The organism is Myxacorys chilensis, from assembly GCF_059505265.1.
In genome coordinates, this window is the sequence record NZ_JCACKG010000239.1 from 1 (window position 1) to 55113 (window position 55113).

The 55113-nt window shown below is 51.1% G+C and carries 36 protein-coding genes; 13 read left to right on the forward strand and 23 right to left on the reverse strand.

Annotated elements, in window-relative coordinates:
- Positions 1–248: 248 nt before the first annotated feature.
- Positions 249–497: a helix-turn-helix domain-containing protein gene (locus AC5JLB_RS24695; protein WP_495876480.1), complete on the reverse strand. Its 249-nt coding sequence runs from the start codon at positions 495–497 to the stop codon at positions 249–251.
- A 72-nt stretch (positions 498–569) separates the two neighbouring features.
- Between AC5JLB_RS24695 and AC5JLB_RS24700 the strand changes: the two genes are divergently transcribed.
- Together AC5JLB_RS24700 and AC5JLB_RS24705 are read left to right on the forward strand one after the other, a co-directional pair.
- Positions 570–1232, forward strand: coding sequence for a hypothetical protein (locus AC5JLB_RS24700; protein WP_495876481.1), 663 nt, complete (start codon positions 570–572; stop codon positions 1230–1232).
- Positions 1229–1918, forward strand: a complete 690-nt coding sequence (locus tag AC5JLB_RS24705) for a hypothetical protein (RefSeq protein WP_495876482.1) — start codon at positions 1229–1231, stop codon at positions 1916–1918. The genes AC5JLB_RS24700 and AC5JLB_RS24705 overlap by 4 nt, the downstream gene beginning before the upstream one ends.
- Here the strand turns inward: AC5JLB_RS24705 and AC5JLB_RS24710 are convergent.
- Positions 1884–2483, reverse strand: coding sequence for a hypothetical protein (locus AC5JLB_RS24710; protein ID WP_495876483.1), 600 nt, complete (start codon positions 2481–2483; stop codon positions 1884–1886). The genes AC5JLB_RS24705 and AC5JLB_RS24710 overlap by 35 nt on opposite strands.
- Before the next feature lie 332 nt (positions 2484–2815).
- On the opposite strand from AC5JLB_RS24710, the gene AC5JLB_RS24715 reads away from it, so the two are divergent.
- The 3 genes from AC5JLB_RS24715 (at position 2816) to AC5JLB_RS24725 (ending at position 4804) form a co-directional block, all read left to right on the forward strand.
- Positions 2816–3697, forward strand: coding sequence for an ISL3 family transposase (locus AC5JLB_RS24715; protein ID WP_495876484.1), 882 nt, complete (start codon positions 2816–2818; stop codon positions 3695–3697).
- Between the two features lie 32 nt (positions 3698–3729).
- Entirely contained in the window at positions 3730–4389 is a 660-nt protein-coding gene (locus AC5JLB_RS24720; protein ID WP_495876485.1) for a transposase, read from the forward strand.
- Between the two features lie 88 nt (positions 4390–4477).
- Entirely contained in the window at positions 4478–4804 is a 327-nt protein-coding gene (locus AC5JLB_RS24725) for a DDE-type integrase/transposase/recombinase (protein WP_495876486.1), read from the forward strand.
- A gap of 141 nt (positions 4805–4945) precedes the next feature.
- Here the strand turns inward: AC5JLB_RS24725 and AC5JLB_RS24730 are convergent, their stop codons facing one another.
- The 4 genes from AC5JLB_RS24730 to AC5JLB_RS24745 are packed head-to-tail and all read right to left on the reverse strand — an operon-like array spanning position 4946 to position 9907.
- On the reverse strand, positions 4946–6796 hold the full coding sequence (locus AC5JLB_RS24730; RefSeq protein WP_495876487.1) for a non-ribosomal peptide synthetase: 1851 nt from the start codon (positions 6794–6796) through the stop codon (positions 4946–4948).
- A gap of 7 nt (positions 6797–6803) precedes the next feature.
- Positions 6804–8657 (reverse strand): asparagine synthase (glutamine-hydrolyzing), encoded by a 1854-nt coding sequence (gene asnB / locus AC5JLB_RS24735; protein WP_495876488.1) that lies wholly within the window; start codon positions 8655–8657, stop codon positions 6804–6806.
- A 26-nt stretch (positions 8658–8683) separates the two neighbouring features.
- Positions 8684–9031 (reverse strand): VOC family protein, encoded by a 348-nt coding sequence (locus tag AC5JLB_RS24740; protein ID WP_495876489.1) that lies wholly within the window; start codon positions 9029–9031, stop codon positions 8684–8686.
- A 24-nt stretch (positions 9032–9055) separates the two neighbouring features.
- The gene (locus AC5JLB_RS24745) at positions 9056–9907 is read right to left on the reverse strand and encodes a pentapeptide repeat-containing protein (RefSeq protein ID WP_495876490.1); all 852 of its coding nucleotides are present in this window, start codon (positions 9905–9907) and stop codon (positions 9056–9058) included.
- 738 nt (positions 9908–10645) lie between these two features.
- On the opposite strand from AC5JLB_RS24745, the gene AC5JLB_RS24750 reads away from it, so the two are divergent.
- The 3 genes from AC5JLB_RS24750 to AC5JLB_RS24760 all read left to right on the forward strand — a co-directional run bounded on the left by AC5JLB_RS24750 (position 10646) and on the right by AC5JLB_RS24760 (position 27266).
- Entirely contained in the window at positions 10646–12208 is a 1563-nt protein-coding gene (locus AC5JLB_RS24750) for an HAL/PAL/TAL family ammonia-lyase (protein WP_495876491.1), read from the forward strand.
- A 3-nt stretch (positions 12209–12211) separates the two neighbouring features.
- Positions 12212–14461, forward strand: coding sequence for a condensation domain-containing protein (locus AC5JLB_RS24755; protein WP_495876492.1), 2250 nt, complete (start codon positions 12212–12214; stop codon positions 14459–14461).
- A gap of 1054 nt (positions 14462–15515) precedes the next feature.
- A complete protein-coding gene (locus AC5JLB_RS24760; RefSeq protein ID WP_495876493.1) occupies positions 15516–27266 on the forward strand; it encodes an amino acid adenylation domain-containing protein in 11751 nt (3916 codons plus the stop codon).
- Here AC5JLB_RS24760 and AC5JLB_RS24765 read toward each other — a convergent pair.
- Complete coding sequence (locus AC5JLB_RS24765; RefSeq protein ID WP_495876494.1) at positions 27263–32101, reverse strand: AMP-binding protein; 4839 nt, start codon at positions 32099–32101, stop codon at positions 27263–27265. The genes AC5JLB_RS24760 and AC5JLB_RS24765 overlap by 4 nt on opposite strands.
- Before the next feature lie 628 nt (positions 32102–32729).
- Here AC5JLB_RS24765 and sbnA point away from each other — a divergent pair.
- Both sbnA and sbnB read left to right on the forward strand, forming a co-directional pair.
- A complete protein-coding gene (gene sbnA / locus AC5JLB_RS24770) occupies positions 32730–33710 on the forward strand; it encodes a 2,3-diaminopropionate biosynthesis protein SbnA (RefSeq protein ID WP_495876495.1) in 981 nt (326 codons plus the stop codon).
- A 13-nt stretch (positions 33711–33723) separates the two neighbouring features.
- Positions 33724–34767, forward strand: coding sequence for a 2,3-diaminopropionate biosynthesis protein SbnB (sbnB, locus tag AC5JLB_RS24775; RefSeq protein ID WP_495876496.1), 1044 nt, complete (start codon positions 33724–33726; stop codon positions 34765–34767).
- A 309-nt stretch (positions 34768–35076) separates the two neighbouring features.
- Here the strand turns inward: sbnB and AC5JLB_RS24780 are convergent, their stop codons facing one another.
- The 12 genes from AC5JLB_RS24780 to AC5JLB_RS24835 all read right to left on the reverse strand — a co-directional run bounded on the left by AC5JLB_RS24780 (position 35077) and on the right by AC5JLB_RS24835 (position 49259).
- Positions 35077–36360: a PhoPQ-activated protein PqaA family protein gene (locus AC5JLB_RS24780; protein WP_495876497.1), complete on the reverse strand. Its 1284-nt coding sequence runs from the start codon at positions 36358–36360 to the stop codon at positions 35077–35079.
- Positions 36361–36393: 33 nt separating this feature from the next.
- A protein-coding gene (locus AC5JLB_RS24785; RefSeq protein ID WP_495876498.1) for an IS1 family transposase occupies positions 36394–37076 on the reverse strand; the annotation gives its coding sequence in 2 pieces (ribosomal slippage) (positions 36394–36747 and positions 36750–37076; 681 coding nt in all).
- Between the two features lie 245 nt (positions 37077–37321).
- Positions 37322–37714, reverse strand: a complete 393-nt coding sequence (locus AC5JLB_RS24790; RefSeq protein ID WP_495876499.1) for a hypothetical protein — start codon at positions 37712–37714, stop codon at positions 37322–37324.
- Complete coding sequence (locus tag AC5JLB_RS24795; RefSeq protein ID WP_495876500.1) at positions 37714–38970, reverse strand: radical SAM protein; 1257 nt, start codon at positions 38968–38970, stop codon at positions 37714–37716. The genes AC5JLB_RS24790 and AC5JLB_RS24795 overlap by 1 nt, the downstream gene beginning before the upstream one ends.
- 182 nt (positions 38971–39152) lie before the next feature.
- Positions 39153–39557 (reverse strand): hypothetical protein, encoded by a 405-nt coding sequence (locus AC5JLB_RS24800; protein WP_495876501.1) that lies wholly within the window; start codon positions 39555–39557, stop codon positions 39153–39155.
- Between the two features lie 194 nt (positions 39558–39751).
- Positions 39752–39898: a hypothetical protein gene (locus AC5JLB_RS24805; protein ID WP_495876502.1), complete on the reverse strand. Its 147-nt coding sequence runs from the start codon at positions 39896–39898 to the stop codon at positions 39752–39754.
- Positions 39899–39938: 40 nt separating this feature from the next.
- Positions 39939–40034, reverse strand: coding sequence for a hypothetical protein (locus AC5JLB_RS24810; protein ID WP_495876503.1), 96 nt, complete (start codon positions 40032–40034; stop codon positions 39939–39941).
- A gap of 357 nt (positions 40035–40391) precedes the next feature.
- Positions 40392–41462: a threo-3-hydroxy-L-aspartate ammonia-lyase gene (locus AC5JLB_RS24815; protein WP_495876504.1), complete on the reverse strand. Its 1071-nt coding sequence runs from the start codon at positions 41460–41462 to the stop codon at positions 40392–40394.
- 540 nt (positions 41463–42002) lie between these two features.
- Positions 42003–43460 (reverse strand): condensation domain-containing protein, encoded by a 1458-nt coding sequence (locus AC5JLB_RS24820; protein WP_495876505.1) that lies wholly within the window; start codon positions 43458–43460, stop codon positions 42003–42005.
- The gene (locus tag AC5JLB_RS24825) at positions 43457–47932 is read right to left on the reverse strand and encodes an amino acid adenylation domain-containing protein (RefSeq protein ID WP_495876506.1); all 4476 of its coding nucleotides are present in this window, start codon (positions 47930–47932) and stop codon (positions 43457–43459) included. The genes AC5JLB_RS24820 and AC5JLB_RS24825 overlap by 4 nt, the downstream gene beginning before the upstream one ends.
- Positions 47929–48558, reverse strand: coding sequence for a hypothetical protein (locus tag AC5JLB_RS24830; protein ID WP_495876507.1), 630 nt, complete (start codon positions 48556–48558; stop codon positions 47929–47931). The genes AC5JLB_RS24825 and AC5JLB_RS24830 overlap by 4 nt, the downstream gene beginning before the upstream one ends.
- Positions 48555–49259, reverse strand: a complete 705-nt coding sequence (locus AC5JLB_RS24835) for a 4'-phosphopantetheinyl transferase family protein (protein ID WP_495876508.1) — start codon at positions 49257–49259, stop codon at positions 48555–48557. Before AC5JLB_RS24835 ends, AC5JLB_RS24830 begins: the two co-directional genes overlap by 4 nt.
- A gap of 147 nt (positions 49260–49406) precedes the next feature.
- Here AC5JLB_RS24835 and AC5JLB_RS24840 point away from each other — a divergent pair, with 147 nt between their 5' ends.
- Positions 49407–51647 carry an adenine nucleotide alpha hydrolase family protein gene (locus tag AC5JLB_RS24840; protein ID WP_495876509.1) on the forward strand — a complete coding sequence of 747 codons (2241 nt, stop codon included), beginning with the start codon at positions 49407–49409 and terminating at the stop codon, positions 51645–51647.
- A gap of 469 nt (positions 51648–52116) precedes the next feature.
- Here AC5JLB_RS24840 and AC5JLB_RS24845 read toward each other — a convergent pair whose 3' ends face one another.
- The 4 genes from AC5JLB_RS24845 to AC5JLB_RS24860 form a co-directional block, all read right to left on the reverse strand.
- The gene (locus AC5JLB_RS24845; protein ID WP_495876515.1) at positions 52117–52686 is read right to left on the reverse strand and encodes an IS630 family transposase; all 570 of its coding nucleotides are present in this window, start codon (positions 52684–52686) and stop codon (positions 52117–52119) included.
- The gene (locus AC5JLB_RS24850) at positions 52680–52856 is read right to left on the reverse strand and encodes a helix-turn-helix domain-containing protein (RefSeq protein ID WP_495876510.1); all 177 of its coding nucleotides are present in this window, start codon (positions 52854–52856) and stop codon (positions 52680–52682) included. Before AC5JLB_RS24850 ends, AC5JLB_RS24845 begins: the two co-directional genes overlap by 7 nt.
- Before the next feature lie 151 nt (positions 52857–53007).
- A complete protein-coding gene (locus AC5JLB_RS24855) occupies positions 53008–53196 on the reverse strand; it encodes a hypothetical protein (protein WP_495876511.1) in 189 nt (62 codons plus the stop codon).
- Positions 53197–53226: 30 nt separating this feature from the next.
- Positions 53227–54057: an IS6 family transposase gene (locus AC5JLB_RS24860; protein ID WP_495876512.1), complete on the reverse strand. Its 831-nt coding sequence runs from the start codon at positions 54055–54057 to the stop codon at positions 53227–53229.
- Positions 54058–54658: 601 nt separating this feature from the next.
- Here AC5JLB_RS24860 and AC5JLB_RS24865 point away from each other — a divergent pair.
- Positions 54659–54805: a hypothetical protein gene (locus AC5JLB_RS24865; RefSeq protein ID WP_495876513.1), complete on the forward strand. Its 147-nt coding sequence runs from the start codon at positions 54659–54661 to the stop codon at positions 54803–54805.
- Positions 54799–54954 (forward strand): NACHT C-terminal helical domain 2-containing protein, encoded by a 156-nt coding sequence (locus AC5JLB_RS24870; protein ID WP_495876514.1) that lies wholly within the window; start codon positions 54799–54801, stop codon positions 54952–54954. The genes AC5JLB_RS24865 and AC5JLB_RS24870 overlap by 7 nt, the downstream gene beginning before the upstream one ends.
- Positions 54955–55113 lie beyond the last annotated feature (159 nt).

Consider the following 55113-nt stretch of genomic DNA (forward strand, 5'->3'; position numbering starts at 1 on the left):
CTGCATTCAACCGCACCATATGAGCACGGTCTTTGATCTGCTGCGCGACCTTCGGTGCAACTCGCAATTCTTGAAGCGTGCGGTCTGATTCCTCGCTGAGAACGATTCGTAAGGGGGCGGGCATTGACTCAAGCAGAATGAAGGATTTATCGTCTTCTCTATCTTACGTTTAATCCCGCTTGCCCACTTATTAGCGTGTGAAGCTCGAATCCCTTACTGTTTACGGTTGCCGTAATCTTTGCCTCAACCTAGCTCGCTTCTAGAGGATCTCTCTGCCCGTAAGCAAAGTAGGAGAGAGGTTTGTTGTAGAGAGCTGCAAAATCTGCTAGCTCAATCACATCCACTCGACGCTCTCCAGATTCACATTTAGAGATATACGACTGAGGAACTCCCAGCTGCGCTGCAACTTCTTGTTGCGTTAAACCTGCCTCCCGCCGTGCCGCTCTCAGCCGTTTTAGAAATGCTTGGTATCGATCGGAGTGAACGGAGCTGCCCATGAGGAGCAAGCTACAATCGTTGCCAAAATATCCCAAAATCGGATATTTTTAGGACATTCCACCCGTGGTTTTATGGATATCGAAATTGCAATCGAACATCGGCATTTGAAAGTTTCTCCAGCCGAACAAGCTTTAGCGCAAGCGGCGGCCAGTCGAGATGCCCTCAAGGTGCAGTTTCTATCCCAACTAGCGAGTAAATCCTTGACTTACACCCTCACCCAAACCCTAGGGGTGAACCCAAACACGTTAAAACTCATGGTTCGCAAGTACAGTGAACAGCTGGTTTATCAACCTTTAGAAGAACTGCAGTTTTGGTTTAGCTATTCGAGTGGCGTGTTCTTGGAGCCAGGGTATCCTCCCCTGTATTACAGCCGTAAACCTTCAGGTCAAAGTATTTCTCCTAATAAGAGCGCGATCGCCGCGATCGGAGAGGGCGTTGCTGGACTCGTGGGACAGCAGCTTTATCAGGGACGCAAGTTGGCGCGTCCGATCCACGATTATCCAGATATCGTCATGCTAGGGAACAAAAGGGTGTACTTGCTCGAATCGAAAGCCACTACGCTTTCCAAAGAAGACATCAAACGAGTGATTGATGATGAGTTAGTCAGAATGATCGTCTATGCCTCTGCCTGTGCTGATTTGGACAAACAAACAACCGTGGTTGGAGTGTTAGTTGGAACAGCGCTGTTAGGCGAAACCTGTTATCGCACCTACATCACGGAAGTATCGGTATGAATTTAGCCGTCTTGTCCCAAAAAGCATTCATTCTTCAAAGCCTTGTTACATACATTCAAGCAGGAGGAGTACAAGGGGGACATCAAAGTTTTCTGCTCGAAGACGGTCTGACGGAACTTGTTCGCATTCTGATGCGGGAATTGGCAGCCGATGTGTCTTACCGCTCTCGATTGAGTCTGTTAGATCAGGCGATTGAAGACGTTCAGCAGCAGATGTGGGAATATGTCTTCTCGTCAGCCATTAGCAATATTAACTTTGATGATTACTTTGCCCGTATTCGTCATCGCTTGAAAGCGTCTGCTAGGGAGATGGCCGATCTACAAATAAATCTTAGAGTCGCTAAGCGGCGAGAACAAATTGTCGAGCGAGAGGAGATTACGGAAGCTGTAGAAGTTCCGTTTCAAATCGCGGTGATAGGTTTAAGAGAAACGCTAGAAGGATTGATTGCGACTCCTCTAGCTGACCAACCCTGTTTTCTCAATCTGAGCGATGTACGGCACAGGTACACTGTGCAAGAGGAGCACTACCCGCTGCAAATCGAGATCGACGAACTCGTGTTTGTTGTGGATGACGATGGAACGATATTCATCTCGACAGAAAACTTCCCAGGAACCTTGATTCGTCAAGCGAGAGAAGCTTTGGAGACTCTAGCTAGACAGATTTACGGGAGCACGAATCTGTATTAGCGTCATAGACCTTTTCCAAGCGCTCCAATTGAACGAGTAGCTCCTCTATTCCCATCGCGTTTGCCTCGGCTTCGTAACCTGCTGCTGCGATCTCGACAACGGCTTTAAGCATCTGTGGCAGCAGGGCAGGTTCAATATCGGTTGGTTTTAAGTTTCTCAAAACAGGGGCAATCTTTGCCAACAGTTGAATCGCCGCAGCGGTCGAGACTTTAGCCAGGTTGAGTTGACGATCTCGCATGTCCTGAATGCCCTCAAGAAAGGCTTGCTGTTGCATGAGCCGACACTGCTGTAGATCCCAAGCGACAGCGCGCTCCTTCCATTGCCAAATCTTGGAGGTGGTTTTCCAGGACGGTGGAAGCGATTGGATTGAACTGAGCAAGGCGGTACTATTCGGTACTTTTAAGCACTCTTTGTCCTGACGCTCTTTCCGATAGACTTGAATGAGCGTACGACTTGAACCCAGGAAATAGTAGTTCTGCAAGCGATTGAACCACTTTTCCGGCTCATCGGGTTGCCTCTCCCAAGCAGGTTGGTGTAATGGAATGAGTCCACTTTTTTCAGTCACAGCAGTGCACAAAGGACGAGATTGTGAACATTAGAAGCGAAAATTGGTCAATTTTCGACAAAGTTTTGGACATTATGAGCAAAAAATAATCAATTGTTGATCTTTTGATTACCTAATTTCTAATTAGACAATCCGACTGACACAACAATTCTATTAGGTGAGTGTACAGTGACTAATTAAATGGGCTCTTCCCAAGTTTTGGTGATGCTTTGGCAAGATAGAGATATTACCCCTTGAAGAATTAGGAGGACCCGAATTTCTTTCAACAGCTGCTACCGGATCAGAAAAATCTTGAACTGAAAAGTTGGAAGTTTGACAGTGCAAACGGTCAGTTGAGGCTAACAATCGCTTCAACCCAAACAAAGACAGCTTGCCCGCTCTGTCAAGCTTCCACTCGTCAAGTTCATAGTCAATATGGGCGAACACTGCACGATCTGCCCTGTGTCAATTTTGGCATGCTCCTATTGCTCCAAGTTCGTAAGTTCTTCTGCATTAATCCTGGCTGTAAGCGCCGCATTTTCACAGAACGATTGCCGGAAGTAGCCGTTCCTTGGGCACGCCGCACTTGTCGATTGGCGAAGCGCATCATTGCTATTGGCATTGCATTAGGTGGATTGGCAGGCGAACGTCTGAGTCATCAGTTGGGATCTGGAGTGAGGGACAGTACCCTTCTGTACTCGCTAGCTCAACTTCCGTTACCGACAACCGTGATTCCTCAAACGCTTGGAGTCGATGATTTTGCCTTTCGCAAACGTCAACGCTATGGCACGATTCTGGTGGATTTAGATCGAAATCGTCCGGTTGGATTGTTACCAGACCGAGAAGCGGACACATTAGCAAAGTGGTTAGAGCAGCATCCTGGCATTGCAGTTCTATCGCGAGACCGCTCCGTGAGTTATAAAAGCGGGATGAGCCAAGGAGCACCAGATGCAATTCAAGTCGCAGACCGCTTTCATTTACTGCAAAATCTGGCAGGAGTTTTAGAACAAGCGTTAGGAACGCACCACCCAGCGCTAAAAGCGGTCGATACTGCCCAACGCTTAGCCGTAGCCAGCAAGGCTCCAGAGAAAGTTGTTGTACTCACATCAGCCGCGGCTTCCCTGCCCAAAGTACAACAATTAGCTCAACAACGCCGAGCTCAGCGAGTCAAAATCTATGAAACGGTTCAGAAATTGCACCAGCAGGGCTGGTCAGCGAGTGCGATTGCCCAATAGGAGTCAGTACCCGCACCGTCCAACGTTATCTTGTGACCGTACGCTTTCCTGAACGTCAAGAGCGCAGTGACCGAGGCAGAAGCTTGCTCAACCCTTACAAACCCTATCTGCTCCAGCAGTACAACCAAGGGCACAGGCAGGTCAAGAGCTTGTTCCGAAGCATCCAGAAACAGGGATACACGGGCAGCTATAGGACGGTGACTCGTTATATTCGGCAGTTGGCTCAAGCGCAAGGTGTAGAACTGAGACGCTATCCTACTGGACGACGGATGCCGAAAGTGGTTGACCTTCAACGTCCAGCACTCACCGCTAGACGGGCTGCGTTCCTCGTCCTCCGGCGGCCCGAAACACTGAACGCGGATGAGCAACAGGTCATTCAGCGCTTCACTGAGCAACCTGAACTTGCAACTGTCGTCGAACTGGCTCAGGGTTTCACGAACTTAACCCGACAGCAGCAACCCCAGCTGTTCGACGCTGGGTTGAAGCGAGCGGAAGACAGCCAAGTTGCTCCATTTGTGCGATTTGCTCGCAGTCTGCGAGAAGACTATGATGCGGTCAAAGCAGGCGTGACTTTATCGACCAGTAACGAACCGGTTGAAGGACAGATCAATCGATTAAAGATGCTGAAGCGGCAAATGTATGGACGCGCAGGCATTGGGCTCTTGAGCCGCCGTTTCTTGTTAGCCAGTTAAGCTGTCAGCTCAACTGGCAATTCTCATTTCACCCTTGCATCAGTTCACCAAAAGCTGGGAAGAGCCCATTTAATTTGGCACTGTACAAATGCCGCCGAGCCGAGTGGTGACAGATGGATTGGCCTCCTATCCCCGCGCCATTTCAGAGGTTCTGGGTGAAGCAGTCATCCATGAACCGGGGAGTTGTTTAGATAATCCGATTGAGCAAGATCATCGCGGGATCAAGCACCGTTACTATCCAATGCTAGGCTTTGGGACGTTTGAGTCGGCAAAACGATCCTGTGCAGCATTTGAGGAAGTGCGACAGTATTTGCGGCTCCGTTCACAAATGGCAGAATTCGTGTCTCTATCTATGCGAAGAAGTGTGTTCGTTGAGCGAGTGCAAGCGTTAGAAGTGGTGTTCCAATCGGCTTAATAAATGATTTAGGAAGCATTCCTTCTCTTGTCAATGCCTTGTTTTAGAGCTTTTGAAGATTCAATTCTGACACTTTCTCCTTTGGACGCTGTTTTCTCGGAACGCAGCAAGCTACGAAGAATCAATTCTCAAAGATTGAACTTACATCTCGATGATCTCGCAAGCAACTTCATCAATAAGGGCTTGGAGTTCGGCATCTACCTGACTCTGCCCTTCCAGGGATGTCTCAATGAGTGCCGCCATTGTTTCCGCTGTCGGCTTGACTAGAACATCAGATATGGGTATGGCAATGCCAAAGGCTTCTTCAATTCTCGAAAGCACACGCATAATAAGCAAGGAATGTCCACCAACTGAAAAGAAGCTATCTGTGACACTAACCTTGTCGATCTCTAGTACTTCCATTAGAATATCGACCACCGCCTGTTCTATTGGGGTTCGAGGCGCGATATATTCCGCTTTTAGAACAATATCTCGGGGGTCTGGAAGAGCCAAGCGCTCCACCTTGCCATTGCTATTTCGCGGAATCACGGGAAGCGGTACGAACACCGTCGGTACCATCGCATCCAAGAGCCGCTCAGCACCGAATGCCCGAATTGCATCGATGCTAGCATTCTCCCGCAGCACTACATAAGCACAAAGCTGAAGTTCGGAATCCTCAAACGCGTATCCCACTACAGTTATGTCAAGTACGTCAGCATGTCGACGTAGAACATCCTCGACTTCACTGGGTTCAACCCTGACGCCCCGAATCTTAAGCTGCCAGTCTACCCGTCCAAAGAACTCAAAGACCCCATCTTCATCCATCCGTCCCAAGTCTCCAGTCCGGTATACGATGTCATCAGCCGAATTGGTTAGAGGGTTGGGCACAAATACCTTTACTGTCTGGTCCGGTTGTCCTAGATAGCCTAACGACCGATAGGGCGTTCGCAGATAAATTTCGTCGACTATGCCCACACCCGCAGGAGCCCCTGCGCTGTCCAAGATGATTGCGCGACAGCCATCGATGGGGCGGCCGATAGGAACACGTGCGCGTTGCATGTCTTGGTAGGTAATGCGGTGAAACATCTTGATCATAGTGGTTTCAGATGGGCCATAAAAGTTCACCAGTTCAGCCCGATCTCCGAACACAGCAAACCACGCCTCGATATCCGATGGGAGGAGAGGTTCGCCTGCGGTCAGCCCAAGGCGCAGGTTCGGCAGGCTTGATGCCTTGTTGCAACGCAACACGCTACGGAGCAGTGATGGTGTCGTATGCCAAAGTGTAGCTCCCTTGTGGCCTAACCATACAGCAAGAGCTTCAGCGTCGATAAGCAGCTCGCGATTGACGGGTGCTATAATGCGCCCGCCCGCACATAGCGGCGTGAAGATGTCACGTAGCACGGCATCGAACCCAGGACTCGTTAGCATTGGTATCACATCGGTGGTCGTTACGCCAAATGTCCGGATCTCCCAATCGATGAAGTGTGTTACTGCGATAGTTCGCCCGACAATTCCCTTCGGTCGGCCGGACGAGCCCGAGGTGAAAAAGACGTAGCATGGACTGTCAGGGTGGGGCGTCCAGCTCGGCGCATCGCCATCTTTTGGAAAGTTGGGATTCAATTCCACTATTTCCATCGGCTGCCATGTAGGGGCCATAGTCTTCAGAGCGTTACCATGCCCAAGTCCAACTATCCCAAAGGCCGGTGTAGTAATCTCCAGCAACTGGATTAGTCGACGCATTGGCCAAGTCGTGTCCAGTGGACACGGGACACCGCCAGCCGCTAGAACACCGATCAACGCTACAATGAAGTCAGCTGGCTCGGGGCAGAAAATGGCAACAATTGTTCCAGGTTGAACTCCTTTAGACTTTAGGGCGGATACCACTCCACGGGATCTACAGCTTAATTCACTATAAGTAAGAGTTTGATCATCAGTGACGACGGCCACGGCATCGGGCTGTTTGTCGGCGACAGCGAAGAACCAAGCCTGTACAGAGTCTGGAAACGGCGTCATAGGAACCTCAGAGTGCTACATTGTTGGCAGTGTGAAATGCATCAAGGAAGATGTTGAAAGACAATACAATCATCAGTAGATCATCCTCCACATGCGGATTGAGGTCATTCTGGCGACCCTCAGCTTTGGACACTAGGGATGCCACGGCTGCCGGATCGAACCAGCCATCGTGCCGAATACGGTGAGGAGAAAGCCAGGCACGGACCCTTTCGTCCAATAGTAGATCGTTGGTACCAGGAGCACGAAATCCGTACTTTCGCCGCTCCCTCAAGGGACGGGGCAAGTCTCGTTCAGCCACCCGTCGCAGCAGATACTTCTCAACACCATTCTTCAAATTTATCTGCGGCGGGATAGTGCGCACGAAGGTGACTAAGTCCTTGTCTAAAAACGGAAATCTCGCCTCAACACCACTTGCATACATCATGCGATCACCGTGATCACCGAGAAGATGGTCGGCCAAGCGAAGCTTGACATCGAGATAGGATCGCTGGTGTTGGACATGCCGACCGCGGAGTGCTTGAAGGCAGGGTTGTGTGACATCTAGGGCGTTTTCCTGCGCGAGTTCGCGACGAATGTCACCGCTATAAAGTCCGCGCAACTTTCGTGCGAGATCGTCGTATTCCCGTTCATAGCGAAGCCCAGCGTTGCCCCAGTTCCCTTGCACACTACCGCTTTCGGTGAAAAGAGGACGATTGTTATGGAGTGCTACATCGACGTAATACCCAGGATAACCGGCGAACAACTCATCCGCACCCTCGCCTCCCAGCAACACAGTAACACTGTCGTTGCGCGCCGCTCGAGCCAGGACAAGGCTACAAACGTTGTAAGACTCCCGCACAGGACACTCTGCGTGCGCAATCATATCTGACAGAGCATCGACAATGCGATTGGTGTCAAATGATACTTGAGTCAATGTCAGTCCAGATGCGGCAGCAGCAGCGCGTTGGAAGCGACTCTCATCAAAAGTTCGGCCAGGGAAAACCGCTGAATAGGCCCGGATCGGGTGCTCTGGGTGAAGACGGCGCAGAATGCCGCCGATCATTGATGAGTCGAGGCCACCGCTCAGCAATAGTCCCACCTCAGCTTCGCCTTGCAACCGCCGCTCTGTCGCAGCATCCAGTAATCGCGCCAGTTCAGCCACGTATGCGTTTTCCAGGCACTCATCCGATCGGTCGGTAGCCTCAGCCAATGGATAGTCAAGATCCCAGTAACACTGTACCCGAACACCTTGACGATCAGCTACGAGGTAACTGCCTGGGGGCAGACTGCGAACATGCCGGAACATTGTCGTTGGACTCACTAAACCAGGAAAGGTGGCAACCTGATCCAGCCCAGCAGGGTCCAGCGTTCGATCGAGGTCGGGATATTGAAGAAGAGCTTTGATCTCTGAGCCAAAGATCAGGGCACCATTGCATTCTGCGTAGAACAGCGGGGCAATACCGAAGTGATCGCGCGCTAAAAGTAGCCGTCGTGCCTCGCGATCCCATAGGGCTAAGGCGAATTGACCGTTAACATCGATTAATCGACTAGGATCGCCATCGGCGAGGAGGTGTAGGAGAACCTCAACATCAGACTCGCCAGTAAAAACTGCTCCAGCAGCGCGAAGTCTTTCGCGTTGAGCAACATAATCATATACCTCACCATTGGCAATTAGTGTCTGACTGCCGGAGCGAATCGGTTGGTCTCCACCCCGACGCGCAACAATAGCTAAGCGGCGAACGGCCATGGCTGCATAATTGTCCGAATAGTAGCCATGACCGTCAGGTCCACGATGGCGTATTGCCTCAGCCATGCGCAGTGCCACGTTTAAGTCAGGCGGTGGACCATTGCCCAGAGTAATAATGCCGGCAATTCCACACATAGCTTACCTTGCGAAGTACAGAGGTATTAGGGTCGGCTCGATATCTGGAAGGTGTTACCGGCTGGGTCGCGACCATCGCAAAAAGCGAATTCTGGTGACTCCATGATTTTGCCGAGCTTGACACCATTTGCGATCAGACGATTTCGTTCACCTTCTACATCCTCTACCCGAAATACCAGTTTCGGTGCCCGTCCTGGACCCGAAGAAGCAGATCCGCGATGTATGGCGATAGTACAGGACCCAGCATCGAGCTGGATGAAATCCCGATCATTCGGATCACCAATTATGGGCAGATGAAATACACGATTATAGAAAGCTGCCGTCGAAACAACGTCCTCAGCGAACAAAATAACGCGTGCAAGGATCATACCCATGATCTACCTCAGTTCTGAATTTCATCAGCCCACTGCCTTTATGGCAACTCCCACGGTCTCGACAACACGGGCGTCCACCAAAGTGGCACTCAGGTTCGCATTATGAAATACTGCGTTTTCGAGGTTTGCACCGCGCAAGTCAGCACCCTTAAGATTAGTCTCAGTGAAGTTAACGCCTCTCAAATCCATTTCCGAGAGATTGGCACCTTCGAGATTCGCAAAGCGCAGGTCTGCGCCCCGGAGCTTCGTGCTGCGAAGGTCCGCACCGCGCAAAAAACATTCAGCCATATACGCCCGCTGGAAATTAGCTTCGGAGAGAGACTCCACTGGCAGATTGGTCCTTGAAATCTTTGCGCTCGAAAAGTTGACACCTTCAAGATTTGCTTTGGCAAGATTGCAATTCATCAGGTCGCAATTGCGGAAATCTGCTCCTCTAAGGTCGGCCCCTTGAAAGTTTGAGACTCCAAACATAGCGCCACGTGCGTTAGCACCACCTAGGAAGGCATCAACCATATTGACTCCCTCGAAGGTCGCCTCCATTAATGTAGCGTTTCCCAGCCTCGATCTCTCGAAGCTTACGCCCCGGAAAAAGCCATTACCGAATGTTGCTTCTGTTAGATCGGTATCGTCCATCCAGGCCCCTTCCATATCACTGCCCTGAAAATTTGCCCTTACAAGACTTGCCGTTGTCAAACTGGCATAACGAAGCTTAAGCCCACCGAAGTGCGCTTCTGCAAAATTAGCACCTTCGAGGTTTAGGTTCATCCGACCTTTCCCGTTCGCTTCCCTAATCTTTTCAATCAGACGGTCTGCCGAAACGCTTAAGATACTCCCCTCTGCCAACTCATCGAGTGCTACAACGCTTTTTATTGGCATCGATCTCTACCTCCTGATTTGAATTAGCGACTCACAAACATTTTTGGGAAACGAACTGATCGTAAAAAATAATATGCAAAGAAAACCATAGCAGAGTGTTATTTCTTTGATTTAGCAGAACAATATATCGTAATAAATGATTTGCATGCAGAAGTGTTGAGATTTAATAAAACAGAGCTTAGAAATGTATCCTAAAAGTATAAAAGCTTTACAAGCAACGCTTGGTTACCTAGATTAAATTAAAAACTATTCAAGTAGAATACTCTGAGTTTATGAGACTGAGTAGTCAGAGAACTTCTAATGAAGTTTTCGAAAGGACTGTAGCGTCTTAAGTGTTCGTTCATAATCAGTAGAATTCTGCGTTGGACGAAAGCCTCGAAAAATAGATTTTTCAAGCACCTGAATTAAGATATGTTTGCTGTAGCTACATATTTCTTAAGGGTAAATTAGCATTAATCAAACTTCTTCAGAAGGCATCGATATGTCAGGGATTGATGAAGTAAAGATTGAGCTAACCGCATTCTACTTGTTTCCTTTGTCATTTTTAACTAACATCATGGGAACGTTTAGTGCAAATCTTTAAAGAAGTTGTGTTACAGCTTTCAATATCTCTGATGTATACGAGGATTTCTAAATAATATTAGATCTTATTGGCTGCGCTGATGGTTCCATAAAGGTTCCTACAAACAAATATCCATAGCCTTCTACAAAGGCTATGACAGATGGTGTAATCAGAAGATGGATAGCAAATCCTTCGAAATTTCCTCGGACTATATGCCCCTTACTGCGATCAGAAAGGCGTGTCGCGCCGGGAGCACCCTGACGCTTTCTCCGGCAACTTGGAGCGCCATTAAAGCGGGTGCCGCGTATGCCGATTTACTCTCACTGGGCAATGCGTCAGTATACGGCGTGAACACAGGTTTTGGCGCGCTGTGTCATCAACAGGTGGGCACCGACGACATATCGCGGTTGCAGCATAATCACCTGCGTTCCCATGCCTGTGGAGTCGGCGAAGATGCCCCTGCGCCTATTGTTCGGGCGATGATTGTCCTTAAATTGATGTCGTTTCGCACCGGGCATTCAGGAGTTGGTGTAGAGGTAGTCAAACGATTGCTGGATTTTCTAGCAGCGGACTTGCTACCTGTTGTTCCGATGCGCGGCAGCGTCGGTGCTAGTGGTGACCTTGCCCCGCTAGCACACCTCGCGCTGCCGCTCATTGGAGAAGGCTTGTTTAGACATGGCGGTATTCGGTGCAGCACTTCCAAGATGTTGACCGAGCACGGTTGGTATCCGTTAATACTCCGGGCTAAGGAAGGTCTAGCTCTGACAAACGGTGTTCAGTTTCTTAACGCCTGCGCCCTACACATTCTGGAAAGAGCCGAGCGAATGCTGTCCTGCGCAGATCTTATTTGTGCGCTCAGCATTCAGGGATTTGCCGCTGCAGACACATTCTTTAACCACCGCCTGAAGGCAATCACTACCCACCCGGAACGATGGGATGTGATGGACAACCTGACCAAACTGCTTGCTGGGGGTAACCATGCAGGACTTGATCGTTGTGATCCATTGAAGGAGGACCCCTATTCCTTTCGTTGTGCTCCACAGGTTCATGCAGCGGCACGCCAAGCTTTTGCCTTTGTAGCCCAGATAGTAGAACGAGACTGCAACAGCGTCTCGGACAACCCGTTGTTGTTCCCGGACGAAAATCTATTCCTCACCAATGGGAGTATGCACGGACAGACAACCGCCATGGCGCTCGATGTCCTGGCTATCGGACTCGCTGACCTAATGAGCATTTCGGAACGGCGGATTTATCAGTTACTGTCCGGGCAGCACGGACTGCCTAGCTTCCTGGCTACTTGCCCAGGTGTGGATTCGGGTCTAATGGTCTGGCAATATACCGCAGCGGCACTTGTTAATGAGAGTAAAGTTCTGGCGACTCCGTCATCAGTCGACACCATTATGACATGTCACTTACAGGAGGACCACGTCAGCATGGGCAGTACAGGGGCACTAAAGGCGCTGAGGATCATCAGCAACCTAGAGATGGTGCTGGCTATCGAACTAGTAACAGCTTGTGCTGCTATAGACGTCGATCCCTCCCTCCGCCTCTCTCCCGCTACCGCCCCAGTCTACCAGTCCGTTCGAGACCGAATCTCGCCTTTGAACGGTGATAGGTCTATGAACGAGGATATGGCAGCCGCTAACAATCTACTGATCAATGGTGAGATTATTACGGCTACCCTTTCACAACTGGCAGCACCAAGTACTCGTATTTCACCGTCTTCAAGGAGAACCTGATACATGGTGGATGCCAGCACGTCATGGACCGACGATACGCTGGAGGATCGGTTTGAGCCGACTCCGGACCAGCAGAGCTTGTTCTTGGGTTATGCACGTAACCCAGTTGCCGGTAGTTATGTGGAGAGCCTCGCACTGCGTCTGGTTGGAGCACTCGACACTGATGCTCTGGAGAGGGCTGTGTGTGCCGTAGCTGATCGACATGGACCACTACGCTCGACTTTCCATCTTGCTGCCGGGCGTCTTGAGCAACGGGTTCATCGTAGCGTGTTACCGTTCACTATAGCGGATGAGTTTAATGGGCCGCTATCCTCATGGTTAACACATATCGCGGGGGACCCCTTTGATTTGGAAAGAGGTCCTGTCGCACGCACGGGGCTGTACCGGCTCGGAACTGATGATCATGTCTTCTGTGCGGCTGCACATCATATCGTTTGCGATGGGTGGTCCCGCGGTATATTCCTCCGCGAGCTTGGTCTAGCTTATGAAAGCCTGCTCAACGGACGCGGAACGGGACTGTCACTCCCAGAACGCGGATTTGCCGACTTTGCCCGGTCATCGTTCAACACAGAGGATCCTCGCCGCATCGCAACCCTGAAGTTTTGGCAGTCGGAGCTACAGGATGTTAAGGAGGCGCCTCAGCGCCCCCTTGGCGGTACGCTGTTACCGGGAAACCCGGCATTTGACTGCATCACCGTGGATTGGTCGAGACTTGCCCCTAGCCTTACACGTCTTGCTGCTAGCCAGTATTGTTCGCCTTTTATTGCTTTTCTCGCAGTGCTGCAAGATGCGCTGTTTGAGGAGACCGGTGCCGTCGAGACAACAATCGGCATTGATTTTGCAGGGCGCACTGAACCTTGGATGGAAGGTCTGATTGGTTTCTTTGCTCGCCAGATTCCGATCCGTTTGAAGAAGGCACACTGCCCATTCGAGCAGAGCCTTAAGAACCTTCGTACTACAGTCAACAGTGCGCTATCCCACGCAAATCTCTCGTTCAACGAGATAGCCGCCATCTCGCCCGTTGAGGAGCTCTTCGCTGTTAAACTCTCACTCGAGCAGAATATGACTCCCGCTGTTCGATTAGCTGGACTGACTGTCGAGCCTTTAGAAACATCGATCGCGGGGGCGAAGTTCCCGCTTCTGCTTAATATTAGTCTATCAAGTGGACTGCTGACCTGCCGGGCAGAATTCGATCCAAAGCGCGCACCTCGCGAACGAGTCGAACGGTTGTTGGACAGGTATAGGAATGTTGCCGAGTGTGTTACGGGCTCGGCTCTACCTCCCGGTCCCCGTTTTATCAGGCGGCTAGTAATGGTAGACCGCCTGATAGAAGACTCAGAGCCAAAAATTCCTTCACCTATTGCCACGCTGCGCGTGGTAGGTTCCACAAACTTGAGCAACCACGCAACTCAGTTGCAAGAGATGCTTAGACGTACTGGCGCAGTTTTAGTGCGGGGTCTGCCGCCCATGAATCCACAGGCGTTCGCCGCGGAAGTTGAAACAGTGATCGGACCGCTCGTTCCATACGTAGAACGATCATCTCCACGTACGTCGCTGGGAAACCAAATCTACACGTCCACAGATTATCCGTCCTCACGTCCAATCCCGCTACATAACGAGAATGCCTATGCATCTCGCTGGCCTCGATGGATAGCTTTTCTATGTGTGGAGCCGCCTTCTACTGGCGGACGCACTCCGATCTCGGATAGCCGCGCCGTTCTAGCTGTCCTGCCAACGACAGTTCGGGAGGCGTTTGAGCGACGCGGACTGCAATATATCAGACGCTTTAGCGGACCCATGGGTCAAACTGCCCGAGAGGTTTTCGGCTTCGAGGGTGCGGCGTTAGAAGCATTGTTGGTAGAGTCTGGTTACCGGGTCGAGCGAGATGCAGATGGACACCTAATCACTATGCGTAATGGGCCTGCCCTTCGTTCCCACCCAGAGACAAACGAATTAGTGTGGTTTAACCATGCTCATTTCTTCCATCCGACGGTTGTGGCATCAGAATGGTTATCTCCAGCGATCGCACAGACTCTTCCCTTCGACGTTTTCTATGGAAATGGCGAAGTGATTGACATAGCTGCTATCCGCGCGGTAGAAGCAGCCTACTGGCAAACCAGAATCGCTTTCTCGTGGCAATCTGGTGACTTACTAATGCTCGATAACATGATGTTTGCCCATGGTCGTGAGCCATTCACGGGCAGCCGACAAATCTGGGTGGCTATGGGCCAGGAATTATCTGATGGAAACTAACTTGTATGAGCCGACCGACGGATTCGAGATCTCATACCGCCAAGCCCGTCTGCTGCAGCTAGGTGCTGAATCTGGGGACTCGCCATATGCGGTAGCTGGTGCTTGGAGGCTTTCGAAAGGTGTGCATGCAGCGACTCTCGAAGCTGCCCTCAACCGTGTTGTTGCTGAAGAAGAAGTGCTCCGTTCAAGGATAGAAGCTCCTGTTGGTGAACCAGCTCGCCAAGTGATCAATCCGCACGTTGCCTTTTCGCTTACACGAATACAATCGCCAAGGAACAACGTCGAGAAGTGGCTAAGGAGACAGGCAAATGCTCTCTTAGTTGCAGCAGGTCATCGGGGCATGAGCATTGGTTTTGGGTTGGCTGAGAACAAGTCCAAGCGGTGGTTAGTCATCGCCAGCTCAGCCCTCTTTCTTGATATAGAGAGCATGGAGCTAATCCTAGAGCGGCTCGAGGGCCGACCAGCTCAAAGTCCCGCGTTCGTCGACGTGGTACCTTGGCTCAACGACGCAACTGGTCCAGCTCATGAGACACCGGAGCCGGAAAATTTCTCCTTATGCTTACCTCAAAGGCACGGACGCTATGCTCCACAAACCGTAGCTATCAATGTCGAGATTACCGCTGACACACTCGCTGCAGCTTGGGCATTTCTTATATCAAGATACACTTGTGATGGTCAGGCACCAATTCATGAGATGGGGGATGGGCGGGGTGAACCGGAGTTTGCAGATGTACTGGGTCCATTTGCCAGTCCACTTCCCGCAACTAAGTATGACATCGGTGATGGCGTCACTAGTAGGGATTGGATTGCTGCCTGCTCGGAGGCATATAGGGCTCTCCCACGTCTGGCAGCCCCGCCTGCCGGCACCAACGGTCTTGCTTACGGATTGCGGCGCCACTCGCCTGCCGGACTGCAGCCTCTAGCAGGCGGTGAGGCGGAGCGGATCGCCTTGTGGGATTGCAGCGAGCGCTGGTTCCTCCAGCTCTGCCTTACGCCGAATATGAATCGATGCGAAGCTCGAATCTTATTCGATAGCACACGCATAAGTCACACCATGGCCAAGAGGCTCGTGCTGGAACTCGAGACCCTTGCCATCGCTATGAAGTCGAGCCCGGGCGCTCCCTTGTTCAACATCACCTTCTGGAATCCTGAACATGCGAAGGCGGACCAAGACCGGCTCAATCAGGAGTCTGTGATAGCTGCTTCAGTTGAACCTCTGCATCAAATCATCGCCACGACCGCCATACAATACCCCAACCGATCTGCGGTGGAGGATTCCCAATACAAACTTACTTACGCTCAGCTTGACGCCAGAGCCACTGCAATTGCCGCAAACTTGAAAATGATGGGAGGCGGACCGGGTGTAGTTGTCGCCTTGTATATGGGTCGTAGTGTCTGTGCTCTGATTGCTATTCTAGGTATCTTGAAGGCCGGCGCAGCCTTCCTACCACTTTCTGAAGAAGATCCACCTGCCCGCATCGCTTGGCAGCTAGACGACGTCAGAGCTGGGCTCGTCATTGCCATAGATCGGGGACTAGCTGTTCCCGACTATCTAGCGGGAAGGCCGTGCCTTCTGCTGGACCAGGAGACGGGACTGCCCCTCAGCTTTGCCCCAGTATTGGCTCTGTCGCCTTCGGTTCCCGCGAATACAGCTTATGTTCTTTACACCTCCGGCACGACCGGAAGGCCGAAGGGTGTAATCGTTCCGGAATCAGCGCTGGCGAACTACTGCGTCTGGGCTGCGCACTTCTACCATATTGCGCGCGGCAACGGTGCCGTTGTATCGTCGAGCCTTACCGTAGATCTGACGCTCACTACTCTGCTCGCACCGCTTGTTGTCGGTCAACGTGTGATTATGGCAGCCCTCGATGATCCACTGGCGGATTTGGCTGCTCGACTCACAGAACGCACTGATCTAAGCCTGGTGAAACTAACGCCAAGCCAGTTTGCTCTCATTAACGCCCGCCTGCACGGTACTCCTCCTGCGGGTGCAGTAAGAACTATTGTACTGGGAGGGGAGGTTTTGGGCGGTGACCTAATTTTGCCGTGGCGAAAGCATGCTCCTAAAACACTAATATGGAACGAATACGGCCCTACAGAGACAACAGTAGGTTGCACCGTCTTCGCCGCTACAGGTGACGAAACAGTAATTCCCATCGGACGTCCCTGCGCTGGTGCTAGCCTACACCTTGTCGACGAGTGCAGACGCTTTGTCCCCATCGGCATGAGAGGTGAGATCTTAATCGGTGGACCTGGTGTAGCGAACTATCAGAATGCACTTGAGATAACCGCTGAACGGTTTATCGAGAATCTTCAGCAGGGTCACATGCCCCATCGGCTCTATCGATCCGGTGACCTTGCCAGACTGCGACCAGATGGTGTGCTAGTTCTCGAGGGCCGTGTAGATCGACAGATCAAGCTACATGGTCGCCGCATTGAGCCTGCTGAGGTTGAGTGTGTGCTGCGCGAAATTGCTGGGGTCGCCGACGCTGCCATAATACTTTCACACCGAAACGTGCTAGTGGCCTTCGTCGAGCCCATACTCGGCGCAATACTCGATACTGAAGTGCTGCGTCAAAGATTATCCGAGCGTCTACCTATACCGATGAGGCCTGGATTCCTCTCTGTTCTCGCTAAGCTACCGACAACTATGTCCGGAAAGATCGATCGCGATGCGCTTAGAGATCTGGTCGATCTTCCCGATGCTCGGAAAGATTCTATTCTACCGCGTACTGCTGTCGAGGCAGCACTCTGCAGATTGTTAGCCGAAGTGGTGGAGCTAGAGTGCGTCGGTATTGACGACGATTTCATTGAAATCGGCGGCAATTCTATGCGAGCGCTTCAAACTGTTGTTCGAGCCATGGACATGGGCTTTAACCTCGATGTCCGCGATCTGTTCGCCTATCGCACTATTAGAAGGATCGCGAACGCGGCTAGGTTACGGTCTATGAATACCGAACCTTTGCAGGTGCCACTACCCTTCGCGCTAGTTCCTTCAATAGAACGAGGACGTGTGGCTCCTGAGGCAGAAGATGCCTTTCCTGCCTCCAGCATGCAAATCGGTATGATATTTGAGCACGCAATGGCGAAGGACATCGGCATCTATCATGACGTGTTCGTCTACCGCATCGTGGCACCTGCGAATGCCAAAAATCTAGCAGCAGCAGCAGAACATTTGGCAATACGGCATCCAGCTTTGCGCACTTGCTTTGATTTGGGGGCGAATCCACCTCTAGCAGTAGTTTGGGCGAAACCAGTACCGCTATTGACGCTGTCCGACCTTAGCGCTGCTGAACCCGCAGTGCAGGAAGCGGCAATGGATGCCTGGGTTGCCGCCGAACGCCACCGTGGCTTCAACTTAACTGTCCCACCCCTTGTTCGTCTCCACGTCATTATCACAGGGGAGCATAGCTTCTTATTGGGCGTGTCGTTCCATCATGCTGTCATTGATGGCTGGAGCGATGTTACTATGCTGCGCGAATTGCTCGAGGATTACTGCGCACTGGTTCGCGATGAGAAGTTACCTGAATGTACACCGTTGTTACGCGGAGGGGCCCTATTTGTCCAAATGGAACAATTGGCCCTTGCTTCTAAGTCGAGCTGCAACTACTGGCTTGGCAAGCTCGCCAATCGTAAGCAAAGGCCTGTCGCATCAGCGCGAAGCGCAACGCTCACCATACCCGTAGAGATTCCAGCTAATGTGTCACGTGCGCTCGTCAACTTAGCCAAAACGTGGCGGCTGCCTGTCAAAACCCTACTACTAGCAGCACATATGAAAGTGCTGGCACAGGTTACTGGCGAAACTGAGCCGGTGACAGCAGTGGTGACCGGAGTTCGTCCTGAACTACCCAACGCTCATCGTATGCTAGGTCTCTTCATTAACACTGTGCCGATGCAGCAGGCTGCTGCTGGAGTAAGCTGGGCAGTGCTAGCTGAAGCTCTGATGTCCGAAGAATTGGCTGACTATCCCCACCGCCGCTTTCCGTTCGCTGCCATGCTTGAGGCAGGCGGATCAAGACCCGAAGCTCTCTTTTATTTCACTGACTATCATAATGTCCGAGGTCTCTTGCATAAGGCTAAAATACGCTTGGAGTTGATTCGAACCCATGAGGTCTCGAGTTTCCCGATTGCGGCAAACTTCGCCATCGACCCGTTCAGCGAACAGGTAGTACTCAACCTTCGGGTGTCTGAGACGATCCCCGGCGCTGCTCAACTCGCTCAGATCTATCAGCAGGCATTGAGGTCGTTATCTGAGACTCCAAATGAGGTGTTTGACGGTCCGGCTCTAAATAGCGGTTCCCCATCTGTACGCTCGTCATTAGTCGCCGTACGATTTGCTGCAGCAGCAGAGTCTTATCCTCAAGCACTAGCACTAGGTTGGCGTGACACTCGAACAACTTATAATACCCTGGCGCAAGAGGTTGAAGGTTTATCCCGCTTAATGGACGATGCTGGACTACAGCTAGGGGACCGAGTCGTTTTAGCCCTGCCACGCAAGCCAGTAATGGTAGCGGCAGTGCTGGCTTGTCTAGGACGAGGGTACTGTTTTGTTCCGGTCGATCCGATTACACCGAGGGACCGATTAGCTGTAATTTTACGCGAGTCCGCACCGGGTCTGATTCTAACTGAGACTGACGGTCCAGTGCTGCCATCAACCGACATCCCTGTGAGGCTCGCTTCACAGGCATATCCAGCTCAACCGTCTCCGCCTGTGGTTATAGAACCGGAATCTCCTGCCTATTTAATGTTCACGTCAGGAAGTACAGGCACTCCTAAGGGTGTGCTGGTTAGCCAGTCCAACTTGGCCAGCCTACTGGCAGCAATCGACGTCCTTTGTCCCCCTGATAAGCCAGCGATTTACCTTGCCCTCTCTAGCCTCAGCTTTGACATTTCACTACTGGAACTTTTATGGCCACTTACGCATGGTGGCACCGTCGTGCTTCAGGAGGGTCCGGAAACGTGGATGCCGTCGTGCACACCTGCAACGCTGCGAGGCAAAGGGCCGGACTTTAGTCTGTTCTGCTTTCCGCCAACGGGAGCTGGCGGTGTGGAGCAGGTGGTTCATCTGGCAAAGCTTGTTGATGATCTGGGCTTCAAGGCGGTCTGGGTTCCCGAACGCCATTTCAGCGCAATCGGCGGTGACTTTCCCAACCCATCCGTGACTGCCGCGGCTCTAGCAGTATCCACAACTCGGCTCGAGATCCGCGCAGGCAGCCTTACGCTGCCTCTTCATCACCCGGTTCGGGTGGCGGAGGACTGGGCTCAGATTGATGTTCTGTCCCATGGCCGGGCTGGAATAGCCTTCGCACGAGGGTGGGATGCTCGGGCTATGATTCTCGGACATGGTGAACCTAATACTCGCGTGAAGGCGTTCTTCGATGACATTGAAACAGTCAGGCGCCTCTGGCGGGGCGGAACGGTGGTTGGTTGCAGTGGTGAACATCTCAGCTTGCGTCCCCGCCCGATTTCACCCGAACTCAAGACGTGGGTGGCAATAGCCAGTGATGCTGCGCGTTGGGACAGAGCTGCACGGGAGGACCTTGGAGTTCTAACCCACCTCCTTGCCCAGACCCCAGAAAGTTTGGGTGAACATATCGCTCGCTACCGGGCTTATGGTGGACGCACAGACAGGGTAGTGCTGATGCTGCACGCTGCCGTGACTGAAGGTGAAGACGAGGCAACAGCAGTTCGCCTTGCCCTTCGCCGCTATCTCGACCTGTCAACCGCTGAGGCGGAAAATGACTTGCCTGACTTGAATCCCAAAATCACAGATCGGCGCGAACTGTTAATCGAACGTTCACTTCAGCGGTTCTCCGGTGCGTGCGGACTAGTAGGAGAGGCAGCGGTGTGCATTGACCGAGCTCGGTCATTTTGGAACGCTGGGGTTGGCGAGATCGCTTGCCTTGTTGATTTTGACACTGATCTCGACCGAGTAATCACAAGTATCCAACGCCTCGACTGGGTACGCGCTGCCTGTGCCGCTGCATCACCAGTAGAAATCGCACCAAGGCGAATCGCCCTCTCGATTGCCGAGAACATTGCGACTTTCGGTGTCAGCCACCTACAATGCACACCAACAATAGCAGCCATGTTGCTACGCGATTCTGCAACGAAGGCTGCCCTTACGAGGCTGGACACAATTATGGTCGGTGGTGAGGCTCTATCGGCTAGCCTCGCGACTGCCCTTAGTGGCGTGACGGATGCACGCCTTCTTAACATGTACGGTCCTACCGAGGCGACTATCTGGTCCATGGCGTCCGATTTTACGGGATTTGACCAAAGCCGAGGCGATGAGCGTGTGACTCTCGGACAGGCATTGTGTAACACGAGGGTACATATCCTGGACAACACTGGATCACTGGCAGACATAGGTGAACTATGTCTCGCTGGCAAGGGCCTAGCGCTCGGCTATGTCGGTGATCTAGTGCGCACGGCAGAGCGGTTTGTGAGCCGAGCTGGCGAGTCACGGCTCTACCGTACGGGGGACCGCGTTCGGCGCCTACCGAGTGGGGAACTGGAATGGTTGGGACGTATTGACCGACAGGTAAAGGTTGCCGGACGTCGGCTAGAACTGGGCGAGATCGAATCGCTCGCCCTATCCGTGCCAGGTGTAGCGGGGGCTGTGGCTGCGTTCGACAATGAGGAACTGACGTTGATTGTGACGGCAACTCCGGGTTTCGAACTCACGTCGACGGACGTGGCCGCCCACCTCGCTAGCCATCTCCCCTTTAGTCTGATTCCCTCACAGATCACTATTACGAACACAGCAGCAATGTCGGTTGCCGGGAAGTTCAAGCCAGCACTATCTACGAATAGATGCAATCAGATGCTGGCTCTGTGGCGGGAGTGTCTGAAGTTAAATGAGGTTCAACCAGATGACGACTTCTTCACCCTAGGTGGGACATCGATCTCCGCAGTGACACTAATTGCTCGGGTTGGGGAGGCGTTCAACGAGACTTTGCCCCTGCGTTCTTTGTTTGAGAATCCTACGCCTGCCAGTTTGCTGGCTCGGCTGGGCGAGAATCAGAGGACCCAGAACAGTAGAGTCAGCAGGTTGGACAATTTGGACAACGAATCCCTATTGCCTCTGGCACCAACCCAAGAACAGGTTTGGCTTAGCCACGCTATCTCTCCAAATAGCCCAACCTTCAACGATGCAGCGTTGTTGTTACTCAACGGACAGCTTAACACGGCTGCCCTTGCCTCAGCTCTCTCTTATATCGTGAACCGCCACGAGTCCTTGCGCTGCAGCTTCATTGCTAAGGATGGCGAAATTAGGCAAAGGATCGCGTCCACCTTGGATGTGGTGCTCAATCACTTAGATGCATCTGAGTTCTCTAACGAGAGATTGCTCGAGGTTTTTAAGGCCCGCGCTCGCGAGCCTTTCGATTTGACCTGCCCCCCATCGGCACGATTCACTCTCGCCACATGCGCACCAGATCGCTTTCAACTGCTGGTGGTCATACACCATGTAGCTTGTGACGGCTGGGGGATGGCCATACTGGTTGAGGAATTCATCCTTGCCTACCAGGCTTTTGCGGTCGGACGATTGCCCACCCTTGAGCCAGCGCCGTCACTCAGAAGCTTTATCCAGGATCAAGCTGAACGTCTTTCCACTGCTAAACTTAGCCAAATGGAACTTTTTTGGTCCAAAGCCCTGAAGGACGCGAACCTCGAGTTCACGTTGACAACGGACCACTCTCGCTTGACCGCTGGCACAAGTGATGGCGCAGTTCATCGCTTCATCATATCCTCGACATTAACGAGTCGCCTGGTTACCCTTTCAAAGGCTGCCAAGGTCACAGAATTCATGGTTTTATCCACCGCCTTTGCTGTCCTATTAAGGATGTACACCGGAGCCGAGGACGTGATTTTTGGGAGCGACGCAGCAGCGCGACCTTTAGCATTCCGGCGCTTGGTGGCGTCTGCGGCAAACCGAATTCCTCTGCGTTTTGACCTATCGGGGAACCCATCCTTCGCCGATCTGCTAATGCAGGCCCGCCGTAACCTTCCGGACGCCTACGATCATCAGGAAATGCCCCTGAACTATCTGGCAAAACTCCTGCAGCCCAGTCGGCCATATGGACTGCACCCACTATTTCAAATAGCCCTTACCTTACAGGAGGGTGAACCGCTTCGACGAACGATAGACGAGGTTAGCCTGACCCAGTGCTCGCTTGATTATGGCATCGCTAGACTCGATTTAGAAATTAATCTACAACGTTGCCAAGGTACCATCGAGGGTATAGCCCTGTTCCGGTCCGATCTGTTTGAGCCTGCTACCATTGCAGGCGTCTGCGATAGATTCGTTGCGCTTCTGGATGAAGTCTCAGCAAGGCCTCAGGCCCGGTTGTCGGAACTAGGCTCTCGCGACGGGAGTCCGGCATTGATCGGGACTGACCGCAAGATAGACCAAGGGTCGATCATTGATCAAATTCAAGGGCAGGTCGCACAGTCGCCTTACGCTGTTGCGATAAGCGGCGAAGGTTCGACACGCACCTACAGGGATCTAGCCTTCGATATTGACCACCTTGCCGCATCCCTGACACAGCAGGGCGTCGGTCCCGGACGGACAGTAGCGGTACTTGCGGACCGAACCTATGCTGTGCCACTGTCTCTACTGGCTATCCTACGCACTGGCGCGACTTTTATCCTGCTAGGTGGCACGGCTCCTGTAGCTCGTTCAGCTGCCATGGTAACTAAGGCGCAATGCGATTTCATCCTTGCCGACTCTGTTCGCGCCATGATTGCCGCAGCGATCTCTGCAGAAGCTTGTGGCACAGTACTGATTGTCGAGCATCTGCTTGCCGAACCTGTATTACGGCCACTCAATGGGGTTCCCGTGTCGGAACCTGCCTATATTTGCTTCACCTCAGGCAGCACCGGAACACCCAAAGGCGCAATGGTTAGTCATCGGGGTATGCGCAACCATTTGACCGCGAAGATTGATCTTCTCAAACTGACAGCTGTCGATGTAGTCGCCCAGACGTCCCCTGAAACCTTCGACATTTACGTGTGGCAAGTGCTCGCCCCCCTAGTTGCAGGGGCAGTGGTCAAGATTTATGATGACGAACTAATACGCAACCCGTCTGAACTGATTCGTCAGATCTCAGCTGCAGGCGTGACTGTTTGGGAGGTCGTGCCTTCATTCTTGCGATCGCTGTTAGACTTAGCCTCAGCAGAGATTCCGCTACCCAGGCTACGCTGGCTGATAGTCACTGGCGAGGCGTTAGAGCCCGACCTATGCCGTCGTTGGCTTGCGCGATATCCGGACATACCAATGATCAACGCGTATGGTCCGGTGGAGTGCTCCGATGACGTTGCGCACTATGTCATCAACGCACCGCCTGGTGAGGAGCAGGCACGCATACCCATCGGCTCTCCTATCGCCAACACGCGCTTACATATCTGGACAGTCGATGGGACAGTGGCGCCCGTGGGAGCAGTAGGTGAACTACTAATCAGTGGCGATTGCGTTGGTTTAGGCTATATTAATGACCCCGAGCGCACCACCGCAGCATTCATTCCAGATCCGGCAAACCTCGCTGCACGACTCTACCGAACCGGCGACCGAGTGAGACTTACGCCTAGCGGCACCCTGGAATTTCTGGGGCGCATCGATAACCAAGTGAAGCTGCGCGGCCATCGCATCGAGTTAGAGGAGGTTGCGGTTGTTATCAAGCGTCATCCCCTGGTCAAAGACGCCACGGTAAGCATTAGTGAAGAAATTGGCAACAGAAAACTGGCAGCTTACTTTGTAATTGACGATAAGGCGGTTGCCCAAGAAGCGCGTGTTGAAGCGGAATCCTCGCTCCGATTGGCCAATTGGCAGGATGTCTATAACGAGGCGGTACCAGCGTTCACCGACCATGATCTGTTCGGACTTCAAATAGCTACCTGGATCAACAGCTATGATGGTCAGCCCATACCCCGAGTGGAAATGCAAGCTTGGTTGGATGCGACGCTAAAACGACTGATCGCTTTGCCCCATGCGGACGTACTCGAGATCGGCGTCGGATCCGGAATGATTTTGGGTGGACTGGCTCGAGATCCAGAAACTTTCAATTACATAGCGACCGACGTCTCGACTCGCGCTTTAGAATTGTCCCGAAGGGTGATTGCATCCATGGGCAGTAGTACAAGGATTGAATTGCGACGTCAACCAGCCCATGATTTCATGGGACTTGCAGAGAGACAGTTCGACTTAGTCGTACTCAATTCGACCGTTCAATATTTTCCCAGTGCCGATTATCTGCTCACCGTACTTGATCAAGCAGTCGCCGTCCTGAAGACAGGTGGACGAATATTTCTCGGGGATGTCCGCAATCTGTCGCTGCTGCGTAGTTTCCATTTATCAGTCCTAGAGAAGGTCAGCCGCGGTAACACACTAGCTACAGATCTCCGAGCCCGGCTTGATATAGCCTGTGACTATGAAAGCGAGTTGCTCATTGCCCCTGCATTCTTTGAGTCGTTACGCAGTCGTTGGCCGCGGCTATGTCGGGTCGAAATGCAGCTCAAGAAGACGCAGGACGCCAACGAGCTTACACGTTTTCGCTACGATGTGGTCCTTGCATTCGATACAGCGACAGCGACAGCAGTTGCTGAGCTCGACATTGGTTCAAACCCCACCTCCACCGACTTGGCCGCCGCCGCCGCTCATGCACCGGTTCGTGTAGTCGGTCTGCTTAATAGTCGCGTTGCCCGGGATGTTGCTGCAGTCGCTAGGCTGGAAGCTGCGGACGCCAACCAGACTCTTCAGGATCTGCAAATTGCTACCGATCCCGGAGGGTACGATCCAGCTGCTCTCCATTCCTGGGCGGAGAGCCTTGGCCTTGCGTGTGAATTGAACTGGAGTAATCGTGGTCCGGATCGCTTCGATCTACAGCTTTATCCCCTGGCGGCGCCTCTAGCGAATCGGTCCTCGGTGTCATCAGCGGATCAAGTGCCAGCATCACCAGCGAATCAAAACAGTCCACTAACCAATGCACCTCTTGCCGCAGCACTTAGCCGCAGCGTGGAACAGGATCTGCGGCAATACCTATCACGTGTCTTGCCCGAGGCCATGATCCCTACCAGTTTCACGCGAATGAAGGCCATCCCCTATACACATCACGGCAAGCTGGATCGTCGTGCTCTCCCTCACCCTAGTAACCTGCGACCCAACCTCGTGAAGTCGTTCGAGCCTCCTATAGGGACGATTGAGACCACCATATCGAGACTCTGGTCAGAGCTGCTACATATCGATAAGATCGGACGGCATGATGATTTTTTCGAACTTGGAGGTGACTCCATCATCGTCATTCAGTTTGTGGCACGTGCCCGAGCAGAAGGTCTGACTTTAAAGCCCGGGGACGCTTTCCGGCGTCGCACTATTGCGGAGCTGGCAAAAGCTTGTGCTGACGCAGTAGCCTCTGATTTAGATATCAAAAGCTGTGGCGATGCCCCGACTACGCCAGCACAGGCAAACCTACTGCGCTCTGGTGGGGCAATGCTGAATCATTTCAACCAAGCTTTGCTGTTGGAAACAAACCGAGTTTTGAACCCCGAGGTGTTAGAGCAGTCCTTAGAACTGGTGCATGCCCGCCACGAAGGTCTCAGGTTAATGTTCACGCCTGATGGTAGCAGGGCTCGGTCAACTAACATTGCGATGCTCCCACTTGACCGGATCACGCATACAGCTGCCTGCCTTGCTAGCTGTTTGGCACCCCTGCAGGCAGCCTTGGACATTAGCACTGGGCAGCTGTGGCGGGCAGCTCTCATTGATTGGAGTAGCGGGAGACCTCCAGCGCTTGCGCTGATTGCTCATCATTTAGCGGTGGATCAGGTATCCTGGGAAATTATCGTTCAGGATATCGAAACCACTTATCGAGCGCTTGAGTCTGGGATAACTCCAAGACTGCTACCAGTTATGCCCTTCACTCGTGCAGCCCAGGACTTAGCGGCTAAGGCCGCTGAGCTGAGTGTGTTAGCTCAGGTAGATGCTTGGCTCGGCTACCCGGCGGTCGTGGAACTGCCACGTGACCTGCCTGGAGTAACCAATGGGCTGAGCGCATCCTCGGCTATCTTGCCGCTTACGCTCAACGCCAAGACCACTCAGCACCTACGCGGACCAGTTAGCCGCGGTCTTAAGGCCGGACTCGATCAAATCGTTCTTGCTGCCTTGCTTCGCGCCCTCGTGAATTGGACTGGCCAAACAGCGCATACGCTAACACTTGAAGATTCTGGTCGTGACGGCATTGATGGCAAGGGCGCCAACCTATCGCGCTCGGTTGGCTGGTTCGCAGCAGCTTGGCCTGCCGCTTTCGTACTATCACAAATGCCGGACCCAGTTGCCGATGTAATGGTAGTGACACAGCAAGCACGCACTGGGCCTGCTGGAATTACTTTTGGGCTACTGACAGAGCATCATCCTGATCCCGAAATTCGCGCACGCCTTAGAAAGATCGGCACTACGGCCGTAGCCTATAATTTCTTTGGGGACATCGAACGATCAGTCGAGCGGGATCGGTTATTTAACCTCCGACCCTGCGACCTTGGACCACTCAGCGGTGCCGAAAACGTCCGTCCGAATCTTCTACAGATTGATGGTTATCTCGAAGATGGGCAGCTGCACCTGCGACTAGAGTTTTCTGATACCGTACACCACCGCTCAACAATCAAACGTCTTGGCGACTGGATGATGAAGGCTCTGAATGCTATTGCAGAAATTCTACCTGGAGCCGAGACGCAGATGGTTTACGACGATATGCCCGATATTTCGTTGTCTGATTTGGCAGCAGCCATTGCTGAAACGGGTGGCGATTAACCGGCGGCTTCAACCATTTCGATTAGCCTAGCGGGAGTCGGATCCCACAAAAACTCAGACAGCTGTAAGGGTTTAGCCGCGTCGATAGAGAGGTGATTAACCATCTTCATAGCTAGTAGGGAATGACCACCAACCGCGAAGAAGTTATCGTACAGGCCTCTAGGGGGAAAGCCCAGCACCGCGCACCATGCATCGCTAACTCGCGTAGAGTGCACCCTGGTACTAGATGTAGGAATGGCTGGTTGTGCTTGCATCCACACTTCGAGTCTAGAGCGATCCATTTTGCCGTTCGGTAGCTTGGGTAAGCTGTTCACCGCTCTAAAGGCTGTAGGAATTGCTGCGGCTGGAAGGCGTTCAAGCAGATGGCGGCGCAAGCTCAAAGTATTAATGGATTGCGCTTCGAGGAGGGCCTCAATATGCAATCCATCACATCCAGATTTTACAAAGACAGCTGCAGGGACACCCAAAGCCTCAATCAACGCCGCTTCAATTTCCTCAAGCTCAAATCGCACTCCATGGAGCTTTATCTGATTATCGAGCCGACCAAGCACGACCAAACGTCCAGCAGAATCGATTGTTCCAAGATCACCAGTGCGGAATGCGCGACCGTTGATCCCCAAGATAGTACCAGGAGCGAGGAAACGGTCGCTGCTGGCCGGATCGATGGCAAGGTAAGCCGCACAGACATCATCAGTCTCAACAACGATTTCTCCGATGTCGCCGCATTCTAAAATACGCAAGTCGTCACCAACAATGTATAGCTGACGCCCATCGATCGCTATGCCAGCAGGAATGCGAAGTGCTCGGAGGTCGGCAGGGACGATCCGATGACATGACGCCGCGACTGTTTCAGTAGGTCCATAGACATTACTGATATTGACATCTTCGCCAAACTGCCCCAAAGCACGAGCAGCAGTTCGGATCGGCAGCGGTTCCCCAACGAAAAAAATTCCTCGCACATCAGGCAGAGCCGCTGGCGGCGTCCTAGCGAACGCTGATGGCAGTACTTGCAGGGCAGTTACCCGATTTGCGGCGAGAAATAGCGGTAACGTTTCAGGGAGCAGATCCTGACGCCGCGCTAGTACAGCACAAGCACCAAGGCAGAGCGCGCCGAACAGTTCGCAGTAGCGAACGTCAAATCCCATAGGAGCTAGCACCGCCATCCGAGCATCGGGACTAATCTTTAACGGTTCCGCCTGCCAGTTAATGAAAGCAGCTAGAGTCGCATGGGTATGAACCATACCCTTCGGCTGTCCGCTCGACCCTGATGTGTAGACTAGATAAGCTGGCGCTTCTGGATTACTTGGTGTTTCAGACTCAGCCTCGACTGGAATTGGATCAAAACTCACCTGAATGACCGGTGATGCCGTCCAGTCGTCAAGGACAGCTTGCCCACCGTCGGTTAATGCATCGACATCGGTCAGGATTAAGTCTGGCGAAGCCGCATTCAGGATCGACTGCACTCGAGCTGGCGGATCACTAGGCTGCAGACCTAGGAATGCGCCACCAACCTTCAAAGTTGCTAAAATGGCTGCCACTCCTACCGGACCATCGCCGCATATGATAGCGACTCGACGCGGAGTCCCGCAAAGATGGGCGATACGCTTTGCGGCAGAATCGAGTTGGCTATAGCTGTATGACATACCATCAAAGCCAATTGCCTTAGCATCCGGCGTTTCCCTTACCCATCGCTCAAACATGCGATGTAAACATAATGGCTCGTCAAGAGTAGGAGGAATGTGTGGAATGGTTGTTAGCGAGACGGCATCGAGGAGTTGCTCAATCCAGAACTCTGCCAGTTGCTGTGCGGTCGACTCGTCAACAAGGTGAGCATTGCATACAAGGTGTCCAGACAATCCTTCCGCTTCCACAATGAGGGTAAATTCAACTGGATGAAACGGTGTGAACGCAAAACTAGGCCGCTCAAAAGTAAGGTCACCGAATTTAGCACAAGCACCGAAGCTTGGCAGAGTTAAAGCAGCGAGCGAGTTTGTCGCATCAGAGGGGATCTGCTGCCACACAAATGCGAAATCGAAAAACAGTGAACCTGCCGTACGTTCAGTTAAGCTTACTGCAGCGGGCAGACCGCCGTACCGAGTTCCCTGCCTCAAACTCGCCCGAATATTGGATATCAGTGTTGCAAAATCGCCGCTCATGGCATCGTCTACAAAGATCGGAACCGGCAAAACATGATTGCCAACTACCTCCATATCTGCCTTGCGCTGTGAGACTGGTGTCAGGATCGCCAGACGCTTACGACTAAACACACGTGCCGTTGCTTGGGCAAAGGCGGCGAGGCAAACCTCGAACTCGGTAGCTCTCAATGCACGTGCTCGACGGTGTAGTGCCGATGAAGGGATTGGGACTACGACCGAGATCATGTTACCGGCGCTGAGACGACGACTGTCATTAAATATCGGCGGTGGATCAGTGAGACGGGCTTGCCAATAGCCAACCGCAGCGGCTGGTATGAACGCAATTTGGTCTGGGCTCTCAGGACCCCGACTCACCAGGACCCCGGACCAGGACTGAGCTAGTTGCCGCGCTAAAATCGCCCCCGACACAAGGTCACTAGCAGCATGATGTATTACTAGCAACAGTGTGGCTCGATCACCTTGATCATAAACCGTCGCTCGACATGGTGCCTCTCGCTCCAACCGGAAAGGTCGCCGAATCTCGGCATCTAGTGCCTCTGGTGGGTTCATTACGACTTTGACTTGCACCGGCGCACGGGCCACAGTGCGCATACCGCCGGCAATAGAGTCATCTGCAATAGGAGCACGTCGCAAGGCCGGATACAGCCCAATTACAGAAGTTGTGGCCCGAGCTAGACGGGGACCCACGTCTGGACCTTCAGCATGCACTAGAAAGGAAATGTTAAGCGCACCGATATCGGGGGCAGCAGCATATTGAGCCAGGACTAGCAGACGAGGATCGGGTTGAGGTATACAGCTTTCAGTGGCTACCACAAATTGGCTCTGTCTAGCGATTAGAGCTTCTATCTCATTAATCGAAAGGTCGGTCAGCCACTGATCCGCTGGCAGTGCAAGGCCATAATCCTGTTCGAGCACGTGACGTAGAACCAAGGCTTGCATGGACTGGCAGCCCAACGCTGCCAGACTGATGTGGCGATCGAGTTCGGTGCTTGAGAAATTCAAAAAGGTGGATACCCGCTCCGCTATGGTTTTACCTGCTGGACCTAGCAGGGTGAAAGCTGCGAGAACATCCACCTCGCCTTTCTGCAGCATCTGAGCCGCCGCTGAACGCCGGATCTTCCCACTGGAGGTTCTGGGCAGCGTACCGCGACGCAGAAAGACGACTCGATCCACCACTGCTTCCAGGGTAGTGTTGACCGTGACGGACATCTCCGATGCCATAGCTTGTAGGGTATTTAGCTCACGCCGCTTGCTGACTTCGACGACGAGATTCAGTTGTCCCTCTACGTCAACCGCAGCCATCCGGCAACCTCGATCGGCTGATCCGGCACCTGCTGCAGCCTCAATATCGTCAGGAAAAAGATTTCGCCCGAATTGAATGATGACATCGTCTAAGCGCCCTAAAACGTGCAGAATTCCTTTGTATAGAAAGCCCAAGTCGGCGGTACTTTTCCACGCATCAATGCAATCTGGTGGTCTACCGTGATAGCCGCTTGATATGCTAGGGCCACGCACCCGAATTTCTCCGATCTGCCCTGGAGGCAGGGATGTTCCCTGATTCGGCTTGACGATAGCCAACTCAAGTCCTGGGGCAGGAGCCCCGAGCGCCATACACTCAATTCCAACGGCTGCAGGTACCGCTTCTCCTCTCTCTAACGCTGCCCGGTCGAAACGATGTGCTAGCTGGTCGGGTTTCCAGGCGGCGCCAGAAACTAGCAGAGTTGCCTCGGCGAGTCCATAGCAGGGTAGAAATGCTCGGGAGGAGAAGTTGGCTGGGGCAAAGCGCGCAGCAAAGTTCCGCAAGGTCGTCTCGTAGACACGCTCGGAACCATTGAACGCAACGTGCCAGCGAGATAAATCTAGCCCCTCCACAGCACCATCTTCGATCGCTTGGGTGCAAAGTCGGTAAGCTGCGTCTGGTCCGCCGCTCGTGTGGGCACCAAAGCGTGAAACTACCTCGAGCCACAACCGCGGGCGCGCCGCGAAGTCGCCCGGGCGGATTAATGTACAGGTAGATCCAAGCATTACAGGCTGAATGACGCCACCGATAAGGCCCATGTCATGAAACAGCGGTAACCAATTTACGAAGTCGGAGTCCACATCGTGTCCGAAAACAGCGGATATCATTTTACTGTTGGCTACTATGCTTTCATGCCTAACTAAGACCCCACGGGGATTGCCAGTACTACCACTGCTATATTGAATGACCGCCGTCGCAGATGGTTCGACGAATTCTGGACAGGGCTCTGCAACTAGGTCATCATCCAACGTTCTGATTTCACCCACCGTCGTGATGGCTCTTGTAGCGTTGACAGCATCGGGTGGCACAAGAACTAAACTGGGAGTGCAGTCGTTCAGAACTGAGAGAAAACGGGTCGAACTACGGTGCCGTGGCGCAAGCACTGGTACGACCGTCCGGCCGGACATCAAGGTACCAAACAGCCCGACAAGGAATTGAGTGCCAGTTGGCAGGGCTAGCACAATCCGACTCATCGGTGGGGTTTGCTGGGTAATCCACTCCGCTGTGCCTCCAGCCCGCCGGGTAAGCTGTCCATAGGTAAGCAATTCGGTTACCTCGCCTTGTCCATCAACGACCCGAAAGGCGATTGCGTCCTGATTGCGCGCAGCGTGGCGCAGAAGTGCAGCAATTACCCCATTCTCATGAAGGTTGATGCTCATTGCCCAGGACTACTCCTTCTCAACAACTACAGTGGTAGGGGCTGTGCGCAAAGTGTAAGAAACCACCTGTAAAAATTTTCAACAATAGTTTAGATAGTTCTTAGTAACAATGGGGCTTGGACAATCTTTAAAGGAAGCAGTTTTTTAGACAAGCCACCTCTCTAGAAGAGGAGCTGACAGAAAATCTAAAAGTAGCAATATAGCCATTCTACAAGCCTCATTATTCAAAATACGGCAGTTAGTAAACCTCAAAAAAAATTTACAATAGTGCCATTTTCAACAGTTTTCTTAGTATTTTGCAAATTCACTAGCTTGAGTTGTTATGGTGTGTTGTTGGAGAAAATCTATCAACAACAGCTTTCAACTATGAGGTTTTGTTTCAATAGATTCTCAGTTGATTCACCATACTGTTATGTTAATAATGGAATCACATTAACTAAAAACGATTATCTCAAAATGATGAGGCTATAATTTATATAGTGATAATCCAATTAGTGTTTTGCAGGACAACCAAGAATTAACAAACCTAGAAGGACAGAACTACTTAACTGACTTCTACAAGAAATTTCTTATTGTATTATTTTTACTGCGACCTTGATTGTGATAAGTTAAGGCTTTAAGGCTTGCTATGACGGCATTAGCACAAGGGCTTGTTGAACGACTTGCAGTTGTGGAGAAAATCATTTGCCCTACACCTGTTATTCAACTGACAAACAACCATATAGATTTGTTTACAAAGCTCGAATATCTTAACGGTATTGGCAGTATCAAGGATAGACCAGCTCTTTGGACTTTAAAGCGTGCTATCGAACGTGGTGAAATCGAATCGCAAACTACTATCATTGAGTCTTCCTCAGGTAACTTTGCCTGTGCAATAGCCACACTAGCAAAAATGCTAGAAATTAATTTTATTCCGGTTATTGATCCGAATATATCGCCGCTGTATGAATCTTGGCTACGCTCGCAATGTGACCGCGTGATTAAAGTTGAAAACCACGATGATACTGGTGGCTTCTTGAAGTCACGTTTATGCAAAGTTCAGCAGCTCAAAAGCGAAATCTCTGACTCATACTGGCCTAATCAATATGGTAACCCTGACTGCATGGAGGCTCATTACCATCTCACTGGCGAGGAAATTTGGCAGAGTATTTCCTCTATCGATTACGTATTTTTAGGTGTTAGCTCGGCTGGAACCATAGCCGGTGTATCTCAACGACTCAAAGAACATAATGCCAATATCAGAATTGTTGCAGTAGACGTAGAGGGGTCAGTAATCTTCAGACATTCACTGTATAAACGTTGGATTTCTGGTTTGGGATCAAGCATTATACCCCCTTTACTTAAACACGCCCTCATTGACGAGGTTGTGTTAGTATCCGAAGTCGAAACCATCGCAGGTTGCCATGAACTACTTGAGAAATATGGTCTCTTTGTAGGTGGTTCCAGTGGCAGCGCTTACAGCGCTATCAAGCAATATTTCGCCAAATTGAACCAGCGTACTCGACCCCGTGTCTTGTTTCTATGTTGTGACCGTGGCAACGCTTACCTTAATAACATCTTTAACCGTCGTTGGGTTGAGTGGCGTGTGAATGCTACTGACAATGCATAGGCTAGTGTAATGTATGTCCAATCCCAATTCCTGTTCTGAATCATCTAGTTCATTCACATTCTCGATTATCACTGGGCGTACAGTACATCGCCTCGTTAATGAAAACCTTGAGGGCTGCATCACGATTGTACGTGATGCTTACATTGCTCACTCGAGAGAACACAGCGTTAATCCATCCAGCCTTTTCCTGAATTTTCGTGATAAACCGAATGCGCGTATCATTGCATTACCTTCGTATCTTGAATATCCTTGGCATACTTCTGGTATAAAGTGGATTGCTAGCTATCCCGACAATATCGTCAACGGTATTCCGCGTGCCTCCGCTGTGCTAATTCTTAATAACGGCGAAACTGGCTATCCGTTTGCATGCCTGGAGGCGTCGATCATTTCAGCGGCTCGAACTGCTGCATTCGCTGGACTTGCAGCAGAACACCTGACAGGTGGACGCAAAGTGCAAACGCTTGGGATCATTGGTGCAGGTTTTATATCACGCTATATCTATCGTTTCTTAATAGGAACGGGCTGGAATATCAGCAATGTTCGTATATACGACACCAATATTAGAGAAGCTCAACGCTTTGCTGAGTGCGTTTGCGAGCTTAAGCAGCACACATCCATATCTGTGTTCCCTACTCTTACTTCGGTTGTACGAGAATCAGATTTAGTTTTATTCGCGACAGTTGCTTCAGAACCGCACGTACATGAATATGCACTTTTTGAGCATCATCCTGTTATTCTACATGTCTCACTTCGTGATCTTGCTCCCGAATTGCTTCTTAATACCTGCAACATTGTTGATGACGTTCATCATGTAATGAATGCCCACACATCCCTACATTTGGCCGAAAAGCTGGCAGGATCACGAGATTTTATTACTGGCTCACTTGCTGACGTCCTAGAGGGCAAGTGCATAATACAACGGAATCGTACCGTTGTGTTTTCACCATTCGGACTCGGAATTCTCGATCTTGCTTTGGGGAAATGGATATATGACCGTGCAATTGCTACAGGCGAGTATCTTGAGATTCCTGAATTCTTCTACGATTTAGAGCGATAACGAGAACCTAGGAATCTAGTGTCTATCGATCACACAACGAAGGGTTTGTTCAGCAAACTCTTCGTTATTAATTATAAATTCACCTTGTCCAGATGAGAAATACCTCAATGAACTACCGCATAATACTTTTAATTAAGTAACGCAATGGTCAGTTGCTGAAACGGATGCTAGATGACAGTGAGCAACTCAGTTATCCCTTAAGCGATAGAACCCATCGATTGCTGCTCAAATCTGAAAGAGTTTTACTTCTATTTCCACGTGAAAATCTGATTTTTTCACTTCCATATGAACCTTAACCGATCAGACTGTCTATGCTACCTCAATTAACCCTTGAGGACCAACAGTCCAAACTTGGGTAGTTAACGCAAAGCATCCCCAAGTCTTGTTATATTTCGCTTGCCCAAAAATCGCCATGATACCTTGCACCGGTAGCGCAATCCGAATTTTGCTTTCACCAAACAGCTCGATCGGCGACCATAGAGAGTTTCGGAGATCGAGGCTAGGCGCATGTGCAATCCAAAGTTTAAAAATAGGGGCAGCATTGGAGGTCATCATAATGCAGAGTGCTCCGTCCTCAATCCAGGCCTTGCCTGTTAAATTAGGCATCACCTCTCCCAAGGCCACTTGTCGATGAAGCGCCCCGACTATGCCAAGAATTTCTACGTAGGCCAATGAACCGTGGCTAGTATTGGGAATCATCGAGCGATAACTTCTTCCAGGAATTTGCTCAATGTAGAGATTTGAGGCTTGAACCGGACAATATTCATCGTTTGTAGCAGATATGATCGCTCGTGCAACGTTGTAGTAAGTAGTCCAGCGGACAACATCCACCATATCGAGAAGTTGTTGACCCCGCGATGTTTGCAAACGGTTTGGTATATCTAGAGTCTCGAACGGTTGCAGGGCAGGAGATAAGCTACCCCAGACGGAGCGTTGGCAGGTAATCTGTCGTGGTAGGTCGAAGAAATCCATCATAATAGGGGCGATGGCATTTACACGTTCGTCCACAGCAGCCGTTAGCCAAGCAGCCCAACCACGTTTAGAGAATCCAGCTAAGGTAAACTGCTCGACCTTAGCAGCCCAAGTGTCGGTAGCTAGCCTTTGGGTGACATCCATAGCCCGACGTACTGCACCTACCATCGGTAATAGCACCGGCCAGTCGGGACGTCCCGACGCCAAAAATTGACTAAAACTATGGGAGATTAACTCGTTCTCACCAAGACCACCGAACATAGGCTGACATAGGGTATGGGAGACAACTCCAACAATACTGCTGGTCTCCTGAGCAATTATGGCAAATAGGGTCAACTCACCCTCAAATCGTGCATCCTCATTGCGGTGAGTAGCATCTCCCCCTTGAGCACCACCGCTCAAGAACAACAAGCCTTGGGACTGGCTAGACGAATAAGTCGAAGGCTTGAAAAGTTGCAATTCATGAACCCAATCCATGCCTTTCCATCGCTGCGACGTAATCTTCACTGCAAGGCTTTCGCCCATTAGCAAAGCTTTCCGCCGAGGAATCCCGATATTGAACTGAGGTGAAACCCTACTCGTCCAAACGCGCAAATAATTTTGGCTAGATGTTTTTTTCAATTCGAATTCGGGTGTTGCAAAAGAGAGAATGACTTAGGCAAATCGAGGAATCTGGTGATGCTGGAGATAGTAGATCAACAATCGCACGGATACCCTCAACATCTCCGCCGATTTGGAGTAGCAGAGCGTTTGGCGGTGCAAGCGTGCTAGGTAATGGCGTAATCGACAATTTTCTCCTTCCACCCGAGTCATCGCCGTCTTGCTCACCAGATGGTCGGCATCATCAATTAAGCAGGGGTAGACCTTGTAGCCATCGGTGATATACAAAAAACACGCCCACCCTTGAATCCTCTGCCAGAGCCTCCGAAACGTCTCCAATGAGCGGTTGCCCACGATGAACTTGAGAATGCCGGGCAACTTTGTATTCACGACTGTCCAGAGCCAGACTTTGTTTTTTTAGCCCCGACAAAGGTTTGGAGTTCGTCGATTTGAGCGGTTTCTGGAATCTCATAGTCTTCGTCTGGGATAGCCGCTTCTGCTTGGCGCACCCAGTTGACGACACTGTTGTGATTAATGCCAGTGACCCGCTCAATTCCCCGAAACCCCATGCCATTGAGCGACATCTTCACACACACGTCTTTGACATCAGAGCTATAGCCTTGCGGTGATGGATTCTCCCGAAATTGGCGCTGACAGTCTCGGCAGAGATAGCTTTGTTTGCCGTGGCGATGTCCATTCTTCACGATTTTGTCACTGGCGCAGCGGGGGCAGTTCATGGCTTAGTCCCACATCATCATTCCCTAGTATGCAACACCCGAATTCGAGCTAGGGGGAAGAGTTCACTCAATAAAAAAGTGAATCAAACATACTTTACGTACTAAAGGGCTTTGGCATACCTAGCATTACCCAGTTAAAGTAAGCTAAACATAATTAGGCTTGCGATTTCCCAGAATTTACCCTTTTTGAAGGGGGAGGTAGTACGCGCCCTAACCCTTCAGGCGCATAGGTTTAGATTACGAACTCATTCGCCACGATTGACCCAGAGTCGGGGGACAACTTTCTGCCCCAAGTGGGGTTCATCTTGGCTATTTACTGACCGTACAACACCCATCAGCTCTTCGTTGAGCGCCTGACGGAACGTATTCGGATCTTCTATAGCATTTTGGAAATCTTCTCTAGACACGCTAGACTGACCTTGGATATCAAAGCAGCCCCAATAGTTATCAGCTTGCGCGCAATATACACCACAAGCGCCACCTTTTGCATCGCAGCCAGCGCCGCAAAAGGTGCCGTTGTCAGCCATTTTCTCATCACGTCCTCTTAGGATTCCATCATCAAGAACCTGAAGATAAACTTCAATATGGGCTAACGGAACTTCCTTGAGCAAAGCTCGTACGAAATCTCTTGTTGCCATTACAATACCCCCATTTTAGTAGTTTGGGCGTGGAAGGAACTGTTGGGAACTGTGCTGCTATCCTCCATAAGCATTTCGAGGAATGCCTCTAGGAGGCGAGTATGAACGCCACAATAAGGCTTCGCTAAAATAGAATTGGTGGCGATCCGGTCGGCACCAACACAGCCGGAATGGAATGCCTGATACTCAGTTGGGCAATCGCAAGGCCCAAAAATAGCTTCTTGAAAGGCTCTGCCAACTGACCAGTTCATTGTCTTAAAAAACTGATCGTCATAAACATTGCCCATTTTCAAGTACTGGTATCCGTTGAACATGAAGCAAGGGTAGATGTCTCCTGCCGGATTCATCGACAAATCTGAGAAAAAGGCTGGACAGTAAGCGCGGCGTGCCATAGGGTCATAAGATTTCAGTACTTGCAGCCAATGGTCGACCAAAAAGATAACCTTTGGCACTCCTTTACGCAAATTGTCTAAGGAATAACGAATTGCTGGAATATAAGACTCAACGATCTCGTCGTCAGTCAAATAGTAACGGTTATCCGGAGTAGCCGATACCCAAGGCGCATGCAGAACCCTTACCCCATGCTCAGAATTAAAATAGTCCATTAAGTCCATAACGGTGACCCCAGCCTCCAGATGGAAGCGCGAGAATGTAGCCTCAATGTGATAAGTACCGCCAGCATCGCGCAATTTGGCTAGGTTCTGCATAGAGAGCGAGGATGTGCCATGACCATGCCTATCAATCCGTGATAGGTCATTTACTACCGGCGGACCGTCTAAGCTAATATTCAAACCGAAGTCATACTTGAGCACCATCTCCCGGGCATCTTCGTCAAGCAGGGTTGCGTTGGTGATCATGGCATATTTCGGCTTAATTCCCATACCGGGAATACTACCGGCCTCAACAACCTCACAGATTTGACGGATGAGCTTACGCTTGAGCAGGGGTTCGCCACCGAAAAAGAATAGAGTGCTAATTCGTGGCCAGATCTTGTAAGCTCGCTCGAGCATATCGATGACCGATGCCTCCGTCATCGTCCGCTTATGGGGATCTGGATTGTAGAAAATCTCCGGGTCGCGATGTTCGTAACAGTAGGGACAAGCGAGATTACAAACCTCAGTGAGCATTATGGCAAGGCGATGAAGGGAAGGATGGTTCGGCTCTACTGTTTTCGCCATCAAGCTACTTTTGTCCACAATAACCAACTCCTTCTGCTTAATATTGTGAGCTGATAGTCTTGAGTTCCAAAGTTGCAAAACTAAGTGAATCAAGCACACCTTATGTACCGAAGAACCTTTTGCACATCTAACATTCACGCAATCAAAGCAAGCTAAACACAATTAGGTTAGCGATTTCCTCATGCTTACCCTCTTTGAAGCGAGGGAGCAGTACGTACCCTGGGAACTTCAAAGTCATGCAGGTTTACATTACGCAAGCCTTAGCCACGATTGACCCAAAGTCTGGGGTTAATCTTCGGTCCGAGGTGAGGTGCACTTTGGCTATTCTCTCCTAGGTTATCTACTGACCGCACAACGCCCATCAGCTCTTCGTTGAGCGCCTGACGGAACGCATTCGGATTGTCTACAGCATTTTGGAAATCTTCTCTAGTTACGCCTGAATGACCTTGGATGTCAAAGCAACCCCAATAGTTATCAGCTTGCGCGCACCACGCGCCGCAGGCACCACCTTTCGCATCACAGCCACCACCACAAATTGTGCCATTGTCAGCCATTTTCTCATCACGTTCTCTTAAGATTCCATCGTTGAGAACCTGAATATAAACCTCAATATGGGCCAATGGAACTTCTCTAAGTAGAGCTCGTGCAAAATCTCTTGTTGCCATTATTAATGCCTCCATTGCATGCAGTTGGGTCGGGAGAAGAGACTGCCGGAAACTGTGTTGTGATAGCTCTAGAGATGGATAAGCAACTGTAAGGAACTTAATGTGAAAAACTTTTAGTGATGGGTGAACAATAGCACAGGCTTTGCAAAATTGAGCAATCTCTTTAAATTTACTTAACCTAATGTGAATTCGGGTCAAACAGACGCAGGCAAAGAGGTATCAAGTATGAGGCAGGACTTCTTCAACTGATGACAATAGGCAATCAAACCACAAACTAGATTGACCAAGTAGTTAACTGGAGAACGGTGACGAGAATGCTCAATTTGAGAAATGTTCTTCAACTGGTTACTGACTGATTCGATAATCGCTCAGCTTACGCAATCAAATCTTGTCCAACAGCGGCATCGAGCGATTTTTCATGTTCTTTTTGAGTTTAGTGACTAACTGCAAACCGCGTAGCCACAGTTGCGTAAACAAGGCTTGCGAAATACAGTCCCGCTCGCCAAAGAGCTTACCGATGAGTTCCTACGTCAGGGTCGGCACGGGCACTCGGTTATCGAACAGTAACACTCGTTAATTGAAACGCCAGCAACTTGCCTTTGTCGTTGGTGAGCAAGTGGAGCTTGAGTCCATACCCATCGTACTCTTGTCCTAAGCAGCGGCATCTCTACGCCACTAACTTGCTCAATGAGACTGCCTACTGCTGGCCGAGCCCACAAGACACTATCAATCCTCAACTTATACCAAATTGGGATTAGGTGAAAGTGTCAGAATTAAAGCTTGAATATTGAGCGAAATAGCATACCTGTATTAAACTAATGAGCTTCAAAATCGCTATAAATCTACGTTCCCTCCACTAACAATTACACCAATCCTACTATTCGGCATAGCAACTACACCTCCCAGTAATGCAGCCGCTGCTACTGCTCCTGTAGGTTCTACAACAATCTTCATTCGCTCCCATAAGAACACTACAGTGCGTTGAATTTCTTCCTCAGAAACGGTCACCATATCGTGAACATAGCGTAATACTAAAGGAAAAGTTACTTGACCCAAGGAGGGCGCTCTGGCTCCATCAGCAACGGTGTTAGGGTTATGAATTTCATACAGCATCTTGGTATGAAATGAGCGGGTAGCATCATTAGCAGCTTCCGGTTCTACCCCGATAATCTTACAGCTCGGTGACAGCTTATTCGCAGCAATTGCAGCTCCTGAAAGGAGTCCACCACCTCCACAACAAACTAGCATTAAATCTAGTGAGCCAACCTCCTGGATAAGTTCTTTGGCTGCTGTACCTTGTCCTGCTACAACATGGGGATGATCATAAGGGGGAATAACTATGAGTCCGTGCTCCTGAGCAATTGTCTGACCCAGAATCTCCCGATTAGTTTTCAAACGGTTGTACAGAATAACCTCCGCTCCGTAGCTGCGAGTGGCAGCTTGCTTGACTGCTGGAGCATCTTCAGGCATCACAACAGTAGTGTGAATACCCAATAATTTTCCGGCCAAAGCAATCGCTTGAGCGTGATTTCCAGATGAATACGTCAAGACACCTCTCTGCTTCTCTGCCTCGGATAACTGGGCTAGAGCATTGTACGCACCTCGGAACTTAAAAGACCCTGTACGCTGAAAATTCTCACACTTGAAGAATACTTGGCTATGTGTAATTTGGTTAACAGTTCTAGAAACGAAAACAGGTGTCTGACTAGCTTGATTAGATAACCGCAAGGCTGCAGCTTCTATATCAGGATAAGCAACAGTACACTTAGCTCCAGAAACAAGCCTTGAACTTGTAATATCCACTGATTCGTTTCCTCCATATCTCAAAGTTATTTCTTCTTGTAATTCCAGTGTCAGACAAATTTCTACTAAACGATAATTGCTTCTGGTCTTTACAAGATTCACGATGAGGTTCAAGTTATGAAGTAAGGGATGAGGCGATGAAAGCAGCTTAGGATCCTTACAAATTTAAATTGCACTGCCGAAACCTTAAAAGCCTTGTATGGCAAGCAAAGTGTTTCAGGAGTTGCTCAAGTTATTTTTGTAAGGCTCCTTAGCAAAGATAGATAGTAGAGAATGACATAGTTAACCTTTCAAATTGAGGCACATGACGACCAGGATTAATCAACATTCCTATGGTAGAGATTAATTGAGCACAGACTAGCAGAGCAATTCAGTTACACTCAATTTACGTAAGTGAAGTCTTGTAAGTCGGCGAGTACGGGAGGATGGCAGGGTTATACAAATTGCTTACAGACTCAGGTGAACGTAGTCAAGGTTAATGAAACAGTATTTGAGGCAGATTTGTTGGAGTATGTTTTTACCCCAATTGCAAACAGTAGGTTAGTAGATTGCATCAGCAACTATTATCTCTAGGCATTTAATATTGATGGTACTTATCAAGGGACAAGCCAAAATTCCTGTCTGTTTGCTGAGCAAGTTGTATTAGAGTGGTTCCAAAAAGTCCTGAACTCCTTTAGTAGGGGACTGGATGCCGATAGTCGACAGGCGGCGATGACCACCACCAGGGAGATCCTCTAGCACGAATTTGAATAAGGAGATCAACCGGCTAATGGTCCGCTCGTCGAAGAGGCTGCGCAAATACCCTAACCAACCTTGCAACCCCTCGTCCGTTTCATAGAGCTCGAAGACCAGATCGAACTTCACGGAGTGGGTGCCGGTAGCGATGAACTCAATCGAGGCGTTAGGAAGCAACACAGGAGGCATGGGCGTGTTCTGGAGAATAAACATAATCTGGAAGAATGGGTGGTGCACCGACGACCGTTGCGGATTGATTTGCTCGACCAGTCGTTCAAACGGAACATCTTGATAAGTCTGGGTGATGATCCAGGCTTTACGCTCCCGTTCTATAGCATCGGCGAGGGTTGGATCGCCCGAGAGGTCAGTATGGAGAACCACAGTGTTAGCGAACAGCCCTATAACCCCTTCAAACTCGCGCCGGTTGCGACCGGCCACGGGCACCCCAAGCGAGACGCTGGAGTTGCCAGTCATGCGTATTAGCGCCAGCTTGAAGGCCATCGACAACACGACAAACAGGGTGACGCCAAATTTCTGTGCCAAAATATTGAGCGCTTTGGTCCGCTCTCGGCTCAGGTTCAACATGCTAAACTCACCGCTATCGTCCAGGCCCACTACGCGTGCTCGATCAGTCGGAAGGACGGCGTAACCTTGGTAGGGCCCGACCATCTCCGCCCAGCGCTTGACTATGGCGTCGAACCCAGTGTTCGACAACGTCTGTCTTTGCCACAGGACATAGTCGCCGTACTGCAGTGCTGGCGGATCAAGCACAGGAGTCCGTCCCTCAATCAAGGCACCATAGATGGCAATAAACTCTCTCACAAATATGCCGGTTGACCAACCGTCTGAAATGAGATGATGCACGTTGATCAGCATTATGTAGTCGTCAGGTGAGAGAACGAGCACATGGACACGAACTAGCGGACCACTGACTAGGTCGAACGGGATTCCACAGAGTTCGATTAATCGTTCCCGTGCTGCTGCCTCATCTTCTGAAGTATTCTCCAGTCTGATGTCAGGCGGTTGATGGTTATGGACAATCTGAACTGCTTCACCGCCTCGGGTGGCAAACGTTGTTCGCCAGGCTTCATGCCGAGTTACAATCGCACAGACGGACTCACACAACGCATCGAAATTCAGGTGTCCTCGGATTCGTGCGCACTCTGGCATATTGTACATTGAGGTACCTGGCATAGCCTGCTCGATAAACCAAATGCGCTGCTGGGCAAAACTTTGTACGAAAGGACCTGTGCGTGCAGTTGGAAGGATCCGAGTCCGCACTGGTAATCGCAGCCCTTTCTCATCAAGATAGGCCTTAAGGCGGGCGCGAGCTTGGGCGTCTCCAGGCAGAGATGGGGAACTCATTGTCCCCTCCCCTCAGTGTTGAGGAAGGCGTCAACAAGTTCGTCTGTCTCTGAGCCACCAAGTGGCAAACGTCCCACAGGCAAGTCGGGATATTGAGTCACTAGCGACAGCAGCAGCTTGTAGTTCTTTACCATACGCACAATCGTCGCATTCTCGAAAATAGCAGTGTCGTAGCTGAAGCAAAACTCTAACGATTCCTCGTTCTCGTAGCAACGGACGACTAAATCGAACTCCACAAAACGCGGCGCAATTTTCAGAAGCTGAACACCTACCATTGTCCTACGGCTGTCCGGCATACCTTTGGCGTAGGTGACGAACATGGTCTGAAACATTGGATTGACACCATTCGATAAATTCCGCCTACGCTGATCCGAGACAATCTCGTCGAATGCCACAGATTGATGACGCCATGCATCTAAGAGGGTTTCACGTTCCCGTAGCAAAATTTCAGCAAAGTTCATTTCAGCAGTGATCGGATTATGTAACACCACTGTCCGAGCCAAGAAGCCTAGCATGGACTCAAGATCAGGATGGTCGCGACCTGCTAGCATGGTTCCAATACCAGCTCGTGCTTCGCCCATGGTGCGCAGCAAAACCACACGGTACGCGGACAGCAATAGTGAGAATAAGCTTGTTGAATTGCGGCGGGCAAGGTCTAGCACGCGTTGCGTATCGTCGAGAGCCAGGATCAGGAATACATTGTCGCACATGAAGGTGCGCTGGGCCGGCCGCGGCTTGTCTAGAGGCAGTCCACTGTGCGATAAATCAGCCAGCTTACGGCGCCAATAGTTGAGATCCGAAACCATCTGCTCCGGAGAAGCGGTTTCAGCGCGCCAACATGCAAAATCCTGAAATTGTAGTGGTTGGGTCAAGCCCTTAACGACCTTATGATTCCCCTCTCGCTCGTAGGTTTCCACTAATTCCGAGAACATCAGCCGGATCGACCAAGCGTCTGCAATGATATGGTCGATAGCTAGAAGAATGGCGAACTGACTGGATTCGCTCTGCACTAGCGAGAATCGTAATAGCGGTGGGTGTGTCCGGTCAAACGGTTGGGCGGCACTCTCGATGGCAAGCCGCTCCACGGCCTTTTCAAGCGTTTCCCCAGGCTCTACCTTGGCAATGGACAGCGGCGCGTTGAACACGCTTACAGCCTCTTGCATAACGCCACTAGTCTCCTGGCGAAAGCCAGTACGCAGGATGTCGTGTCGATTGATGAGTTCGTTGATGGCACGTTGCAAAGCATCTGCGTCAACATGCCAATCGATAGCGATTGCAGCAACAAGATGGTAAGGTGCAAGACCCACCTGATCGACTCCTAGAAACCATAGCTGACGCTGGCTATCGGTCAGAGGTGCTGGACCGTTGCACCGTTTAGCCACGTTTCGAAGAGACAGTCCAATAATGCCTGATGCGAGGTATTCAGCTACTACAGCGGCTAGAGCCGCAGCGCAACGGCGTTCCACAACAATACTAGGCCTCAAGTCTACACCGCAAACGTGGTTGATTCGCGCCACCACCCGCATGGCCAAAAGTGAATCGCCGCCAGCTGCCAAGAAATCATCTGCGGAGCCCAGGTCCGGTTGGTTCAGCACGTGACGAAGAATCTGGAGCACTAGTTCGAGAATGGGTACGCCCCCGGCTGTAGTAGGGACAGCACCTAGCTCTTCTGCTTCAGCCATGACCACTAGCTGGCGCTGGTCGACCTTGCCGTTAGGTGATAAAGGCAAGCGGTCCAGCACCTTGAGCCGCAGCGATGCCATATATGTCGGCAGCCGTTGGCTTAGGGCTTTCCATATATCGCGAAAATCTGGTGCGGGCATTCCTAGCTGTATCTGGACGAACCCTGCCAACTCCATTCGGTCTCCGTCTAGTGGAGACCGGAAGGGAATTACCGCCGCGGCAGCTACACTGGGATGCTGTCGCAGCATAGCCTCGATCTCTTCGGGTTCGACGCGTACACCACGAATTTTTAATTGACGGTCACAGCGACCAAGGTATAGCAGTGAGCCGTCGGTAAGGAAACGTCCGAAGTCACCAGTGTGGTAGAGTCGCTGTACGCCGCTATCACTGTGCCAGAAAGTAAAGCGTTGGGAAGCCAGGTAAGGATCTCCATCATAACCGTCAGCCAGACCGGCACCACCGATGCATATTTCACCGATTGCGCCGATACTAACTCGCCTCCCAGTGTCGTCAAGCAGAACGATAGAGGTATTTGCTAGTGGTCTGCCGATCACTACGGGACTTTTCACCTCAGTGATCTGGGCTGCAGTTGACCAGATCGTAGTTTCGGTTGGACCATAAAGGTTCCAAACCTCGCGGGCATGTGCCTTCAACCGCCATGCGAGGTCCTGGGATAGTCGCTCACCGCCTGACCAAGCGCGAAGGCTCGGTCTACCGGTCCAGCCGTGAGCAAACAGGAGCTCCCAAAGTGAGGGAGTTGCTTGGATGACGTCCGGGGCAGTGGCAGTGATAAACTGAATCACCTCCTGCGGGTTTGTGGAGACTGGCTGATCGTACAGCAGCACTGTCGCCCCCACGCACAGAGGTGCCAGGAGCTCGACGACGGCAATGTCAAACCCTATGGTGGTAGTAGCCAACACTCTGTCGCCTGCTGCGAGACCCGGAACCACGGCTATGGCGCGAAGCAGATTCGATAGGGCTGCGTGTCTAATTACTACAGCATTGGGTTGACCTGTAGAGCCTGAGGTAAAGATGATATATGCTGTTGCGGTCGGTGAAACTGCTGGCAAGGGTACCGCAGCAGCCTCGGCCAACTCGTCGAGGACCAGTACCTTCATTCCTACTGGTGTAGGAAAGCCATCCGATCGGTCGACGAGAAGCCAATCGCTCCCAGCGCGCACCATCAATTTAGTGAACCGTTCAGGCGGTAGTCCCGGATCCAAAGCCACATAGGCTGCACCCACCATTTGGATCCCGATTAGGGCGGCAGGCAGCCATGATGTCCGAGCAAGCCGCACCACAACACGCATGCCTGGCTGCACACCATGTGCCGCTAGGGCTAAGGACAGTCGGTGGATTCGTGCTCCAAGTTCGTCATAACTAACAGTTTCCGTTGCTGTTACAATGGCTGGACTCGCTGCAAACGCGGTGCAAGCCTGCATTATTAAAACTGGTGCAGGTGTCGTAAGATAGTCAGGCTTTAAGGAACCTACAGCTATGGGCGACAGCTCGGGGGCTGGGACTTCTCCCAGAGCCTGTTCCACAAAACGGTCCGGATCGCGTGCCAGGGCTTGGATTCCCTTGAGAAGGGCATCCGCCAATTTGTCAAGCAGAGCTTGATCGCCAGCTGCTCGCATCTGAACTGTCAGCCTCGAACCAGGAACAACCATGACTGTCAGTGGATAATGTGTGTACCACTCGCTTCGCAGATTGCTGAAAGGCGCGTTCGAGTCACCAGTGAGAGCGCTCAGTTCACTGGGTAGATTCTCGAAGACAATCAGGGTATCGAACAGGGCACTTGCTGCATCCGCACCTACCCAGCCAAGGATACGCGAGAGCGGGGCGTGAGAATGTTCTCGCATGTCCACCGCCGCCGCTTGGACAGCCGCGAGATGCTCCCGCACACGTTGCTGTAGTGGGATCTTCAAGCGAACGGGCAGGGTAGCGATACATGGACCAATCATGCGTTCCACCCCGTCGATCTCGGACGGACGATCTGAGACGGTCACGCCGACAATAGTCTCCAATGTCCCGTTCCAGCGTGCAATCACCAAAGCCCAAGCTGCTTGAACCAAGGTTGCCAAAGTCACACCCTGACTGCGACAAAAGGTGGTCAGTCTCCCTGATGATGCCTCGTCTAGCATCGAGGTTGTGCTCCCTACCTCCCCGTGACCATGCCAAATTGGCGTGACAACCGCTCCAGTCAAGGTTCTTCTCCAATAACCTTCGGCTTCCGTCAGGTCAAGTCCAGTAAGGTAGTCGACGTAACGTTTGAACGGAATACCTTCGTCGGAAGTTACAGGCACCACCTCATTTAGATAGGCAGCGGTCACCTCACTAAGAATCAGTGAGGATGACCAAGCATCGAGAATGAGGTGGTGGTAGGTCCACAGGAATCGCCACCGACCTGGACTTAGGATAATTAAGATTCCACGCATCAAAGGTGGATGCGTGAGCTTGAAGAGAGTGTCGCGGTCGACTCGTAAGAGTGCCTCAAAGTCCTTTGTTTGAACGTCTGGGGGGTGTTTGCTCCAATCCAGAATGCTCCAGGGCATCTCTACATCAGACACAGTGAGCTGAAGCGGTCGCAGCTGCGTCTTCCAAGCAATCGCAGTACGCAACATCGGATGGCGTGCGACAACAAAATTCCAAGCACTGCGCCACCGGTCTAAATCAAGGTCGCGGACATCTGCGCTAAGCTGAACAACGTAATCGGGCTGCTCAGGGGACTGTAGATGATGCAGTAGAATTCCTTCCTGAAGTGATGTAAGGAAACTGACGGAAATCATATGCTGCCTTGCTCCAACCATGGGACTCGGTCAAGTGTCACCTCGCTGAGCGTCCTACTGGGAATGCAGATGAGCGGCAGCCCCCACTCCGTAGCAAAGACGGAACCAGACATAAGTTCCCATGCCTTCGGTGGGCGCGCACCAATAAAGAGAACAGCATCGGTGGCATCGTCGCCCTCGAAAGCCAGACTCGGACCCATTTGCTGGGGTCGCAAAACAAGTCTATCGAGTTCCACCATGACGGACCGCATGGTTCCAATGTGTGCCTCATCCAGTAGACCTAGCGGAAAGTTGAGCCAAGCGACCGGCCCATGATAATAATTTAATCGCGCAAATAAAATAACAAAAGATATTAGTGCCAAGAATGCCGGGATATCAGCCGGGCGCGTGGGAAAGTAAAGAATTCGGACAAAACCTGGTTGTGGGCGTTCCATCGGCGCTGCTAAATGCGCCACGTATTTTGGGAATGAAGACGGCGGAAAGCCATGCTGCCACCAGCCCTTAGCATCAATGAGATCAGCTACCAGTTCCAAAGCGTGCAGTCCGCCGAGCTCTTGGATAAACGGTATCCCAACGACTGCAGGATCAAGCAACCATTGCTTCAGAAGGGGATGATCAGGCATCATGTACTCCGCTCCGCTAGAACGACGGATCCCGCCCAATCAAGAATCGCAACGGCAGCAATCACAGATTCGCAACTAAGATCGAACAGGCGGTAGATGGAGGCCTTGCCACCGTTAGCTGCACAGCGTAACACAGCACAATCTGGTGCATTGATGTGTGTCTCTACAGAACCGGGAGCTTCGAACAAGGCAGACCCATCCGCCTTCAGCACTGCCTCCTTACGGGTCCAGAAACGCAAGAACAATTCGTCGTGCAATTCTGGTGCAGCGGTCCACATGGCTTCCTGCTCCGCGGAGGTAAGCACGCTAGTTGCTATCAAGTCTCGATCGGCTACTACACGCAAATCCTCTACATCTACCCCGATCTCAGTCCCTTCAGTGACAGCAACTAAGCAGGTGCTATCACAATGGCTAAGGTTGAATCTTAGAGGATCCTCACGATTTGCCAGTCTAGGCTTCCCATGAAGTCCCAAAGTAAAGGCAACTTTTTCCGGACGTTCGTCGCGATAGCCCGCAAGTACAGTTCGAAGGAAGGCATGGCTCAGCACAAAGCGACGGCAATCATGTTCGAACCGAAAGGACTTGGCGCGCACTCTCTCAGATGAGTCTAGCAGTGACCATCCGTTCTGCTCTATCATCGCGCTGTCGAACCTTAAGCGCCAGATGTCAACTCTGCAAGCATGTTCACCCTCTTTCTTAGCCAAAAGCTAGCCTCCTTAGCTCAAGCTATGGTCGAACATCAGTCATCAGTATTGTTCTAAAAAATTCTTTTTGCTATCGTATTATGAACTAGGCTCACGTTAACTAACTAATAGCCGAGTCTTTATGAAAAGTATCACTGGCATGATGCTATGATAGCAGACCGTCTACATCAACGAGCGATGGTGATCTCCGCTCTTCGCAAGAGCCCACTGGTGAGTATCGACCTAGCCGACCAAGTAGATACGGACTCTCGTAGATTTAACATTGATGAGGCTCGGTGTGACTGCTGTGGGATCAGCATCCGCTATCCAGGAGTCAGCTTCGATGAGTGGCAAGTCTGCTCGCATTGCCGGCGCTACCAGCAAGATCGGGAGCGAAGCGAGGCGTGGTTCAGCGAGGCAGCGGCTCTTGTCCGGTTGCTAACGCAGCTACAGAGAGACGAACAGGCTCAATTCGATTGTATGCTGCTTTACAGTGGTGGCAAGGACAGCACCTACGCCTTGTACAAATTAGTAGAGATGGGACTGTCGGTAACGACATTCACGCTTGACAACGGCTTTATCTCCGCTCGCGCATTGGATAATATCAATCGCGTGACCAAAAAGCTTGGTGTTACGCATCTGACCCTTAGACCCGCTGGAGTGGGAGAGACAATTAGGAATAGCCTCTCGCGGTTCTCCACGCCTTGCATGGGCTGTTTCCGTAGCTTGCTCGACCACGCTCTGACCAGAGCTGACAAGCTAGGCGTGCGGTTTATCGTTACTGGTCTTTCCCGAGGCCAGATCATGCAAGAGCGTCTGGAATGGTTCCATATGCGCAACATCTATGACCCAGTTGAGATTGAAGCGTGGCTAGAAGATGGACGGCGTGTTTATCATCAGTCGCCGGGATTCTCGGGCCTCAACCAGTGGAACGTTAAGCATGATGAGGTGCTCGACCGCATCAAGGTCGTAGACTTTTATCGATATACTCCTGTTCGTCGGCAGGAGATCCTTGCCTTCCTTATGGAGAAGGATGATGTATGGCGAAAACCCGACGAGTGCGGATTCTGTTCGACCAACTGCTTGATCAACGATCCTGGCATTGCCCTTCACAAGCACCAGAAGGGATGGCACAGCTACGAGGGTTCCAACGCCTGGGAGGTTCGACTGGGTCATAACCCCCGTGAGGACGCTGTCCTGGAGTTGGCGAGTGTTGATCCAGAGGTTGCCAACTCCACGCTCAGTGATCTTGGACTTCCCACCCTACCAACAGAGCCAGATTTGCGAAAGTCCGTTGTTTGCCGCATCGCTCCTAGGGTTACCGATGCGGCAGTTCGTTCGTACCTAGATGCCGTTGTCCCCGATTGGGATACGGCGGTGAGGCTGATTTATCGAGACAAAGTTGCGGCACTGCAGCATTCCGGTACCTATACACCAGTACGCAAACCTGCTTTAGAGGACAATCCTCGCTGGCTTGCACTAGCGGCACAGCCTCGCGCCTGGAAAGTCCGTGAGCACGTGCTGCTGGCACTACCGCTAGGGTTGAGCATAGAGTCTGCAAACCGGGTGGTTCTGGCGGGACTAGCCCGTCATCGTGTAGTAAGTTTGGGACTGGACTATGTGCCAGGTGGAGTTACCGTGCGTGCCTATGCCTCCGGTGCAACTGGTGCCTTGCGGCAGGTCAGCCTTAGTGAAGCTGACTCGCACCGTCATCGCGATATCGTTCAGCGATTAATCCAGGCTGACGAGACTGCTGTTAAGCTACAAACTAATGGCCCTGCAATGCGTGCAGTGCTATTGGATCGAGGGGCTGATGACCCGTGGCTGCTACTTTCGGGGTCTGCTCTCCTAACACGTTGGTCTGATTGGCGCCAACTAGTAGGGGACATCGGCGATGCGGCTGCGGCTGCGGCTGGACTTGCGTCGCTGTCCACACCTCATCGTCGAGCCCCTACCACATTCTCCAATGTACCAATGGTAGCGAGCAGGTTTGATCACACTTCGCCGTTATACATGCCAGTTGAATCCCTTGATTCCCGCCTGATAACCTTAGATGGTGCAACAGGCAGTGCTCCCTTTGTGGTCGAATGGCTCGACTGCGACGACCAAGCGCTACACTATGTAGCATCCGACACCACCCTGGATAGGCTACCTTGTATTGGACTGCGCAAGGTTGGTGTGAGTGAAGGATGCCTACCCACTTCGAATGGCTTGACGATTCTGATAGATCCACGTGGACGTTGGCTCAGTGACCGATCAGAACTCCAATTAGTTGTGGAGCCTGTAGCAGGCGGATGGTTGGTGCAGGCACACCATACCGCATCTTCAGCAAGTGCGAATGCGCTCCTTGTAGACAGTGGACTCATCAGTCTGTTAACTAATGAACGATCGTCTACTGGAATCAAGTAAACGTGAGTTTGAGATAAGAAGGGGCAGAATGAATACAGTTGAAAGTACCTAGCTCATGCTACATATCAACCCGGCAATGTGAGAGGATGCGGGTTCAAGGAAAAATCGCTAGCTACGGAAAGACCAGATGTCTGGTTTATAAACTCAACAACTTGGAATGATCTGCAATAATCAAGCTATTCGACTGCGAAAACAAGGAAAGCGGTTTGTTGATATTGCTGCTTATCTCGGGTTCACCGAAACACTGCCCCAGATTAGTGGTAACAGGATCAGACAGTTATATATATGAGCGTCTGCAGTCTGCGCCCGAGGATGGTGGGTCGTGGACGGCACCGAAGGTGGGTGAGTACGTTGCTCGAAAGTGTCAGAATTGAATCTTCAAAAGCTCTAAAACCAAGGCATTGACAAGAGAAGGAATGCTTCCTAAATCATTTATTAAGCCGATTGGAACACCACTTCTAATACCAATTTAAATAGCATTCAAGGCAGATAGGGCCTGCAGAATGAACGGATAGCCTGTGAGCGAAGCAACTATTTCCGGCATTAACTGAGCCAGCAGTTGATCAACTTTGGTTTGCAGTTGAGCTAGAGTCTTGAACGAAGCCCACTTGAGATCGGCCTTGAGATGTTCCCACAACCGCTCAATCGGATTTAGCTCTGGGCAGTAAGGCGGTTGGAACAATAAGATGATGTTCTCTGGCACAACCAGCTTTTTACCCTTGTGAAACCGTCCATTATCGACTTGAAGAATGTTGAGACTATCGGGATAAGCCCTAGAAAACTCATTTAGGAAACGCTGATAGCCCTTCGTATCGACATGGGAAAATTGCAGAAGAAAGGACTCTCCGGTTGCAGGTTCGACCGCACCATAGAGCCAGAATGTTTTGAACAACCATTGCCACTGACCAATCGGTTTGACCCCACAAGCAGTGATTAATCGTCCGATGAGGGTATGTAGCCCAAAGCGACTCTCATCCTGAGCAAAGTAGCGAACGGGACGTTCATCTTGCCGTCCTTGGCGGTCATACTGGCTCAGCAGCTTAAGGTCGTCTGCGAGGGTTGCTTAAACGCCTCTCGTCCCTGACTATCCTGCTGACAATTTTGCGGACGGGCAGACTTAAGTTTGGCTTTGAGTCGGTAGCGCGTCATCTGGTAGACCGCATGATACTCCGCCTCTATCCCCAACGTCTCGGACAACCACTGCTGCACTTTTCCATAACTGCTGAATCCATGATTTATTTGGCTTTTGCAACCGCTTTGCCAGTGCCATCTCTGCTCATTGCAGAATCACCCGTATTCCCCCTGGCGATTTCTTGACTTCCAACATCGCTTCTACTCCACCCTCTCGATCATTCGATAGCTAGGTTTGTACGGTGTTTCGATGTTTCCCAACCGCTTTGGCAATGGCACTGATGCTGGGTGCATTCTCTTGTTTCAACCCGTAGAGCACTTGAAATCGTTCTTTCGGGGTCGACGTTTTGGCTTGACGCAGTTGTTCTGTTAGATCATTCAAACTTTCCTTGACATCAATTGAGGTGATACCAGCCATGAGTAGGACGCCTAAACGACTTTGCTCACTCTAACCCCTTTGCCCTGTACTTAATTTAAATTGGTATAACGCTTGCACTCGCTCAACGAACACACTTCTTCGCATAGATAGAGACACGAATTCTGCCATTTGTGAACGGAGCCGCAAATACTGTCGCACTTCCTCAAATGCTGCACAGGATCGTTTTGCCGACTCAAACGTCCCAAAGCCTAGCATTGGATAGTAACGGTGCTTGATCCCGCGATGATCTTGCTCAATCGGATTATCTAAACAACTCCCCGGTTCATGGATGACTGCTTCACCCAGAACCTCTGAAATGGCGCGGGGATAGGAGGCCAATCCATCTGTCACCACTCGGCTCGGCGGTATTTGTGCCACCCCTAATGCTTGCTCGAAAAACGCTTGCGCCGATTCCATATCTCGCTTTTCCCGCAGCAGTGAGTCCACTAAATTGCCGTCTTCATCCATTGCCCGATACAGATAGTACCACCTGCCTTTGACTCGAATGTACGTCTCGTCGACGTGCCAGGTTCCACCCATCGTTCCCGTGCGTTTTGTTCGCAGTTGTTCGGCAACCAGGGGCGCAAATCGCTCTTCCCACTGCCGCACCGTTTCATGCGTGAACTCGAATCCGCGCACCAGAAAAAATTCTGCCACATCTCGCAAGCTCATCTTGAAACGCAACCGACCCATCAAAACCTGAAATACGATATCGGTGGGCACTTCTAAAAAGTTGAACCGCGTGCCCGTGCGTTCATTGAAGCTTGATAGACACTCTCGACAGTAGAAGGTCTGATAGCCAAGACTGGTGGTGCGTCTCAATTGAGTGGTGAGCGAGGAATGACAATGGAGACAGTTCATCAAAGCGGGATGGGGATTCAGTTTTAGGTCAGCCCCTAGACTATCAGAGACAGTAGATTTCGCTCAATATTCAAGCTTTAATTCTGACACTTTCCTACCTGAAGGTCTGATAGAGGGAGGAGTGCAAAAGCGATTACGGAAAAGTGCAAATGCAGCAAAATGACCGTTCAAATTACACAGAATTAAGCAAGTTCCTCTCCCTAATGTGGGCAAAAGGTTAAATTTTGCTGCAACTTGAGCCCTTATCGTTTTCAATGAAAGGGAGCAACGGTGTGGGGGCGCAGGATGGATCTGAAGCATTAACCAAGCAGGTACGCGATCGTGGTAGCGCTTGTCACAGTGCAGTGTTTTTAATGTGAATCTCCAACGAAGGCGCACCTGTCTTTGTTACCGCAACAATTTTTATTCCGCTGATTCAAGGTGCTGCGAAAGAGGCTTTTGGCTATCTGTCTTACTTTTTCCTGATATATGCGTTCATACTGTGTTTGCTGCTAGCGGGTGTAGTCATTGCTCAGGTGGCTGGATTTTGGATGATCAGCATCGTGCGAAGTTGGCGTTCAACTTATCCTGCATTTGTGCAAGAAAACCTAGCGGAAGCATTTTGGTTTCTGAGATCGATGATGCTCAAGTCGATCGTCGTCTTGGTGCTATTGCTACTATTTTGCGCTCTCCACTGCCCGCATCGCCGCTGAACATGGGTGAACCCGTTGAAGACGCGCAATCTGGCGAAATCAAGCAACATTGGTAGAGCAGTACCGCCCAGTTAACAATCTACTCACAGACTGTCTCAACAGGGGTTGCTACGTCACCCGCTCAAGGCGAGAGGAAATCGAAGCAACATTGCTCCTACCGAAAAGTCTATGGCTAAACATCCAGAACAACCCATTCTGCACTTAAAGTGCAGAATGGGTTCGTGAGTCATTCGTTGTAATAATAACTCTTGCGTTTTAGAGAGACAGACGTGCTCCTTTTCTAGGTGTTTTCCTGAAATTTGAGGTGAATGCGTATTTTCACAACTTCGGGCTCTCCGCAGCTTTTGGTGATGGTTTGTCAGAA

What these genes read in the sequence shown, in the direction of transcription:
- AC5JLB_RS24695 (WP_495876480.1), bottom strand. Translation starts at nt 497, where the DNA reads ATGGGCAGCTCCGTTCACTCCGATCGATACCAAGCATTTCTAAAACGG.
- AC5JLB_RS24700 (WP_495876481.1), top strand. Translation starts at nt 570, where the DNA reads ATGGATATCGAAATTGCAATCGAACATCGGCATTTGAAAGTTTCTCCA.
- AC5JLB_RS24705 (WP_495876482.1), top strand. Translation starts at nt 1,229, where the DNA reads ATGAATTTAGCCGTCTTGTCCCAAAAAGCATTCATTCTTCAAAGCCTT.
- AC5JLB_RS24725 (WP_495876486.1), top strand. Translation starts at nt 4,478, where the DNA reads ATGCCGCCGAGCCGAGTGGTGACAGATGGATTGGCCTCCTATCCCCGC.
- AC5JLB_RS24730 (WP_495876487.1), bottom strand. Translation starts at nt 6,796, where the DNA reads ATGACGCCGTTTCCAGACTCTGTACAGGCTTGGTTCTTCGCTGTCGCC.
- asnB (WP_495876488.1), bottom strand. Translation starts at nt 8,657, where the DNA reads ATGTGTGGAATTGCCGGCATTATTACTCTGGGCAATGGTCCACCGCCT.
- AC5JLB_RS24740 (WP_495876489.1), bottom strand. Translation starts at nt 9,031, where the DNA reads ATGGGTATGATCCTTGCACGCGTTATTTTGTTCGCTGAGGACGTTGTT.
- AC5JLB_RS24745 (WP_495876490.1), bottom strand. Translation starts at nt 9,907, where the DNA reads ATGCCAATAAAAAGCGTTGTAGCACTCGATGAGTTGGCAGAGGGGAGT.
- AC5JLB_RS24750 (WP_495876491.1), top strand. Translation starts at nt 10,646, where the DNA reads ATGGATAGCAAATCCTTCGAAATTTCCTCGGACTATATGCCCCTTACT.
- AC5JLB_RS24755 (WP_495876492.1), top strand. Translation starts at nt 12,212, where the DNA reads ATGGTGGATGCCAGCACGTCATGGACCGACGATACGCTGGAGGATCGG.
- AC5JLB_RS24760 (WP_495876493.1), top strand. Translation starts at nt 15,516, where the DNA reads ATGGCCAAGAGGCTCGTGCTGGAACTCGAGACCCTTGCCATCGCTATG.
- AC5JLB_RS24765 (WP_495876494.1), bottom strand. Translation starts at nt 32,101, where the DNA reads ATGAGCATCAACCTTCATGAGAATGGGGTAATTGCTGCACTTCTGCGC.
- sbnA (WP_495876495.1), top strand. Translation starts at nt 32,730, where the DNA reads ATGACGGCATTAGCACAAGGGCTTGTTGAACGACTTGCAGTTGTGGAG.
- sbnB (WP_495876496.1), top strand. Translation starts at nt 33,724, where the DNA reads ATGTCCAATCCCAATTCCTGTTCTGAATCATCTAGTTCATTCACATTC.
- AC5JLB_RS24790 (WP_495876499.1), bottom strand. Translation starts at nt 37,714, where the DNA reads ATGGCAACAAGAGATTTCGTACGAGCTTTGCTCAAGGAAGTTCCGTTA.
- AC5JLB_RS24800 (WP_495876501.1), bottom strand. Translation starts at nt 39,557, where the DNA reads ATGGCAACAAGAGATTTTGCACGAGCTCTACTTAGAGAAGTTCCATTG.
- AC5JLB_RS24820 (WP_495876505.1), bottom strand. Translation starts at nt 43,460, where the DNA reads ATGAGTTCCCCATCTCTGCCTGGAGACGCCCAAGCTCGCGCCCGCCTT.
- AC5JLB_RS24825 (WP_495876506.1), bottom strand. Translation starts at nt 47,932, where the DNA reads ATGATTTCCGTCAGTTTCCTTACATCACTTCAGGAAGGAATTCTACTG.
- AC5JLB_RS24830 (WP_495876507.1), bottom strand. Translation starts at nt 48,558, where the DNA reads ATGATGCCTGATCATCCCCTTCTGAAGCAATGGTTGCTTGATCCTGCA.
- AC5JLB_RS24840 (WP_495876509.1), top strand. Translation starts at nt 49,407, where the DNA reads ATGATAGCAGACCGTCTACATCAACGAGCGATGGTGATCTCCGCTCTT.
- AC5JLB_RS24855 (WP_495876511.1), bottom strand. Translation starts at nt 53,196, where the DNA reads ATGGCTGGTATCACCTCAATTGATGTCAAGGAAAGTTTGAATGATCTA.
- AC5JLB_RS24860 (WP_495876512.1), bottom strand. Translation starts at nt 54,057, where the DNA reads ATGAACTGTCTCCATTGTCATTCCTCGCTCACCACTCAATTGAGACGC.